Here is a 57,671-nt window from a genome sequence, read left to right as displayed (position 1 = left end):
CAAATAATAGCATAGAGATAACCCGTCGATCAACATCAAATTTGAATGAATCAAAGCTTTATTATTTTAATCCTAATTAGGAGGTAATTAAAATGGAGCGACAAGTGCGTGTGATTCCGTTTCAAGTTCTTGAGAAGATTGAACAGGTCAATGAAATTCCAACCGGAGTGGAAATGATTCAGGCTCCAAAGATCTGGGATCAAACACGAGGGAAGGGAATAACGGTTGCCATACTGGATACCGGGTGTGATATCACCCACCCTGACTTAAAAGAACGAATAGTCGGCGGAATTAACTTTACGAATGACGATGAAGGCAAGATAGATGTATACAAGGATTACAATGGTCATGGCACGCATGTTGCCGGAACCATCGCTGCGACCAAAAACAATAATGGTGTTGTCGGAGTAGCTCCTGAAGCTAATTTGCTTATTATTAAAGTTCTTGATAAAAATGGTTCTGGTCAGTACGATTGGATAATTAACGGCATTAACTATGCGATCGAACATAAAGTGGATATTATTTCCATGTCTCTAGGTGGTCCAGAAAATCTTCCTGCGTTACACGAAGCCATTCAAAAAGCCGTAGCTGCCAACATTGTTGTGATTTGTGCGGCAGGTAATCAAGGTGACGGGGTTGATTCAACAGACGAGTTTGACTATCCAGGTTGTTATAACGAAGTCATTAGCGTAGGTGCAATTGACTTGGAGAGACGCTCTTCCAATTTTTCGAATTCGAACAATGAAGTCGATTTAGTTGGCCCTGGGGAGAAAATTTTATCAACCTATTTAAACGGAGCCTATGCTACATTAAGCGGAACTTCTATGGCAACTCCACATGTCGCCGGAGCAATGGCGTTAATCAAAGTACTTGTGAATGAAGGCTTCGAGCGAAATCTCACAGAGCGTGAGCTGTATGCTCAATTAATAAAGCGAACCGTACCCTTAGGGAATTCTCCAAAACTTGAAGGCAATGGGCTTGTCTATTTAAATGTAATGGACGAGCTATCCGAAGTATTTAATCCCAAATTCGTCGCTAAATTACTGAGCTTATGATGAATAACCTTGAATTGCAAGGGAACCGGAATCCGTTTATTGATTTTCCATACTTAGCAGAAATACTTAAATAAGATATGCAAATATTAGAGAATAAGAACAGACTGAAAGTACAAACTATATTGGATATAGCAGGTAAATGGAGGTGAGTGCATTGAAAAATGATAAGGATTCTCGTGACAAAAAATTAGAAGGCAGTTCACTTACGCATGAACAGCTTTCGGATGTGTATGCAGCGGGGACGAGTGACGGTATACACCAGCTTGCAGAAGGGAAGGTCAAAATAACGGACGAACCTTTTGATTCTCGGCAAAAATAACAAGAAGCCTTGACCGCTTGCCGGTTAAGGCTTCTAAATCATAAAAGTAGGGGAGAACACTATGGAGGAAATAACAGCACAAGAAGTTTGCAATTGGTTGGAAGGCCAAATAGGAAATAGCTTGACGATTCAAAAGAAAGAACAGCAAGATATTGATCAGATTGAATTTGCACTAGATAACGTTGGTTTAATGGGAAGCTCTGAAACCTTTGACAGCTATATATTGCCACAGACGATTGTACTACGTGGTAATGGAAGCATTGAGACGGAGGAGGGTCAAATACAAAAGCTTCCCGAAGATGTTTATGAAATACCATTTATCGGTATCATTCAAGGGATTCAAAATGAAAATGGGCTGATGCTTCAAACTGAGCGTGCCTATTACTCCATTTCTCAGTTAAATCCTCAAAACACTTAACTATCTTAATTGTTTCCTGTACCTAATTACGAATATTAATAAGCACCCGGGATGCCGCAAAAATAATTGCGGCTTTTCTCGATTCTATTTAGAGGAGCAAGACGATGAGTGATGCTGTTGTAAATACAATAACAAAAGCAAAAAGCAGAAAGCACTTATTCCATTTTACAAGAGTAAGGAACTTACCGGTTATTGCTCATCTCGACCAGCTATTGTCCAGTAATAAAATAAATCCCATCTCCACAGGTGACCGCCGATTAAAGCCTGAGAAAGTGAGTTATCATGAATATTCGATAACACTAAATGCTCATCTTAGGATAGCTAACAGCATGATAGATGCGGCAACCACACTGGAACAATTCCGGGCTTGTTTGGACAGGCATGTGTTTTTTTGGCCCACATTAAGGGATTGTAAGAAAATGATGGACACCTATGTACGAAGAGAACCGGATGAAGAGTTTGCTGTTTTGGAATTTGACGCGTACGCATTGTTATCCGAGCATTATTACAATGTGAAGTTATCTAAATACGATTCAGGGAGCTCGCCGCGATTTCCAACTCGATGTTCCTACAAGAAGAGCTTGGATATGTTTCTGCCTTTAGATGAATTCAAGATCGTATTGAATAACTTAGTGCCTGCAAAGGCGTCCGAAATACGAGAGATATTAATTGAAGGCCAAGTTAACAGAGTATCTAAGTATTTGCAATCCGTTTACGTCAATAAATATGAAGATGTACCCGAGAGATGGAGGAGTTTGACGCTGCCTCTATCAGATTTGGTGCTTCGCAAATCATGATGTAAGCTATTCAGGAAATCGTCCAAAGCATAGAAGGTAAACCCCGTTCTTTTTTTGGAAATACTGTAACATCTTAAACTCAATTTTACTAGTTACTTGACCTCCATAATATTCCATGGTAAATTACAAGTGTAACTTGTTAATCCGTTTTAGATGACTACATATGCGTAATTTAAGGAGGATATGAAATGAATAAAGTCGAGCTGTTGCTTCACGGATGGGATAGCTGTTATGAGAAGGAAGACTGGTATCCGCCACTTGCTGATGCGCTTAAAGAGTTGACCGCAGAGCAAGCCAATTGGCGGCCTAAGGGCGAACATGTCAACACGATCTGGGAAAATGTCCATCATCTGATTTTTTATAAAGAACGATTATTGAAAAGAATGACGGGTGAAGAATCCGATTATCCTGAGGAACTGACCAATGACGATACTTTTGCCGTGCTGTCAATGTCGACTGAGGATTGGCAAGAAACCTTGGACCGTTTGCAATCCGTTCATCAGGGAATTCGTGATCGGATCGCAAGCTGGAAAGAGGAAGAATTCGAACACATTTTCCCCAATCGATCTCACTCCGTTGGCCGATGGGTGAATAGCCTCATCATGCATGACGCTTATCACACGGGACAGATCATGTTCATTCGCAAACTGCAGGGGTCTTGGCCAGCTCGTCGTTCTTTTGACTAGTGGGGTTACGACTAATTCCTAAGTCAGGTCCATTGATTGAGTAAACGAAGCCATATTGTGGAATGAAAAAAAGACACCCCGGGGTGTCTTTTTTCTTGTTTATCTCGAACTTTAAGACGAATAAAGAGAGTAGTCAGTTGGTTAAAGGTAAAGAGATAACGAATTCTGTTCCTTTTCCTAGTATACTTCGAACATTTACAGTACCGTTCATCGAACGGATTAATTGATAAGAAAATGTTAGTCCTACTCCTGTACCTTTACTTTTAGTTGAAAAATAAATGGTGCCAAGCCGCTCAAGCTGCTCGCTGCTCATGCCGACCCCGTTATCATGTATGGTTATCTTTGCATAGAGTTGGGATTCGGGGGCCATACGAATGACGACTTTTCCTCTTGAGATATAAGAGCAAGCCTCAACGGCATTTTTTATAAAATTAATGAGTAGTTGTTTGATTTCATTTGGATTCGCAGATATATAAAGTTCTTGCCCCTCATTGTGCAGCTCTAATGTGACGCTATTCATGTTAGCGTATGGTGTCATGATATCTATAACGGAGTTCAACTGCGGAACAAGATCCATTTGTTCATAATTAGGAGTACTAGGTTTAGCTATGGATAGATATTCGGAAAGAATAACTTCCGTCCGCTTCGTCTCTTCAACACAAATATCAATATAATAGTTAGTTTTCTCTTTTGAGATAGAATCATTACGAATTAATTTCAAGAATCCCATTACAGCTGTAAGTGGATTGCGCACTTCATGGGCAAGGGAGGCGGCAACGTGAGCGATGGTTTCAACTTTTTCGTTTTGAAGATATTTCTGGAAAAGCTGCTTATCCGAAACAGCCTTATTGAAAAGGGAAATCAATAACCAAATACCCAAGAAATTTTGTACGGGCATAGCTAGGATATTAAACGTCAAGTTCTCGACTATATATTTACGTTCAGTTACATACATTACACAAATAGGGATAACGGAAAAGCTTAACCCAGCTAGGAAAGTTATTAGGTTTCGGTACTCGGAGCGTCTGCGATATAAGATGGCTAACAGGACAGATAAGTTGAATGAAATCACAAGAATAATCATCGCTGAAAAAAGTCCTTGTCCGCCAATTAGTACTCGGTACAATACAAACTCAACAAGCAAAATAAGTCCAGTAGTCATGCCGCCGTATACCATTCCGAAAAACATGATCACGTAACGGATATCAAAAATGATTCCGTTCTGCACGCTAGAATGAAAGGTCATGGACATAAAAAGGCAAATCATACACGTAATATTGATAAACCGTTTTGAATAGTTTGCGGTTTTATCATGGTAGTAGATGTTATAGAGAACAAAGGGAGTTAGGGCGAACAGTAATTGCAGCAAAACATCTTTTATATAAAGCATAATGGCCCCCTCGCCAGTCCGGAAATAATTTACCATACAGTTATTCGATGTATCTGTGGAAACTTCCTCTTTGCGGTTACGGTAAGAAAGGCTCTTCAGGACTGATTACCTATTCTCATGTATATTATTGGGAAAATGGATAAAAATACGGAGAAGGAAATGAAAGGGAATCAGGAAGAATAGATCATCTTGGGACTGTTTTCAGGAGGCGGTGTTAGCGTGGCTATGTGGCAATGGTATAAACGAAGGTCTATAAAAGTATCTCAAAGCCAGCAACCTCGTATGATTCCGCCGAAGGAGCCGCCTGTTCATCAGGTTTTGGAGGAAAATGAAGAAGGGAAAATCCCTCTACTTCTCGAAGAGACGATTTCATTCGTTGATAAAATACTTGGTGAAAACGACGATTTTGTTATGCACCGGTTTCGTATATTTGATCAGTACCCGGCTGTGCTTTTGTATTTCTCCGATTTAATTGAGAAGCAGTATTTGAATGAGCACATTTTAAAACCGCTGATGTTATCGTCGACTAACAGGCAGGGGAAAGCGAAGGTAAACCGGCCTTTAAAGGATGTATTATTTGCAGATACGCTGTATGCCTGTGAAGGAAGAGAAGAAAGACATTTATCTGAGGTTATCCAAGCCATTGTACAAGGAGAAACGGTTCTTGTAGTGGACGGGTTGGAGGAAGCGCTGCTTTTCAGTACACGAAATGTGGACAAGCGCTCGATCACACAACCTGAAACGGAGCAGGTCATCCGCGGAGCACGAGAAGGATTCATCGAAATGTTGGGTACGAACCTTTCTCTGCTTCGCTATCGCCTTCCGACACCGGATTTACGAGTAAAAACACTTCGGATAGGGCGTGTAACCAAATCCAAAGTAGCTATCTGTTACTTGGATGGGATTGTCAATCCCCAACTTGTTGAAGAGGTGTTCAGACGATTAGCGTTGATAGACATTGATGGCATTCTTGATGTTGGTTACTTGGAACAGTTTATTGAAGATAATCATCTATCCCCGTTCCCGCAAATTCAAAATACGGAACGCCCGGATAAGGCTGTCGCCAATCTACTGGAAGGCAGGGTTATCCTGCTGGTCGATGGTTCCCCCTTTGCTCTCATATTACCGACTGTGTTCAGCCAGTTTTACCAAACGGTCGAAGATTACTCGGAACGATTTCTACTGGTTAGCTTTATACGGTTAGCGCGACTGGTAGCTCTTATTTTTTCTTTGATTTTCCCTTCGTTATATGTGGCCTTGATTTCTTTTAATCCGGAGCTCATACCCACAGAGTTTGCCGTGGCCGTTGCCGGTGGGAGAGCTGGGGTGCCTTTTCCATCACTAATTGAAGTTCTGGTCATGGAGGTTTCCATGGAGGTGCTGAGGGAGGCGACTCTGCGGCTGCCGCAGCAAGTTGGGGGAGCGCTATCGATTGTCGGTGTGCTAGTCGTTGGACAAGCAGCGGTTGCTGCTGGATTCATCAGTCCTATTACGGTCGTAATCATCGCTTTAACAACGATTGGTTCTTTTGCCACACCGGCATACAACGCGGCATTGGCGTTAAGGATGCTGCGCTTTCCGCTTGTGATTTTGGCCGGTATGTTTGGCTTGTATGGTGTGATGATCGGGCTTATCCTGATCGCCAACCATATGCTCTCATTAAAATCGTTCGGGGTACCTTACTTGAGTCCGATTGTTCCTGGAAATTTCCAAGGGATGAAGGATACATTGGCTCGGCTGCCACTCTGGTCCATGCCAAAGAGACCGGCACTCTTGCATACACCGAATGATAGCCGTCTAGGATTGAAAACGAAGGAATTGAAGCATCCGCCAAGCAATACCTTAGATCCATTGAAAGTAGGGAATACAAGGAGGGACATAGAAGATGGAGTATCCTCGTCAAGTAACGATGATTCAGGCGGCAATCGTTCTGATTAGTACGATTATCGGGGTAGGTGTTTTGGCGCTCTCGCTTTTTGCTGTGAGAGCTGCCGATTCAGGGGCGCCGCTAGTAACCTTTATAGGTATCTTAATCGGCTCTCTGGGGCTTTGGCTCGTTACCGTACTCGGCATGCGCTTTCCAACTCAAACGATTATTCAATATAGTGAAGTTCTGATCGGCAAATGGACGGCTCGGGTATTTAGCGTCTTAATCATCGTTTTCTTTTCCGTACTTACAGCACTGGCATCGCGCGAATTTGGTGAAGTCGTAGTGACTTCCGTTTTAATGAAAACGCCGCTTGAGGTGACTGTTATTGTGATGCTGTTGTTAGCTGCGGTTTCCTCACGTGCTGACATGACGACCTTTACCTATTTCCATCATTTTTATTTCCCGCTTATTGTATTCCCACTTGTATTGATTGTCGTTCTATCGCTAAAAAATGCGCAATTGGTCAATTTATTGCCAATATGGGGGAATGAACCGAGTGGCATGTCCAAAGGAATTCTTACGATGGCTGCCTTATTTCAAGGATCTTTCGTTATGACCATCGTAATTCCTGCTATGCGTAAGCCGGATAGAGCGATGTTGGCAAGCTTAGTCGGCATGCTAATTTCGGGGGGACTCTACATGCTCATAGTAGTTGCTACTGTTGGCGTATTTGGAGCAGAGGAAATCAAAAATTTAGTTTGGCCTACCTTGGAATTAGCCAAAACCACATCACTGCCCGCTAACATCCTGGAGAGGTTGGATGGCGCCTTTCTCGCCGTATGGGTCACAGCGGTATTTACGACATTATTGTCAACCTATTACTTGGCTATTCACTTTTTAAGCCAACTATTTCATTTGCGTGATCACAAGCTGTTTTCATTTTTTCTCATTCCTTTCATCTATGTCATTGCCATGGTTCCCCAAAACCTGCTGCAGATGTATGGCATTATCCAAATTGTTGGTCGTTGGGGACTTGTCATCACGGTTGTCTATCCATTGGTTTTATTGGTCGTAGCCCTCATTCGCAAGAAAAAGAAGGGGAGTCGGGGTGATCAGCGTGTGGCGAAAACGGATTAAATTGATTTTTGTTTTCCTTTTGCTCGTACCTATGCTTACAGGATGCTGGGATCGTTTAGAAATCGAAGATCGAGCCGTTATTTTAGCCATTGCCATTGATGAGGCCAAACCGCAAGATGCGAATGAAAGCAGCAATGCAACGCAAATACTTAAAGATCCGAAGTCGAATAAAGGATTAATACGTATCACCGTACAAATTGCCGTTCCGGGACGTATTCCTTTGGGGACAGGAGGTACAGGAGGTGTTCCGGCCGGGCAAAAACCTGTCTGGGTGCTGAGCAGCGTTGGGAGTACAATCAACGATTCTTTGATGAATCTGCAGCAGCAATTGGCGGATCGCTTGTTTTTCGGTCATTTACGTGTAATCGTGGTGTCAGAAGCGATGGCAAGAAGGGGGATCGAAAATGAGAAAGATTTCTTCCGTCGTCAGCCCCAGGTAAGAAGAACAGTTTGGATGGTTGTGTCCAAAGGGAAAGCTTCTGATATTATGAGTGCGACTCCGCAATTGGAGCGTGTTCCCACTTTATATCTAGTGGCCACTCTAGACCGTGCTAAGGAAATGGGTAAACTGCCAAATAATTTCTTAGGCGTTTTCTATAGTGCTAGTTCGGCTAAAGGACAGGAAGGATCTCTCCCTTATCTGGATTTGAAGAAAGAATCTAACATTGAAATTGCCGGATTGGCTTATTTTAAAGGTGATAAAATGGAGGGAATCACTACGCCTCTACAAATCGGTCACTTTATGGCAATGAAGCAAATCAATCCTGGAGGATACAGCGTCATCTCACAGATACCCGGATCAGAAACCCTTGTCATGTTTCAATCTACTCATCGTAAAGCGAAAATTACTACGGAGATCATAAACGGTAAAATTCATGCCACAGTTGTAAGTCAAATAGAAGGAGATTTACGGGAAAAATCAGATGAAAATTTGACGTTAACGAAGGAAACAATTCGAAAATTAGAGCAAAACATAGAAAAGGAGGGGAAAATAGGGTTCCTAAAATTAATTCACCAGACCCAAAAGGACGGCTGCGACATCTTCGGTTTCGGGGAAGACGTGCGTGCTTTCCATCCTTACTATTGGAATAAGGCAATTAAAAGTAAGCAGAAGTGGCAAGAAATGTATCGTGAAATGTCTGTTGATGTAAAACTAAGTATCAATATTCGACGAATCGGCACGAAAACGAAATAATCCGTTAAAGAATGGTTTCATGCTATCAGTTTTATGACCGCGGCTCGGGTGAGGAGGGGTTAGACAATGATTACCTTTAACTATTACACGGTTTTGTTATTACTAATCTCTGGGATCCTCATTTTATGTTTCGATGTTCGAATCTATGTGAAGGCTAATATGATCAAAGAAAAAAAAGGTGCCCTTATTACAGGGTGGCTCAGTATAGCCCTCGCTTTCATCTCATTTTGCAGCTACTATATTTATGAGAGATGGTTCTGGAATTAGAAATTTAATGGGATAAACCTAATCCATTTAGCATTTGCTGAACGGATTAGGTTTATTTTGTAAGCGAGTAAAAGGAAGAGATTAATTATTCGTGTTTTTTGAAAATGAGGACGGCGTTATGCCCGCCAAATCCGAATGAGCTGGATAAACCGTAACGTAGTTCAGCTCGTCTTGCAACGTGTGGAACATAATCAAGATCGCACCCAGGATCTGGATGATGCAGATTTATCGTAGGCGGGATTAGGCCGTCCTGCAAGGTCTTGATCAGCGCGACGGCTTCTACACCGCCGGCTGCGCCAAGCATATGGCCGAGCATGGACTTGTTTGCGCTGATTGGCACGTTATACGCACCGCGACCAAGCAGCCGCTTGATGGCGAGCGTCTCTGAGAGATCGCCAGCGATCGTGCTCGTCGCGTGTGCGTTGATCGTGTCGATCTCCGCCGCCGCTATTCCGGCGTCGAATATCGCTTCGCGCATGGCTCGGTAAGCCCCCAAGCCTTCAGGATCGGTCGCCACGATGTGGTAGGCGTCCGAGGTTGATCCATAGCCGACGAGCTCGGCATGGATCCGCGCCCCTCGTCGCTCGGCATGCTCGAGCGACTCCAGCACGAGCACGCCGGCGCCTTCGGCGGTGACGAAGCCGTCCCGCTCCGCGTCGAACGGGCGGCTTGCCTGCTCCGGCGCGTCACAGCGCGTCGACAGCGCCGTCGCATTGCCGAAGCCAGCCAGCGCGAGGTCGGTAACCGTCGCTTCGGCGCCACCGGCAATGACGGCGTCTGCGCCTCCGCGCTGGATAAGCTTGAAAGCTTCGCCAATGGCGTTATTTCCCGTGGCGCAAGCGGTCACTGGAGCTAGGGAGGGGCCCTTGGCACCGAACAGGATACTGACCTGTGCCGCCGCCATATTGGCGATCATCATGGGTACAACGGTCGGACTCACGCGGCTTGGTCCGCGGGTTAGTAACGTACGATAATTGTCCAGAATCGTCTGAATGCCGCCAATACCAGAGCCAATATAGACGCCTATACGTTCCTCATTCGTGGAGTCAATAACTAAAGCTGCATCATCAAGAGCCTGCTTGGCCGCGGCAACTGCAAATTGGCAGTATCGGTCCATCCGGCGTACATCTCGCCGACCAACAGCTGCTTCAGCATCGAAATTTCGAACCACTCCAGCAAAGTTGGTTTTATAATCCGTTAGATCCATATGATCTATTTTGGTAATACCTGATTTACCATCCGTAAGATTCCCCCAAAACGTATCCACTTGATTCCCAATGGGTGTAATGACACCCATACCTGTCACAACTACACGTTTCATTTGTTATTCCTCCTAATGGTTTTCTTTCTATTAGATTGTCACATTATTTATCCTATTACAAGTTAGGGTTTATACTGGTATAATAGCTTCTATGATAAATGGTAGGAGGATTAAGGCGTGGATACAAAGGAACGGTTGCAGGCGCTGTCAGAGTTTTTAACTACTCATCGTGCTAGAATCCAACCAAGTGAAGCTGGAGTACTGGGTGGGAGTCGTAGACGAACACCAGGCTTACGCAGAGAAGAAGTGGCGTCAATTGCAGGTGTCAGCACGACCTGGTATACCTGGTTAGAGCAGGGAAGAGATATCAAAATGTCCGTGCAAGTACTGGACCGTATCGCATTAGCTTTGCAGCTTAATGAGGATGAACGCCAGTATCTATTCATGCTGGCTCTGGAGCAGCCGGCACCGACCACATTTGTAGATAAGATACCTACGATCAGCCCAGCGTTAAGCAGAATCCTGACAGAACTTCACGATTGCCCTACGATTATTTCAGATCGCCGATGTAATATTGTTGGATGGAATCAAGCTGCCGCGGCTATATTCCTAGATTTTGCGATTATCCCTGTAGAACAAAGAAATATGATATGGCTGCTTTTTACACGTAAAGAATTGAAAGCACTGGCTGTAAACTGGAATGATTTTGTAAAGGGATTCTTGGCGATGTTTCGATCTTATTATGGGCAATATGTGGGAGATAACTGGTATAGTGAGTTCATCGAGCAGATCAGTGAGCAGAGCCAGGATTTTAGAGCTTTTTGGAACCAAAGTGATGTGAGTTCAGCCCCTGAAGTGTTCATTGAATTCAGGCATGCTAAAGTGGGGAAAATGCTGTTCGATTTGACAACGCTTCAAGTACAAGGGCGTACCGATTTGAGATGCAGTGTGTATACACCTTCTCCTGGTTCGGATACCGATTCGAAAGTGAGACTTTTGATGAGCAAACTAGCGGATCAGGACCATGACTAATGTGTTATAACAATTTGCTAAGTATATCGCGATAACGGTTGTTCAATGAATGGAAGAGGTGTTAAGAAAGCAGTAGAGAAGCTATCCGCGGGACTGCGTCTAAAGTTAGAATGTTGTGATCAGGTGCTGCTATTTCGTTATTTACGAAGTAGCGGCACTTTTTTTATATTGGACATGACATTTGTCATACCCGCTACTTGACGTTTATGACTACAACGAAATGAAAGCGATATCTATAATGAAGATAGGATATTGCGACTTACGTTTACAACATGACTCGCTTACCATACCCGAGGAGGAACTATTCGATGACCCAATCTACGCTATCCAATTTAAAAAAACAGGTTGCCCCTTATGAAAAATCAAGTACGAAGGCGAGTGTTAAGCAGCTAATCAACACCTTAGGACCTTTATTGCTGCTATGGTATGCTGCGTATCTAAGCCTATCTGTCTCTTATTGGATAACATTACCGATTACGTTCATTGCTTCCGGGTTCGTTATACGGACATTTATCATTTTCCATGATTGTTGTCACCAATCATTCTTCAAAAGCCGCCGAGCTAACGAAATCATCGGTACGATAACGGGTATCCTTACGCTCTTTCCGTATCAACAATGGAAGAACAGTCATTCCATTCATCATGCAACAAGCAGTAACCTTGAGAAACGCGGTACAGGTGATATGTGGGTATTTACTGTCGAGGAATATGCGGCTTCTTCATTATGGCGCCGAGTTGCCTATCGATTATATCGGAATCCATTTATTATGTTCGGCCTTGGCCCCATCTTTTTATTCCTATTTACGAACCGTTTTAATACAAAAGGTGCGAAGCGTAAGGAAAGAATCAGTACTTACTTGACTAATGTTTCCATCATTATTCTATATGCATTTATGTGTTGGGCTATTGGATGGCAGTCGTTTGTTATGATCCAAGCTCCGCTCGTTTTCGTAGCCGGCTTGTTGGGGATTTGGTTGTTCTATGTACAGCATCAGTTTGAGGATTCCTACTTTGAGAACGAAGATGAGTGGAGTTATGTGAAAGCCGCGGTAGATGGAAGCTCTTATTACAAGCTGCCCAAGCTTTTACAATGGATAACCGGAAATATTGGGTTTCATCATGTGCATCATTTGAGTCCGAAAGTGCCAAATTATAACTTGGAGAAGGCGCATAATGCAACACCTCCGCTGCAAAAAGCAACGACGATTACAATCAGCACGAGTCTACAATCATTACGTTTCCGTCTTTGGGACGAGCAAAACAAAACGTTTGTCGGTTATAATAAAAAACAGGTGCTCCCTAATCAAGATAAGCAAACTTCTTTGGGGAACAACATAAAAGTCCGTAAATCGGTCATTTAAGGATAATAATCCTGACTATTCATGTTTATGTTAAAATAGAATGAAATCAATGGTGAAGAAAAAGAGGGTTAAGAGACCATGCAAAAGTGGCATCAAATTTTTCACAAAAAAACAGGTCTTAGTCCGTATGTATGGGTTGTCTTTTACATCCTCCCTTTTTACTTCATATTTCGTTCTTCTGCCACTTACCAAATTGTCTTAGGCATCATTATGATTGTTGTATTCTTTATTTGCTACGTTCTTTCATTTATTTCAAAAGGTTGGCTCGTGTACTTTTGGTCGAGTGTACAAATTCTGATTTCAATCACTATGACTTTACTGTTTAGCTATGTATATTTCTCACTGTTTTTAGCCTTTTTTATTGGCAATATTCAAAATCGAGCCGGGTTTATTACGTTATACAGCATTCATCTAATAAGCACCATTGTAACGATCAACTATGGACTCGTATCCCAAAACCCGGTATATATTACGCAGCTGCCGTTCGTCATTATTAGTGTGATTGGTGTTGTTCTCCTTCCGGTTACTACTTACAACCGAAACAAGAGTGATAAACTGCAGGGACAGCTAGAGGACGCAAATAAACGAATTTCCGAGCTGGTAAAGCTGGAAGAACGCCAAAGAATCGCTCGCGACTTACACGATACACTAGGTCAGAAGCTCTCATTAATTGGCTTAAAGAGTGATTTGGCGGGGAAATTAATTAGCAAAAACCCGACTCAAGCACAAATTGAAATCAATGATGTTCGGCAGACGGCTAGAAGTGCATTAAAAGAAGTTCGAGAAATGGTTACTTCGATGCGGGGGACTAGACTCGAGGATGAGATGTTTCGCGTTAAGCAGATTTTAAAGGCAGCTGAAATCGACCTCATTTTGGAAGGGGACCCTCAGTTGACGAACACCTCCCTGATGAATGAGAATGTGGTAAGTATGTGCTTAAAAGAAGCCATTACTAATATTATTAAACATAGCAGCGCTTCTACCTGTTCGATCGCCATTGAGCCATCACAGACCGATTTGGTTATCAAGGTGGGGGACAATGGAGTCGGCATGGCCAGAGAATCTGTTGTTTTACTTGGAAATGGACTGCGCGGCATGAAAGAGCGGCTTGAGTTTGTGAACGGATGCATGGAAATTGTTTCGAACAATGGAACGACGATCGTTATCAAAGTGCCGAATGTCTTCAAACCACCGGAAAGGGAGGCGGGGATATGATTCGAATTGTAATTGCCGAGGACCAACGAATGCTGCTTGGCGCACTTGCTTCCTTGCTGGATTTGGAAGAAGATATGCAGGTCGTTGGTACAGCAAGCAATGGCGAGGATGCTGTGAGACTGGTTCATCTTCATAAGCCAGATATATGTATCATGGATATTGAGATGCCAGTAAAAAGCGGATTAGACGCGGCTGAGGAACTAAAGGGGTTTGGCTGCAAGGTTATGATCCTGACTACGTTTGCCCGTTCCGGATATTTTGAAAGGGCTGTGAAGGCTGGTGCCAACGGTTATTTGTTGAAAGATAGCCCCAGTGAGGAGCTCGCTACTTCAATTCGCAGTATCATGGCCGGCCGCCGCATCTATGCCTCAGAATTAGTAGATGACGCATATGGTGAAGAGAATCCATTGACCGAGCGGGAGAAGGAAGTACTGATCCTTATCGCCGACGGTAAAAATACGAAGGAAATCGCCGATCAAATGTATATAACAACGGGAACCGTCCGTAACTACATTTCTGTAATCCTTGATAAACTCAATGTAAGCAATCGTATTGAGGCTATCATGCGTTTTAAAGAAAAGGGATGGTTCAAGTGACCACAGGGAGCTTCGAGAAATCGGAGCTCTTTTGATTTTTCATGAGAACAATCTTGATGGAGGGCAAATCTTAATTATGAACAAGCCTCTACAAGATTTTCAAGCAGGGATCTTAAACCATTCTCGGTTTTAGCATCAGTAATGACGCCTTCTTTATTAAGTTTTAAATTAATGTGGGGGATCATCATGGTTCCTCCCTCAACAATTTTGGCATTGATCATGTTCAGCGTTAGCAGAATGGAATCATGCGCCTTGTCGCCGCCCATTGGAGTGGGAGACGCTGTGACTACTGCTGTTGGTTTATTCATAAACTGACCTGAAGATACTAACCAGTCCAGTGCATTTTTCAAAACCCCTGGTACTCCATTCCCATACTCTGGTGTGCATATAAGAACGGCATCCGCTTCGTTAAGTCGTATGCGCAGATCTAGAACTGATTCAGGCCCGTCATCGACGTCAAGATCGGGGTTAAAATGTGGTAGATCACCTAAACCGTTATAGAAAGTAAAGATCAAATTTTCACGGGCTAGTCCTATAATAGCGTGCATAAGGGCTGTATTAGAAGACTTTTGGCGAAGACTTCCCGAAATAGCTAATACTTTTAATTTTTTTTCCATGCGAAATCAACTCATTTCCTTAGTAGTTTCCTTTATCTTACATTGTACAATAATCAAAAGTAAAACAACTCAAAACATAAAAAGAGCAGATGCTGCGGCAGCCTGCTCGTTGAAGAATTAATTTCAGTTAAAATAGGTTAAACTATTTTATTCTTATTAAGCTGCTTTGAAGTACTGTATCTCCTTCTTGAGGTGTAAAGGGCGCATTCGTAACACCAGTTACATTCGTTACTAACTTACGATCATGATGCTGTGTAATGCGAACCTCATATTTAAACCTTACCTTTGACACGTCGGCAAACAAGAAAACCGATTTCCCCCCTGCAACCGTTACCGTACATTGTTTTGTGTTGTTGCAAGGACTTACCTTCAAGGGAATCGGCGAACCAGTAGACCAATCAAATACTTGTACCGTTACCCTGCGGGAGCGCTCTCTATTAAAGTTAACGACATCGACAAGGGCAAACTTCGTTTTATTTGGCCTCCGCAAAATACCAGTTGATAATGTAACTCGCTTGGCAATCATCCTATCACTTCTCCTTCCTTTATTAATATAGTAAATGCAAAAGCTACAAGTGTGCTTGTACATTTGTACGTCCCGATGGGGGGAAAGGGTTGTTAATATGAGAAGACTATGGCAGTATATAAACATATAACGGATGGGGGAAATGAGATTAATGCTAGAATTGCCAAATTGCCCAAAATGTCATTCAGCATACACGTATGAAGATGGGAATCTATTGATTTGCCCAGAATGCGCGCATGAGTGGACTTTAGAATTGGAAACGGAAGATCGTGCCGATAACAAAATTGTTAAAGATGCCAATGGAAATGTCTTAAATGACGGTGATTCGGTTACAGTAATCAAGGATCTTAAAGTAAAAGGAAGTTCATCCGTCATAAAAATAGGTACAAAAGTTAAAAATATACGTTTGGTTGATGGAGATCATGATATTGATTGCAAAATTGATGATTTCGGTGCTATGAAATTAAAATCCGAATTTGTTAAAAAGGTATAAGCTTGAAAGTCGCGCTAGTCGCGGCTTTTTTTTATTTTTTCACCGCCTCGCGAGCGTGATGTATCTTGAAATTTCACAAAAATGTATGCTTATCAAAATAGTACTAACTTCTAGGTAAGTAGATCACCCGAAGCCAACTATGTTAAGGAAAAGTGCGTACTTCTGAAGCCACCCAGATTCAGGTATGATAATGAATGATGATGAGATGAACAAGTGAATGTCACTTCAAGATGGATACGAGCGTTGCTCTATAAAACTACTGGAGGAGATAATAATGAAATATACGTACTTAGGACGTTCGGGCTTAAAAGTCAGTAAATTGTGCCTGGGAACTATGAACTTTGGTGTCGATACAGAGGAAAAAGAAGCTTTTCGAATCATGGATGCGGCAATGGATGCTGGAATCAATTTTTTTGATACGGCAAATATTTATGGTTGGGGAGAGAACGCTGGGCGTACCGAGGAAATTATAGGTCGCTGGTTTGCACAAGGCGGCGGACGTAGAGAAAAAACGATCCTAGCTACGAAGTTCTATGGAGACATGCATGATGTGAACGACGGACCTAACCGCGAAGGCGGACTATCCGCTTACAAGCTTCGTCGTCACTTGGACGCGTCATTACGCCGCCTACAAACGGATCATATTGAGCTTTATCAAATGCACCATGTGGATCGAAACGTTTCTTGGGATGAGCTGTGGGAAGCTTTTCAAGTTCCCGTGTACCAAGGAAAGATCGGCTATGTAGGCTCTAGTAACTTTGCAGGTCGTGATTTGGTGAAAGCGCAGTATGAAGCCAAAGCTCGTCATCTTATTGGTCTTGTGTCCGAGCAGCACAAATACAGCCTGCTCTGCAGGCTGCCTGAACTTGAAGTACTGCCAGCGGCTCAGGAACTTGGAATTGGTGTAATAGCATGGAGTCCGCTAGATGGCGGTCTGTTAGGCGGCAACGCCCTGAAGCCAATTGAAGGCTCTAAACGAGCGAGTAACCCTGAAAGGGTAGAGAAGTTTCGTTCACAGCTGGATGCTTTCTCAGCATTAAGTAAGGAACTTGGTGAGAGTGAAGCGAATGTAGCATTGGCTTGGACGTTAGCTCACCCCGCTATGACTGCACCGATTATAGGTCCGCGTACACTTGAACAATTTCAAAATACACTGCGTGTTGTTGATATTGTACTGGATGAATCTACGCTGCAAAAACTAGATGAAATCTTCCCTGGTCCAGGAGGAGCAGCTCCGCAGGCATATGCTTGGTAAAAAGGTAAGAAAAAAACCGTTTCACTCCTAATTTGAAATGCACCCCTTAGGATAGACATTGGAAAATCGATTCCGATGAATTCTAAGGGGTGTATTTTTTATGCAAACATAAACCAGCTAAACGAGAAACGATCCGTTAAAAACCTTGACGCATGTTGGTTTGTGGGGGACAATGTGTTTGATTCCACAAAACAATAAAAATAAAAGTCTATAAACGTCATAATACCACATTATGTAGTACCGAATGAACATCTCTTAAGGAATCATTAACCCGACTATCAGGAGGAACTCTTTTGCTTCGATTGATTTTATTTTACCTGCCCATGGGAGCCTCTGCTTTGCTTGCCTCACTTACTCACGTCATCATCAGCGGGGTACTTGCCCGCTCGCCGCACCCTGATCTCACTATAAGCGGTTATGCGATTGCGCTTAGTTTGTCATTTATCCTAGAACAGGCTATCGCGCCACTCCGGCAAACCAGTGCCAAATACGTGAAGGATCAACACTCGTTTCGAGAGATGGTGCGTATGATCGTTACGATTGTTGGCATCATTGCCTTATTTAACGCTCTGATTGCATGGACGCCGCTTGGTCGGCTCTTGTTCCACTATGTTTTCGGGGCACAAGACGGCTTGTTGGATGCCACAGTCCATGCTTATCAAATCTTGATGTTCGTGAACGTGTTTTCCGCTGCCCGCAGCTTGTACCAAGGCATTATTATCCAGCATCTGTTGACCAAATGGATGACTATCGGCATTCTGATACGCTTATTCGTCATGGGCCTCATGTCTTGGGCAATGGTCTCCTGGAATCTAACTAACGACAGCAGGTACGGAGCGGTGTTGTTCTTGGCAGGGATGGCCATCGAGAGCGCGGTTGCTTGTTTCGAAGGTCATTCCCTTGCCAGACGGTTGCCTGACAAGCTGCCTTCCCATCCGATCAAGCGCTGGAAGCCGGATATATTCCCGTTTTACATGCCACTGCTGTATGGATCGATCGTTTCTATCGTCATCGGTCCAGCAACTAACGCGGCTATGAACCAAAGTCTTGATCCGATTCAGGCGATCGCCGCTTTTGCGGTTGCATCCAATCTAGCGGGACTGATCGCCGGATTCGCCAGCTTTTTACATCAAGCTGTGCTTAATTTCCATGAACAGCAGCCACGTCATGTACTCGTGTTGACAACAGCGCTCTCGATAATTTCTACGGCCCTTGTCGCTTCTCTAGCCTGGACGCCACTGGGTCACATGGTACTCGAGAAAGGGCTCGGCATTCACGGCGAACTGCTTCGCAACTGTACACTCATCTTGGGTGTGCTCATCATTAGATCGGCGGTCTATCCTTGGATCGACTATTTGAACGGACTTGCTATGTATCATGGCGTAAATAAGACGATCGCTTACAGCAAATTCGGCAATGTGATTTTATCAGTGACGTTACTTTTCCTACTGGTGGACTACAGTCCTGGGCTTAATGGGCTGATCGCTGGGATCACTAGTTCCGTCGTCGTCGTGTTCGAGCTCAGTTTATCCGTTTATTTGTTCCGTAAAGCTGTACAGCGGAAAACGATACTTACTTTCGATGCGGCGTCATTAAGCTGAAGGTCTCCAAATTCGGATATCGAAATGGAAGAGGCCTTAGGAAATTCATGTGGAAGAATGTCCAAGCCGGTATTGTCCGGGAGTGATGTTTTCGAATTTTTTAAACACTTTGAAAAAATGCCGCGGATTTTCATAACCTACAAGCTCGGCAATGGTATTGATCGGCCATTCCGGATTCTCGTGCATGATTTGCTTGGCTTTGGTAAGTCGAAACGTATGCAAGTAGTGAAGAAAGGTTAGTCCCATCTCTTTTCGAAACAACATGCTGATGTAATTGGGATGCATTTGCACATGATCTGCAACGGCATCTAGTGATAAATCCCGCTTGTAATTTTGTTCCACGAAAGCGATGATTTTATCGATTGCCTGTGTGTGCGGCTGTTGGCGATCGGTGCTGCGTGCATATCGAATTAGCTGTGCGATAATCTCCGATACACTGGCATTCTCATGCGGGGTGCTGCTGGGTGAAAATAGTTTGGTTGCCGCATGTTCACCCCAAATGGTCTCAGGCGTTAAGCCAACACTTTGCAAGTAGACACCAACACAAACAAGAAACTGCTCACGCAGCTTGTTATTGCAATCCGCATGGCCTGAGAAATGAGGGAGTATGGATTGGATATCCTTCTCGATCTGCTCGATAGTAATCTGTTGGGCTAGCGAATGTTCAATATATTGAACAAGATTATCATAGTCACTATGTATGTTCTCTGACTCTGGTCTATATATCGTCAAACTGCAATTTGAAAAGTACCGATTGAATAACATCGCAGCCATCGCTTCAATATACAGATCACGCAAGTTATCGTTATCGTTCTTCCTCATACTGACCCCTATGCAATATCCGCTGCCCTGTATCCTCTTCGTATCGAACAACTCGCCACATGCACGCTTAAACTCTTCGTGTGTCGGTTCATGCACACCGTTCACAATGAGGACAGTTTGCCTTAAGAAACGGGACTGGACGGTGTAAGTTTTCTTGCAAATGTGCGACAGAAGGGCACAAATAACTTCCAGACGATCGCCAGTCAAAAGGGGAACACTCTCGTATGCCTGAAATACAATGATCGACGTATATGGATCGGGTAGTAGGGTGTGCAGCTGCTCAGGCTTGAGCGGCATTTCCTCAATTGGCGTATTATAAAGGATATGTTCTTTGAGAAGCAGTAGGTCATGCTCGATGGTTTGCTGCTGTTCCTCCCGAATCGATTGCTCAACTTTCGTGAGTACAGTGAGTAGTTCTTCCTTATTAATGGGCTTCAACAAATAATCGATGACTTTATAGCGCAGAGCTTGTCTTGCATAGGAGAAATCGCCATAACCAGTTAAAATAACGAAACGATTGCAAACGTTCAGATTTTGAATTTCTTTAATAAGAGCGAGTCCGTCCATTTCCGGCATATGAATATCCGTAAGGATCAAGTCGGGCTGAAAATAGGTTAGCTTTTGGAGCGCATCAACGCCGTCGGCAGCGCCGACGATCTCGATAAACGATGTATTCGCTTTCTGGATCATGCGGATAATCCCGTTTAAAATGATAGGCTCATCATCGACAACCATCAGCTTCATTGTTTTGCCCCCTTAGCTAACTTGAGTATACATGTCGTCCCCTCGTAAAGCTTACTCTCCATTTGAATGCCAGAGCGTTCGCCAAAAAACATTTTTACGCGTTCGTTTACATTGAAAATACCAAGACCCCCGCCGCCCGTCTGCAAAAGATGGACATCCATTTTACCGTTTAAGACGGCTTGAATGAGACCTAGTCTTTCTTCGTCAATGCCTGCACCAGAATCCTCAACGGCAATGAACATAAACGCGGAATCTTCCCAAATGCGGATCGAAAGTGAGCCATGTTTTCTTACATTCGCAATCCCGTGAACGATGCTGTTTTCAATAATTGGCTGCAGCATATAGTGAGGACAAATAAAGTTATCGATAACTGCGTTTATATCGAAAGATACTTGCAGCCGGTCACCCAGTCGAATTTGTTGGATTTTGATATAGTCTTTTACATTTTCTACTTCTTCCCTCAGGGAAGTCTCGCTTTTCGTTCCCGACAGGCTGTAGCGAAAAAGTTTGCCAAGCGTATAAGACATTTCAGCTGCTTCCGGGTCATCGTTCGCTTCCGCGATCATGCGAATCGATTCGAGGGTATTGTACAGGAAATGAGGTTTGATTTGCGCCTGCATCATGAGATAGGCTGATTCCTTTCGCAGCATTTCCGAGCGGTGTACGGTATTTACCAACTCATCCATGCGCCTAATCATCGCATTATAGGCGGAGGTCAGATGTCCGACCTCATCCTTATTAATTTCCCCGTGATAGAGTGGAAAATGATTTTCGTCAACTTGACGCATATGTTTGGAAAGCTTCAAAATTCGCTTCGTAATTGAACTGGCGATCAGGTAGTAGATGCCGGAGAGTAGTAATAAAAGGATGGACACCGTTAATACGAGTACGTATTTGTTTTTTTTGATGCCAATAAAGACGTCATCGACTTGCTCAATCATGACAAACTGCAGCTTAAGGCTTTCGGCATAAAACGATTCAATAAGCATTTTATTTCCGTTTACCTGTTGATACGAGTATTTTGCGTTCGATTGGAAGACATCGGCAAATAAGGCTTGTTCTGATTCCTGAGATAAGGGGATTTTTTCTACAAGTGAGATGACTTGATGATCCTGATCGAGCACATATAAATTGCTTCTGTTGTTCAAATTTAGCGATTCTAACAAAGGTTTAATTAATTTCGAAGTGACTTTGATATCGAGGAGACCGATATCCTGTTCAAAATTCCGGTTTCCAATTTTATGGACAAAATGTAGGTTAATGTCTGTACTCGACCCGTTGTTTATCGTAATCCATTTCCCAACACCAAGCGGGAGTTTTTTGATGCTCTCGTCCAGCTTGGACTCGTCCATCTTGGCCATTTCGGGCCGAAAAACCATGCCGTTCTGCTGCTCCATGTAAATAGTCATACTGTCGATTAGTCGATTGGATGACAAAATATAAGAGAATAGGGGTCTGATATAGGTTAAAAAATTAGAGACCTGATCGAAATCGGTCCGGTAGTTCCCACTTAAATAAGCAATGGTATTCGAGTTATTTTGAAACAATTGATAAGCGGATTCGATTTGCACCGTGCTAACATTTAAGTTGTTAAGCACCTGATTAACTATTTTCTGCCTGCCTTGCGCATATTCTTCGAGAAAACTGTTGTAATTCTGATTATACAGAAATAGGCCGAACGAAATAATCGGAATGAAGATGATGACGATATAGCCTATCGCCATTTTTTTCACAATCGACAAGTTTTGAAAGGTAATCGTTGGCTTCGTTATGACTCATCACACCACCTTATAAACGGACACTACTGCTTAAGAATGATCCCTATAAATTTAATTCTAGCTCCTTTATCATAGATCCTGTAAGCGCTTAATAATAACTTTAACGTAAATGCAGTGAGGGGGAGTATCATGAGTATAGCACTTAGAATGGTAAAGAAAAACTGGCAACTCTATCTGATTATCTTGCCGTCACTCGTATATTTGATTATTTTTAAATACGTACCTATGGCAGGCGTGCAGATCGCTTTTAAAAATTATATGGTTACCAGAGGGATATGGGGAAGTGATTGGATTGGTTTTAAGCATTTTGTAGACTTTTTCCATCTGCCCATTTTTTGGAGGGTTATCAAAAACACGTCGCTGCTTAGCCTTTACTCGCTTCTTATCGGGTTTCCAGCACCGATTATTCTTGCCCTAGCCTTGAACGAATTGAAAAACGGGATTTTTAAGCGGACCGTACAACTGGTCACGTTCGCGCCGTACTTCATTTCAACAGTTATCATGGTTTCGATTATTATGCTGTTCCTTTCCCCGCAGCTTGGCTTTGTCCATCTCTTGGCTGATAAGTTCGGATTTCCAGCGGAAAATATCATGTCTAAGCCGGAATATTTCAAAACCGTGTATGTACTTTCCGACGTTTGGCAGTTTACGGGATATGCCTCGGTCATTTACATTGCCGCTCTGGCAGGGGTTGATCCGCATTTGTATGAGGCAGCCAAGGTGGATGGTGCGTCAAGGTTTCAACGGATGATTCATATCGATTTGCCAAGCCTTATGCCGACAGCCGTTATCTTGCTTATTCTAAATGCAGGGCAAATCATGAATGTTGGATTCGAGAAGGTGTACCTGATGCAAAATGCGATTAATGTTGGGGCGTCTGAGGTTATTTCCACCTATGTTTACAAAATGGGCTTGGTAGGAGCGAATTTCAGCTTCTCCGCAGCAGTCGGACTGTTTAATTCCATCGTTAATTTGCTGCTGCTCATTGTGGTCAACTATGTGGCCAGAAAAAATTCTGAGACGAGTTTGTGGTAGGAGGTAGAAATTATGGCTAATCCCGAACAGACATTGACGTTAAAAGTGCGAAAGTCACCTACCCGCATACTTGAAAACAGTGTGGACAGATTGTATTTGTTCTTTGTCTATTTGTTTTTGATCATATGCTTGATTATTGTAGCCTATCCGCTCATCTACATTATTAGTTCATCATTCAGCTCGTCATCAGCTGTTATTTCAGGCAAGGTTTGGCTGTTCCCTGTTGAGCCTACCCTTCGTGGCTACCAAGCCGTGTTTCAAAATCCGCAAATCTTGACGGGATACGGAAACTCTTTGTTCTATCTTTTCTTCGGGACATTGCTAAGCGTTTCGTTGACGATAACAGCTGCATATCCGCTTTCTCGAAAAAACTTTTATGGACGTAACGTCATTACTGCACTATTCGTTTTTACAATGCTGTTCAGCGGGGGATTAATTCCCTATTATTTGACCGTGAAAGGGATGGGCTTGCTCGATACGAGATGGGCGATGATTATTCCAGGCGCGATTTCGGTATGGCAAGTCATTCTGGCGAGAACGTTTTTCCAGACATCGATTCCTTCGGAATTAACGGAGGCCGCACATTTGGATGGCTGCAGCGACTTCAAGTTTTTATTCCAGATCGTTATCCCGCTTTCCAAGCCCATCATTGCCGTTCTGGTCCTCATGTACGCGATCGGCTATTGGAATTCCTATTTTGAAGCCTTAATATTCTTGAAATCGGCTAATTTGTATCCGCTCCAGCTTATTTTAAGGAACATTCTGATTCTCAATTCGATCGATCCTACGATGATTAAAGATGTCAGAGAACTTGCGGAAAGACAAGGCTTGAAGGAGCTGCTTAAATATTCGCTGATCGTCGTCGCAAGCGCACCCGTTCTTATTCTGTATCCATTTGTGCAAAGACATTTTGTGAAGGGGTTATTGATTGGTTCTCTGAAAGGTTGAATCTAGTAACATACGGAGAGGAGGGATGCGAGGCACGAACAGATCGGGTTTGCCCCCATGGGAATAATTGGCTATAAAAAACAAGGAGGGTTTTGAATATGGTAAGTAAACGAACCAGAAAAACATGGTTATCGGTGGTCCTCATTTTATTCATCACTTTGATTGTAATCGGCTGTACATCTAATAGCGATGAGCCGAAGGATAGCGCTAGCCCTGATGGGGGTGGAAGCGCAAACGGGGGAGCGAACGTTAATGCAACAGGCTTTCCTATCGCCAAAAATAAAATTACGATGAGTGCTTTTGCACCGCAATCGGCTAATATTGCAGATTTGAATACGAACTGGTTTACCAAATATTTGGAAGAAAAGACAAATATTCATTTGAACTGGCAGCTTGTGCCGGGAGAATCAGCGGCATTGAATGAGAAGAAGCAGCTGCTGCTCGCAAGCGGTGACTATCCCGATATTTTCATGCAAGGGAATCTAACGAAAGAGGAGCAACTGCTGTACGGTCAACAAGGCGTCTTGATCCCGTTAAACAAGTTAATCGATCAATATGCACCGAACATTAAGAAAGCATTTAAAGACATTTCATATTTGGAGAAGGCGATCACTGCGCCGGATGGCAATATTTATGCGATCCCTTCCGTAAATGAATGCTATCACTGCCAGTTTTCAGCTAAAATGTGGGTGAACACGAAATGGTTGCAAAAGCTCGGTCTTAGCGCGCCGAAGACAACTGACGATTTCTATAACATGCTCAAAGCGTTTAAAGAGAAGGATCCAAATGGCAATGGCAAGGCAGACGAAATTGCGTTAACGGGTTCACCGACAGGTTGGCATACGGATGTTGAGACGTTCGTGATGAACGCGTTCGTCTATTACAATGCGGATAACAATTATTTCATGATGAGCGGCGGCAAGCTGGCAACATCGGTCGACCAACCAGGCTTCAAAAAAGGTTTGCAATTTTTGAACAAACTGTATGCGGATGGCTTGATTGATAAGGAAGCATTTACGCAAAAATCGGATGCGCTAACCCAAAAAGGGAATAGCCCGGATACGGCGATTGCCGGCGCTATTCCGGCAGGTTGGTTCGGCGAATTCACGGATGCATCGCCGGCAGCAACACGCCACAAAGACTATGATCCAATAGCGCCGCTTACAGGACCGGATGGAGCCTCGTTCACGGCACATTACATCGGCATCGGGAACTCGGTGTTTGCGGTGACGAATAAAAATAAAAATCCAGAAGCGGCGATTCGTCTAGCTGATTATCTGTACTCCGAAGAGGGGACGACAACGTCCAACTCTGGGGAAGAAGGCCGTAACTGGGTGAAGGCGGAAGCGAACGATAAAAACACGCGCGGAACTGCAGCCAAGTTCAAGGTTAAGGAAACGTCTTACGGGGTAGGTCAAGTGCAGAACGATCATTGGAATCAAATGGGACCGAACCTTCGTTCGGCCGAATATCGCGAAACTTCGTATGCAGCCAGTCAGGAAATCTATACGATGGATGGCTTGGAAACTCGCTTGTACAAGGCCACCAAGGAATTGTACGAAGGACATCAACCGAAAGAAGAGTTCCCGACGGATATTTTCTTGACGAACGATCAGGCCAATCAAGTGAAGCAGTTGAAGCCGATTATTACGGATTACGTCAAACAGTCCATGCTGCAGTTCATCATGGGGGCCAAAAGCATCGACAAAGATTGGGACGCTTACGTGAAAGGCCTTAAAGATTCCGGTATGGATCAATTCATCAAAATCTATCAGGATGCCTACGACAAAGTGTATAAAAAATAAGTAGTTGCCTCTGATCGTACGAGTTAGTAAAGAACTTTCAAACCTACAGTAGGCTTGAAGGTTCTTTATCTTTGGAGACTTAATAATGGAAGGTGAGAGAGATGGAGGAAGTAAATAAAAGCGGATATTTAACTAAAAAGCAAATTGAATTTTATAATGAGAAAGGTTACATCGTACTTGATCGTTTATTATCAAATGAGGAATTAGCGCCAGCAAAAGAAGCGATGACGTATAAGGTTTCTATGATTGCCGATGAATTGTATCGTGACGGACTAATTGAGGATAAATTGGTTGACCGCCCGTTTAAATATCGACTAGCGGAACTTTTTGAACATTTAACCGCTGATGAATTTTTGAAATACGGACGAAGTTGGCGTGACCGGATACCAGGTTATTTCCATTTAATGAGCAATGATAAAATTCTTAATGCCGTAGAATCTTTGATTGGCGGCGAGCTCTTTTCGAATCCAGTTTATAATGTAAGGCCGAAGATTCCGAGGGTTGCGGCTGGGGCAGTGCCTTGGCATCAAGATAAATCATACTGGCCGGATGCTAATTCCAATCCTGTGATTACAGTATGGATCCCTTTAGTTGACGCTAACGAAGTGAATGGCTGTTTGCATATTAAACCGAAAACACACCGAAAACCTCTTTTGAAATGGCACCAAGAATCTGATACTGGAACTGGTTACACGGTATTGAAGGAAAGTCAATTAGGGAACACAAAGACTGTTGTTTTGCCTGTTTCCGCTGGCAGCGCAATTCTATTCAACGATCGCTGTCTCCATATGTCAACACCGAACCGATCTGATGAAGTAAGGTGGAGCGTGGATCTGCGTTATCAGCCGACAGACCAAGATCCAATGGTGGCGCACGGAGCAGGCTTCTTGGCTAGAAGCTATAAATATCCGGAGCTAGTTGCAACTCTTGAAGATTGGTTAGAGGGTCGTTCAGAGCATGGCATATAGTGTGCGTAGATGTTGATGTGAAAATGGCTATCCAAAAAGTAGTCGAAGATGTCTGAGAGATAGGCAGTACACGCAGAGTTTGCCGACCTATGACGCAATGATGAAAAGTATCGTTACAGCATAGAAACGAAGATTTAGCTCCCTTGCAACAATGAAAAACATCGTTCAATCAATCTTTTAACGATGTAAAACATCGATGCAGCAATCGCAATGCTGCCTCAACTTGAATCTAACGATGAAATACATCTTTGCAGCAAAAGTGGCTGTGCAAAAAGTCGCCGAAGATGACTGTGAGATAGGCTTTATGACAAAACAAGAGGCTGTCAAAGTGAGACAGCCTCTTCATTATTATTAAGCAAATCATTTTTTGTCAATAATAGCGACCGTACAGCGAGAAATACATATAAGTTGATTATTCTCATCGGAAATTTTAATTTCCCAAACCATTGTTTTTCTGCCCTTGTGCAAAGGGATTGCAACAGCAGTAACGATACCATCTCTCTTACTTTTGAGGTGGTTGGCATTAATTTCAAGACCTACCGCTGCATATTTCTCTTTATCGATATTAATTTCTGAAGCGATAGAGGCTGCTGTTTCCGCCAATAGGACAGAAGCCCCTCCATGTAAAATCCCTGCTGGTTGGTGAGTAGCCGGTCCGACTGGCATTGTCATCACAACGCGATCAGGAGTTAGCTCTTCTATTTCAATGCCTAGCGTACGGATAGCGGTGTTCTGACTTCTTTCTTTCATAAACACAATAAAGGAATCTTTATCCATGCCGTAGGACTGATAAATTTCTTCGGATACGATCATACCCATAACCTCCATAGGTCTAGAAAATTTTACGGATCCTTCCGTTAGCAACAGAACAACTTCGGATAAATCGATTATGATAAAAAAAAGTAGGGCTGTATTTATTTTATGTCCAACGATACAAACATAGGCTCATAATCTCTGTTGGAATAGGCGAGGGAGGGGCTCTCCACGGCTCATCTTATTTATTTACCTCTGCCTCGGTTCTGGCAAGCTCCTGTCGTACAATTGGCGCTACCCTAGTGCCGAGCAATTCGATGGACCGCATGACCTCACGGTGTGGCATTGTGCCGACATTTACATGCAGGAAGAAACGACTTATCCCCAAATTTTTGCGCAGTAGAATGATCTTTTCTGCGACGTATTCAGGATCGCCGACATAAAGAGCGCCCCGCATACTGCGTGCGGCATCAAAAGTTCCGCGGTTGTAATTCTGCCCCCAACCCCGCTCACGCCCGATAACGTTCATTTGAGACTGCGTTGAAGGGAAGAATAAATCGGCAGCCTGCTCGGTAGTTTCTCCGACAAATCCGTGCGAGTGAGTCGCAATTGACAGCTTGTCAGGGTCGTGCCCAGCTTTCATAGCAGCCTCTTTGTAGAGTGCGACTAAGGGAGCAAAGCTCTCGGGCATTCCGCCGATAATAGCGAATACGATTGGAAGACCCAGCATTCCTGCCCTAACAGCGGATTGTGCATTCCCGCCGCTTGCGATCCACACCGGCAATGGGCTCTGAACGGACCGGGGATAGACACCGAGGTTATGGATGGCGGGACGATGACCGCCGCGCCAAGTTACTTTTTCGGAAGATCTGATTGCAAGCAGCAGTTCCAGCTTTTCGTCAAACAATTCGTCATAATGATCCAGACTATATCCGAATAGCGGAAAGGATTCAATGAACGAACCCCGGCCCGCCATAATTTCGGCTCGGCCGTTAGAGATGCCGTCAAGTGTAGAGAAAGCTTGATACACGCGAACCGGGTCGTCTGAGGACAGCACGGTTACAGCGCTCGTGAGCCTTATCCGCTTAGTCATGGCAGCCGCAGCTGCCAGTACAACAGCAGGCGAGGTGCCTGCGTAATCGGCACGATGGTGTTCTCCAATGCCATAGACATCCAGCCCGACCTGATCGGCTAGTACGATTTCTTCAACTGCATTGCGTAACCGCTCGGCATGGCAGATCACCTCTCCTGTCACTGGATCTGGTGTAGTCTCCAAGAAAGTACTTATTCCTATTTCTATGTTGGTTGCTATATCAGCCATCATGTTTCGCCTCCTTCATTATCTATATTAACTCATTTATTTATGGTTTCTCAAATTTAGTAAGAGAAGAGAGGGAGCAACGAAGACATTAGCACAATTGTTTAAAATACTTAGGGCTTGCACCCTCGAGCTTCAGACGGTATCGTAAAGGGCAGGGAGGCGATGCAAATCCTATGCTGGAACCGGGGAAAACGTATAATACGGCTGTGGAAGTGACGCTCGAAGTGATCGGAGGCAAGTGGAAGCCAGTCATTTTATTCCATCTCACGTTCGGTACGAAACGTAACGGTGAGCTGATGAGCTTGATGCCAACGGTTACACAAAAAGTGTTAACCCAGCAGCTGCGAGAACTGGAGGAGGATGGGGTTGTTACCCGGATTTCGTATAACCAGGTACCGCCAAAAGTCGAGTATGAGCTGACCGAGTATGGCTGGAGTTTAAAGGAACTTCTTCATATCATGTGCAGATGGGGAGATAGGCATGTTGAGCGTGTATACGGTGATAAGGTCAAGATCTTGGAGAATACACCACGCCTGAATGAAACATGATCAGTGATTGAACAGAAACCGGTCTCTGGATTTCAGAGGCCGGTTTCTTATGTGAGGTCACGGAATTACCTTGCGTTGGCGCAAATCTTCGAAGATGTTCAGGAACATTGCTTCTGTATCAATGAACTCGTGAAAGCCGAAACGACGTGCTTTCGTACCGTCAGCAAAAAAGTCGTAATCCCAAGAAAACACAAAGTCACCGAACCGCCAGGAGGAAACGTCACTGTAACTGTTATCCACCAACCCATGCTTCTTCACCATCGTGTTCCATAACGGCTCCTTGTCGGCCATGACTACATCCAAGGACATCTGCAGCGGAGGTGCTGTCTCTAAACCGAAAAACGCAGCAATCTTAGGCCAAAGCTCGTTCCACCGGAAGAGATCTCCGTTCGTGATGTTGAAGGCCTGATTCGCGCAACGTTCATCTGTCGCTGCCCAAACGGTGGCCTTGGCCAACAATCCAGCGTCGGTCATCTCCAGCAGGCTGTTGTAGGCTCCCGGCTTACCGGGAAAACGGAGCGGCAACCCGAGCTCCTTCGACATGGAAGCATAGATTGCGATAACCATTGCTAGGTTCATTGGATTGCCCAATGCGTATCCGCATACGACGGAAGGGCGAAGCGCCGACCAGGTCCAACTGCTCCCTTTCTGCCGATTTTCAAGGAATTGCTGTTGGTCGACATTAAACTCAGGCGGCATGTGATAGGCATCCGTTTCACGAGCTGGTGTCTTGAAGGGACCGAGGTGCGCGCCATATACTTTGTAGCCCTGCATGAGACTGATATGCTTAAGGTAAGGAGAGATAGGCTCAATCGCATTGACAATGTTGACGAGCATGGCTAAGTTTGGAGGGACCAATTCGGCCCAGGTAGGACGATCTTGATAAGCAGCATAGAAGATATGGGTGACTTCTGTAAGACTTCCTAGTTTCTCACGGGTATTATTTTCATCAAGTAGATCGACGGCTATATATCGAACTCGATTGTTGGATTCCCCGCCTCGCCGTGACACACCGATGATTTCCCAGTCGTGGAGCTGCTCCAGATGTGCGATAAGGTTTCTTCCAATAACGCCATTAGCTCCAACAACAAGAGCAGTTTTGCGTTGCGTGGCTTCATTTGTTTTCATAAAATATCCTCTCCTACTCCTTGGTGGTTTCATGATCATTGTGCACTTTGAATTGTTGAATGAAAAGTACGCACTTTGAGGTCATATAGTTACTTAGAAGTAATATAAGGCAGTGGAGAGGGAATCCGGGGAACAATAGCAAACAAGCTGGATCGAGCGAACAAAAGCAAACAAGCAAGCTGGATCAGGCGAACCCTATGCAGCTTGCTTGTTTGTATTCGGTTAGTTGGAGTTTAACGCAATGTTTTTAAAGCGCTGCTCCAGGCGACGACTTGATCGAACAACGTGTTGGCGGCTGCTTCCTGATGAGGTGCGGGCTTCACAATGCTATAGTTTTCAAAATCTGTGAAAAGCGAAAGGGTGACCTGAGCACGTACGTCAGCCACATGCAGTTCACCCAAGATAAGTCTCAGGTTTTCTGCTGCACGAGCGCCGCCTGTGCCACCGCCATAGCTGACGATACCTGCCGCCTTATCTTTCCATTCATTAAAAAGAAAGTCAATGGCGTTTTTGAGCGCTCCAGAGATCGCATGATTATATTCGGGCGTTACGAAAACAAAGCCATCATACTTATGGATTGCTTTCGACCATGCCACCGTATGCGGCTTCGTGTATTGAGCCAACATAGGCGGCTTTGGTTCATCATATAGCGGTAAATTAAAATCGGCGATATCCACGATTTCGTATTCAGCGTCACTGCGTTTTTGTGCGATCTCGTGAATCCATCGAGCGACGGCTTCACCTCTGCGTCCTGGACGCGTGCTGCCAATAATGATTGCGATTTTCAGCATGTTATTTCCTCCTTTATGATGGCGGTATTTTTATTTCAAAATGAAACCATTGCCTGGGCTATATCCCCCATGGAAAAGCTTAACAGATCACTTCATTTCATTTCCAACGAAACAACCGTTATAACCAAAGTTTCCGTTACGTTGGGCATGAGGCGACAGCAAGAGGAAGCTTGGTTTTTTTGAATAAGCCGGTTATTTACCGTCGGGGAGGTTGAGTATTTTCGCTTTGCTTACTGTGTACGGGATCAGCGGCATGTAAAATCGTAAAAAACTCCATGTGCATCATAAATTAACTAATACAGAAATTTCAACGATTCATTATGATGGTAGTTGAAAGCGTTTACTAGTCTTGCGAAAATGAGGAAAGAAGGGGTTCATAATGAGAAGAAGGTAAGCCTGATTTTATCTGTTGTAAGCAGAATCGTTTTTAAGTACGGGATCGAGTGAGATGCCGCATTTACTTCTCAGCAGACGGTGCCATGCGCGATTGACGATTAAGCTCAGAACACGCGCTTAATCGGGCGCCTCCGAACAATTAAGCTCAGAAACCGTAGACGTTTAATATTACGAAAATAGGAGGCTTTTAAATGTTTAAGCAAAAAGTTCAAAAAAAGATAGTAAGCTCAGTTCTTTCATTTGCACTTGCATTTTCGTTTGTTAATCTGTCCGTTCTTCCAGCATCAACGGTTCATGCCAATACGCAAGATATCAACGAACCCAACTCTTCAGTAACGGATGCTGTTTATAATCCCTCAGCAACCGGTTCAGTCAACCTGTTGGCTCCGTCTCGTTTTACACCTCAAGCAGGCGTGAATCTCAAGGTAAGTTCAGAAACTGCTGATCATCCTGGGGTAGACGCTTTGCGATCGGGAGGCAGCGGCTACTGGCGAAATTCAAGCTCAAATGTCTATATGAGTAACTATTCGCCATCCTCGCTGGCATTAACCCTCGACTTAGGCGCTCCTAAAACGATTGATAAACTTTACCTTGAAATACCCAATACAATTGCAAATATCCAAAGCAATGCGACAAGATTTGAGGTTTATTACACAAATGATCCTAATTCTTGGGCAAGTGCACCCACGGCCTCCGACACAGCGAACAATTACAATTGGAAGGCAAACGGCTGGACGCTGGCCGGCGGGACGGAAACGGAGGGGTTATGGTCTTATGTCACTTACAAAGGACAAAAATGGGGCTATGATACGAAAACATTCCTATATCCGTTTACAGCCCGATATGTGATGATCAATACGGTACTAGTTGGTCCCAGCGATAAGCGCGCGAATGATACCAGTTCGATGATGGGTATATCCGGCTTGGCTATCTACGGCAAAGATTCGGTATTTAACGCAACCGCACTGGTACCGGCTAAGGATACCTACAGTACATGGGATCAGGTCGCACCTAAATCTACTAATATAAATCTTGCTAGCGGACAGACGCTAACGAGCATTGCCAGAGGCGATACTACGCTACGTCCGAATATCGATTACACGTTAAATGGCAGCACAGTTACATTCACACTCCCATACCTTGCCAAACTGTCACTCGGTACGAATGAATTCACCTTCCATTTTAACAACGGCAACCCATCCATATTTGCACTGAACGTAACAGCCCGCGGTTATGGCGCAAATGACAAGACGATCAAGATGAATGCAATTGAAGGCGTATCACCATATAACATACTAGGCGGCGCAATGGGGACGGATGAGCCGGTAGAAGGCGTGACCAAAAGGATTAGAGACGCTTACCACGAATTTTACGGAAATCAGCCTCAGGCGACTGCGGCCGACGACCATATTAAGAGCATTGGGGACAGTACCTTGCAAAAAAATGTCTTCAAAGTCATTGCCAATGGTAGAGGTTTGAATAATGAATTCCTTGATAAGGTTCGCGACGGTGAGTATGCCCATAAAGGTGTTTTTGACCGAAATTTTGGTTATGTGGTTGACGGTGCGGCTTTCACGGACAGGCAGCGAATTGAAATTCGCCCCAGCGAAGATTCAAACGGCGATTTTGTAGCCTATGAAGGCGACTTGGTTTCCTATGAATGGCTCTGGAATATTCCGGATGGCAACCAATGGAATCAGTCAAATTTCCGACATATCTTCCAGTTGAAGGCTGTGAATCGCCAAGCAGCTGATACGTTACCAGGCGGAAACAACGGCGGAGAAAACGGCGCCTATATCCTAGCGATGTCGATTTCGGGCACGAACAGCAGGGATCTGGTCGTGAATCATAACCGATATGACGGCGATAAGACCATGATGCGAATTCCGTTAAAAGAAATCGATGGCCATTGGATTAAGGTAGAGCTTAACGCGCTTATTTCGGATAGCGGCTGGTTCACCATTAAGATAACGGATAGGGTAACCGGTAAGGTATACACTTTTGACAGCACGGATGTTTATCAAGTGTTTACAAACAAAGGTGCAAGCGATGGTACGAAAGACATATGGAGAAGACCGGAAAGAGTCGGCGGCTTCGAGACAGAGTATCCAGCTGCATTTGATCAATATTTGCGTCCCAAATGGGGCATTTACCGCAGCTCCGCTAACGGAACCAACTCTGCCTATGACGCTTCGCTTCAACTTGCCGATATCACCATCAGCAAGGTGGCATCAGGTTTGTCTTCTGTAAACCTTGCACTTCATAAAAAAGCGTATAACGTAGGCCGGGCAGAAGGCGCCAACTCGATTCAGATACAATCTGCTATGGCTAACGAATACGGCAATGCAAACAAACTGGTGAGCGGTGTATTGGAAGACCCGACAAAATGGCATGTTACCAACGTCTCCAATCTGAATCAAATCGGAAATTATTCATGGCTGGGTACCGATGGAGAGAGAAAAGGCAGCTTCGTCATTGACCTTGGCCAGGACATGGATTTTAGCCAATTAAGACTATTTGCAAAATCCACCAGGTTAAAAGGTGCGACCGTTTATGTATCTGATGATTTTGGAAACCATACATCGGCCGCTGAATTTGACGCAATGACGTTTAAACAAGTGGATAGACAGACTGCTCAAGGTTATACGTATGCAACAGGCAACAATAATGGAGGAACTGATTCAGAAGATGGTTCCTATCCAATTAATCTCGGTAAGACCTATCATTCCAGATATATCAAAGTAACGGTAGAGAACACATCCGGTGGCAATTCCGGCACGGATCTAACAGGACCTCCACGCCTTACACAGGTTCAAGTGTTTAATGCGCCAACGCCTCCACAGAATCTTGTTATTGAAACTAACGACTCAGCTAAAATGGTGAAATGGGATGCAAATGACTTAAGCGAGGGTTATACAGTTAATAATGGCACAACGGTACTTGTTGACTTACCGGCAGGCGCAACAAGCTATACTTTACAAAGCAGCATAACCGATGTATCCAAAGTTGCTGTAAAGACAAAGGGAACAGACCCGAACTCCCGCAAGTTTATGATATCGGCACCGGCCTTAGTAGTAGATCCGCAAGATGTGACTCCTCCTAAGACAGAAGCGCGAATCGAACCCGAAACGCGAAACGGCTGGCTAAACACGGATGGGTCCGTCGCACTGACGGCACATGACGATCTCTCCGCTGTAGTGAAAACGGAATACAAGGTGGGGGATAACACGGAATGGCAAACCTATGCCGGGCCTATCTCCTTCAAGAATGAAGGTGTGTATCGTCTGCAGTTCCGTTCAGCTGACGCTGCAGGTAACATGGAGCAAACGAAGGAGCTAAGCGTCCAGATTGATAAAACGAAGCCGGCCTTTGTACTGACGGCAAACGGGGAACCGCTTGCGGATGGCGCTGTTTTCTCCGACGACCGTTCGATTACGCTGCTTTTGAATGCGAGCGATCCACTGTCCGGCATAGCGAGTCAGGAGCTCACCCTGGACGGAAAGCGTTTGGACAACGGCGCTTCCATTGATTTGGCCGGCAAGCTTGGCCTCCATACGCTGAAAATCGTTATCATCGATCAGGCCGGCAATAAGACGGATGAATCTGTCCGATTTACCATTGCAGCCACCCCCGAAGGATTGTCCAGCTTGATTGACCGCTATGCCAAAGCCGGCGAATTGAAGGGACCTCTAGTTAACCAATTGCGCAACAGCTTGGATCAGGCGCTGCATCAATTGGACAAAGGCGACAAAGACAAAGCGGTCAAACATATGCAGGATTTCCTGAAGCATCTGAATAACAAGTCGATGGAGGATAACGTCTCCGAAACAGTAAAGTCCATCCTCACGGCTGACGCTAACGCTTTGATCGAAAGTTGGTCCGCGCAGTAAAGAACATTAACGTATTGTAGATGCAAAAGCATCCGGCCATTGATAAAGACCACACTGGTTGCCAATAGAACCTCAGTTGGAGGAGCTTGGGAATCCTTTGTTATAACATCCGTACCTTAATAAATAGGAAAAAAATGGGCAGGGGATTATTCCTGCCCATTTTTTTATAGTCGGAGGAGCCGCGGATCAGCAGTTCAGAATCCACTTTTAAAACACGATTCTTTCGTGAAGATCGATCAGAAGACCGGGGCAATTTCCTATAACCCGGAGTATTATGCATTTGGGTATGCGAGTAAGTTTGTAAGGGCAGGAGCGTATAGGATTGATTCGAATACGCTCGGCAGTGGAAATATCGAGGATCTCATACACGCTTCCTGCAGGAGCAGCAGCTACATTTGTATGGAGGGGAGAAAAGAGAAGCACGAAGTAAGGTGAGATTCATCAGTCATTAATAAATAAAACCGCCATCTTAGGCGGTTAGAGAATTAAGGTTCATCGATATATTCTTCTTCGTTCGGGATGCTGTTCAAAAGGTTTTTGTCTATTTTTTTCTGATCTTGCTCGGTGTTGGTGTCGCAGTTAACAATACAATTCATTATTTCTTCGGAGTTGTCTTGAATATTAGTGTACTCAACCATGTTTGAACCTCCTTTCATTGACTTAGAGTTTCCAAGATCAAGCCAATTATTCGAGACGTGATTTGGACGCTAATGCAGAAACGTCGTTTGCTAAATTGCTATTATTAATCTCTAGTGAGTGTTGACCCAGTTTCAAGTAAAGTCTTCATTCCTGAAAGTACAATCGGCAAACCCATTTCAAGAATCTTGGCAGTGTTTAGTGCCTGTTCAAATTCATCATGCACGACTGTTACGAGGGTCACACCGTTTAACTCGGTATGAGAATCAATTTCCCACGTAATACGTGATGGGCTCTCTGAGGCCGTATCTGGAAAGGAAGGGAACTGCCAACTCATCACCAACTTATGCGGAGGAGCCATTTCGAGAATGATCCCAGCTGCTAGTTTTTTCTCCTCTGGGTTCCATAGTTCGAAAGAGGATCCGATTTCCCAATTGGATCGGATCGAGCAATTGTACCAAAACTTTGATGTCTTGGCCGGATCTGTAATGGCTTGCCATACTTGCTCGGGTGTCGCTTTGATGGCAATTCGGTTTACATGCCGGGGTTTGTTCTCCATGTTCGTTTCACGCTCCAATTCGTTTTTAAGTGAGGTTAATTCGATCGCCCAGGGCTCGGCGTATTTGCTCACCCATCGGTCGTATATTTGCCGTATGGGCACTGAATTTAGATAATGCAGCTTTTCTCTGCCTACTTTTCTGGTGGTAATGAGGTTAGCTTCCTCCAGAATATGAAGATGCTTCATTACACCGAATCTGGACATTTGCAAAGGGGTACAAAGATCGTTCAACGTGCGCCCATCAGTTGCGTGAAGCAGATCTAAAAGTGTGCGACGGCTGGGATCGGCGAGTGCCTTGAATATATCGTTATCTACTTGGAACGCCTCCTTTTAAAAGTATGCTTACAAGCATGCTTTTTTCACTCTTGACATGTTACTAAATGGTAACGTATTATAAAGGTGACAGTATAGTCACATATTATCATAAACAAGTTTGTTTGTCAGCCGGAGACAAATAGACCCGTCTAACTCAACTAGTTATTTTAACATAATCGCCCAGTTTAAAAATTACAAAAAAGGAGATGTTTGATTATGAAAACGATTGAACAAAAGAACATTGAAACGGTAACAGCATTTATTGAGGCTTTTTCGAATCATAGTGATTTAGATCATACAGATCAATTCTTTTCTAAACAAATAGGGGAGGCATTTCCTGATAAGCACTACTCCGTGGAAGAGGTCATAGCCCAAGGGGAGAAGGTAATAGCAAGAATATTTATGACTGGTACACATAAAGGTGATTTTGCAGGAAATCCACCAACGGGCAATTCAGTTAAGGCCACTCAGTTTCGTGAATTTCGTGTAGTAGAAGGTAAGATTATTGAACATCGTGGTTGGTTCGATACAGCGACACTTTTGCCACAAATTAAAGCTAATTAATTAGTAAAAGCAAACATATAACAACAAAGGAGATGTTTTATTGTGATAACGATTGAACAGAAAAATATTGAAACGATAACAGCGTTTATCGAGGCTTTTTGGAATCAAAGTGATATGGAAAGTACTGAACGATTTTTGTCAACCGATTATCAAGAGCACTCTTATCAATCAAAAGAAGGGCTGAAACAATTTGCTGGAAAAATATTAGAAGCATTTCCTGATAAACAATACACAGTGGAAGAGATCGTAGCCCAAGGGGAGAAGGTAATCGTAAGAATGGTTGTAAAAGGTACGCATAAAGGGGTGTTTTTTGGAACCTCACCAACGGGCAATTCAATTGATGTCACGCTGTACCGTCAATATCGAGTAGTAGATGGTAAGATTGCCGAGCACCGTGGTTGGATCGATATGATGACAATGTGGCGCCAAATACAAGGAAAAACATTTCCGAATGCAGTCACTTAACAGATGAGAATAGTTGCAGAATCGGATCATAAGCTCAAAATAGGAATTTATGAGGAGGCTCTTTAAATGCTGAAAATTGGAATTATTTTAGGAAGTACTAGACCTGGACGGGTGAGTCCACAAGTGGGAAATTGGCTCAAAGAAATTGCAGATAAACGTGGAGATGCAAGCTACGAGTTAGTGGATATTGCAGATTACAAATTACCCTTTTTTGGTGAGCCAGGTAGCGAAGAACAAATCAAAAATTGGACTGGAAAATTGAATAGCCTTGATGGTTTTGTATTTATTACGCCAGAATACAACCACAGCATTACTGGTGCTTTAAAAAATGCACTCGATTTAGCACGCGAGGAATGGAATAACAAAGCTGCGGGTATCATCAGTTATGGGTCAACTGGCGGGGCACGAGCGGCGGAACATCTGAGAGGAATATTAGGAGAGCTGCTAGTTGCTGATGTGAAAGCACATCCAACTTTATCGATATTTACCGATTTTGAGAATTATAGTACATTTAAACCAGCTGATTTACATCTCATTAATGTTAAACTTATGCTGGATCAAGTGATCGCATGGAGTGGAGCGCTTAAAACACTACGCAATTAGATACTAGATTATTGCCAGATAAAAAACGCTTGGTCCTTTTAAATTAAGGGATCAAGCGTTTTCTATTAACGTTAACAAATATAAAAGGATTCCCGCATTGCAATTTAAACGGAATAGTGATTTGATACTTATACGATTTATAAATAACCTTATAGGAACGATGATGATTATGAAAATTGAATTTGAAAATAATACGATAGAATTTAATGTTCAATATGGAATTAGAAAAAAGATTTCGATTCATATTGATTCTATGGGTTTCATTACCGTTAAAGCTCCTAATGATACAAGTAAAGAGATGGTAATGAGTGCTGTGAGTCATCATGGGAAAACGATTTTGGAGAAATTACAACTCATTGCGGAAGCTCGAGAAACCCCTAAGACAAGAGAATATCAAGATAAGGGAAAGTTCCTTCATCTTGGAAAATATTATTATCTCCATGAGTTAATTGAGATTAATGACCTAAATGAAGAAGAATTGAAAATGAATCTTAAGAAGTTCTATTTCTCAAGCTGTAAAAAGATTATAGGGGAACGAATCAAAATTTATCAAACACAGCTGAAAGTAAAACCCAAAACGATTGAGGTAGATGAGTCCAAAACCAAGTGGGGAAGCTGCAGCTCGGATAAAAAAATAACCTTTAATTATCGGTTAGCCATGGCTCCAGTTGAAGTGATTGATTATGTCATCATCCATGAACTATGTCATCTCCTTCATATGAATCATGATCGATCATTTTGGAGACGCGTTGGAAGCATTATGCCGGATTATAAAGAAAAGGAAGCGTTTTTGGCAAGGCATGGACATGCTATGACTCTTTGAGAAACGAAAATTCAATAACAATTGGAAAAGTCAGCCGGTCTAAGTGGTTCGGGTGATTTTTTTCTATTCAACATTTAGCCGAGTGTAAAGCTTAAAAAATGTGAATTTACTTCGAAAAATACGTCAACTTTTCATGAAATTTAATTGATATGATAAGAATCAAGGAACAAGAATGCAATGCTTTGGATAGAACCAAAGGAAGGGTGGGATTTAAATTTTGATATTGGAACGACTGGGTGTTTTAACGGATGAGGTTTCAGCTAATTTCGAGGAAGCGTTAAATTGGGCAGTCGAACAGGGTTTAAAGCATGTTGAAGTCCGAGTCATTAACGGACGGAATGTGGTCACTCTAAATGACGATCAAGCCATGGAAGTCCGGCGTCAGGTCGAAGCCCGCGGGTAATTGTGCGCAGTGTCGATTCATCCGCTTTAAGGGGTTTGTGGGACCCGGGGAATGAGGCATACGGTGGTCGTGAGGCATTTTCGGTAGGTTTCGGATTCATGAAGGATATATTGGCTTGTTCACCTTAAGGATGCTTATGTATGTGCAGACGGAACTGCCCGTTGTGTGCCACTTGGCTCAGGCAGTGTACCTGTGATTCCACAACTCAAAGCATTGTTGGCAGACGGATACGATGGACTCTTCACGATTGAAACGCATTTCATTCCTGAGGGCGGCAGCCAGATGACGGGTACTCGTATGATGCTCGATGCGCTGCGTGCGCTTCTAAGTGAGGCATAGCACAATGACCACGTGGAGATTTGGCATTATTGGATGCGGATCCGGCGCTGACTTTCATATCGAGGCAATCCGCGAAATTGAGGACGCAAGCTTAACCTTTGTTTTTCAGCCGTAATGAAGCAAGAGTGAAAGCGATTGCGAAGCAGGAGAACTGCGCTTGTACGACAGTTTATCAAGAGTTGATCCATAGTCCGGATGTAAATATCGTCTGTGTGACGACTTCAAGCGGAAGTCATGCCCGCATTGGGCTAGATGTTTTGAACGCTGGAAAGCATCTAGTTATGGAAAAACCGATCGCGATGAACACGCTTGATGCTGAAGAACTTGTACCACGGCAAAAGAACGTGGAGTTACAGAAAATGCGCAAAGAAAGTATATCTTTTTTGCGAGAATGGTTATAGAGATCCCCAAATATTGCTGATAGAAAAACCACTCCGTTCATTCTGGGTGGTGGACGGTGTAGGATTTGTGATGAAAGCGCCTTTGGCGGTTTCAAACATTCTGGTATCGGCCGCGAGTATGGGATCCATGCTGTAAATGACAAGCAAAATGTATGTAGTAACGATTATGAAAAATAACAATGTTGATTTGGCCTATATTTAATTACATTAATAATTAATATTGTTAATCAAATAAAACCGCAGCCGTTTACCGGCGATGTATTGAGGCCAACTCCGACCATCAAAGATTCGGAATTTAGTGTAAATAGGAGAAGACGCCGTTACTTCAAACGGTGTCTTCTTTCTTTTCAAGTCGAAATGGACAAAAAGGGATCGTACCTGAATACATATATAAGCAAAAACATAAAGGGGTGATGTACATGCGCCCAGGATACGGAATGTTCCAACAGCAAACCGCCAAAATGCGGTTAACTCCGCAATTGCGAAAAGCCATAACGATTCTCCAGCTCTCGACACCGGAATTGTTGGAGGTTATCCAGCAGGAGATGAATGATAACCCGGTATTGGAATTCACCGGAAACGAATGGGATGCGTATAATGGCACTCGTAAATTCCCTAATGCAATAGGGAGGAATGATCAAATCTATGACCCCTTACAACATGCCCCGTCGAATGAGGTGACCCTGGAAAGGCATTTAAAGGAGCAGTTGAGCTTTGCAAAAAAAATCCCGCCAACTATTCGTAAAATTGTCACGTTTATGATCGGAAATCTGGACAATAATGGCTACCTTGGATCCTCCTTAAATGAAATTTCCGACGTATTTAAGGTTGATCTTGCTCAAGCAGAGCTTGCGCTGAGGATCTTACAGGGCTTTGAGCCCGTCGGCGTAGGAGCAAGAAATTTGAGAGAATGTCTGCTTCTTCAGGTTCAGTCCTTGTCGGAGTGCTTTCCGTTAGTATCCGTACTCATTCGTAGTCATCTGAAGGATGTGGCTGATTATCACATTCATAAATTGTCGACGATACTGCAAGTGACTGCTCAAGAAATTAAGACTGCGATTGAAGTAATCAAAGGATTGAATCCTAGACCTGGGGCAGCATTTCATACAGAAGCAGTGCCCTATATTATTCCCGAGGTCATCATCGAAAAGGAAGGTGAGCAGCTCGTTGTGCTGATTCATCAAGCAGCATCGCCCCGCCTCTCCGTTAATGGTTATTACGAACGAATGGCGAAGGATGGCAGCGACAATTACGAAGCAACAAAGTTCCTCTTTGGTAAAATAAACTCAGCGATGTTCTTCCTGAAGTGTTTGGAGCAAAGACGAAAGACCATATTCCGCGTAGCGCAAGCCATCGTGGAGGAACAGACCGATTTTTTTTGGAAGGGTGCTTCGCATCTCAAACCGATGACTTTGAAGTATATTGCCGATAAACTCAATGTGCATGAATCGACGGTCAGCCGCGCGACGGCTGGCAAATATGCCCAAACGCCATGGGGCATCTTCGAGCTGAAGTATTTCTTTCCCTCCGGTTTGCAAATGGACCTAGGAGATCCAGCGTCCTCGGAGCGCGTAAAAGCGAGAATAAAGGAATGGATCCATGGGGAAAACCATGCGAAGCCTTACTCCGACCAGAAGCTGGCAGAGCTAATGATGAAGGAAGGCATTCAAATTTCTCGCCGCACTGTGAACAAATATCGGGAGGAGTTAGGCATTTCTTCTTCCCTGAGAAGGAAACGCATATAGTTTAAAGGGGGCAAATTCACTTCAACATCTTGGTCCACAAATTCATGTCCTCAAATTTATCGTAAATATCGCAATTTTTCGTTAGTCTGCCGTAATAACGGTATCCCATCTGGAAGAAAACAGCGTTCATACCGAAAGATAGGGCTCTGGATAAGGAGTAGGCGCAAGTAATGTTTCGCGCGAGTAATTCATCTTCCAAGGCATGCATAAGCAATCTCATGAGTCCTTGATTACGATAGGCAGGGAGAGTGGCGCAATCCGTCATTTCCGCATTGGCGTAGACCGAATTGATCTCAGCGGAGGCGGCGCTAATCAGTTGATGCGGCGATTCTACGAGATAATAAATCGTTCCATCCCGCATTGTTTTTTCAACGTACAAAGGATCATTCATCGGTGTCGGGTACGTTTGAAATATTTGATCGTATAAGACAGCAAGCCGCTCAGCATCCTCCGTCCGAGCTATACGCAGTGTACATTGTTCCGGAACCAAGGGCCGACCTGGCTTGAGGGGAAGAGCTAGCACTTGTTTTAGAATGTGATCCTCCTCCATCCAATAATCGCTAGTCCGCCGCTCAAGATCATCATACAGTGCCATACAGTAAGCGTCGCGACCGTTGAAATATCCTTTATAAATTCCCTCCAGCATGCAGCCTTTGGATAGAAAGGTTTGCCAGTCATCCTCTCGCGATTTAATAAACACTTTGGTTAATGCATTAGCTTTGGCAATTTCGGCTATTCGCTTGCAGAGGGCATCCACATTCCCCTGATAGTCATCCACCCGCAACCTTTTATTAAAAAAATCGAGGCAAAAGCTTACCGTGTAATCGTCGCCTCTTTCAACCTGATTCGTGTACGTTGGCAGATTATTTGGCATCCTGCATTCCCCTTTCTCCCTAAAATCGTTCCATTCATCTATTCGCAAAAATGGTGCCAACTGTAAACCAAGACCACGATAGGTAAAGTCTGTGAGCAATACCGTATGAATTATTAATTTTGCTGCCAAAAAAATAGCAGCTGCAAAATATTTGGCGGCTTTTCCCGCGAAAACTTACCCTGATAGAAGTCTGGATGCCTATTTCGAAAAGTTGGCATCTATTTTGCATAGTAATCAGGTAGAGATAAGAATGTTCTAAACAAATATAAAGGAGGAAGTGTATGAAATGCATGTGGTGTGAAACGGAGGATATCCGTGAAAGCGTGAAAGATTGCTACTGGGTTTTGCCGGATGGGCGAGTGGCAGTTCAGATTTTGGAAGTTCCCGCTATCGAATGTTCCAACTGTCGTACTTACGTATTGGAGAGCACCGCGCAGCAAATCGAAGAGACACTTTATTGGCATGATGTGTCTGCTCTTGGAACTACATTTCGCTATGAAGATCTGTTGAAGGCTCCGCGGGTTAAGAATATGTTTCTCAAATAAAACCGTAGCGATGGTTAACAAAGGGGGGGGCTTAATGAAGCGGGAGCATTTAATCAAGCCGGTTTTGGACCACCATTATCCCACCATTCAATATGGAAAAGGTGTTTATTTGTACGATGATCAAGGCAAAGCCTATATAGATGCATCCTCGGGTGCTGTGACAGCCGGAATCGGGCACGGGGTTCATGAAATCATCGATGCGATGCTGGAGCAAGCGGGCAAGGTCTCTTTTGTCTACCGCTCTCAGTTTACAAGTGAACCAGCCGAAAAGCTGGCAAAGAAGCTGAGCGATTTGGCGCCAGGCAATGATTACTGGGCTTTCTTTGTGAACAGCGGGTCCGAAGCTACGGAGACGGCGATGAAGATTGCCATCCAACACTGGCAGGAGAAGGGGCGCCAAGGTAAAAATAAAGTGATTTCAAGACGGATGAGCTATCACGGTATAACGATGGGCGCTCTTTCGATGTCAGGCCATGTACTTAGAAGAAGACGATTTATTCCGTTATTGGAGGACTTTCCGGTCGTCGTGCCCCCTTATTGCTACCGATGTCCTTTGAACAAGACCTATCCAGATTGCAAGTTAGCGTGTGCGGACGATTTGGAAACCGCTATAAAGCGGATCGGCGCCGAACATATCGCCGCATTTATTGCAGAGCCGATAATCGGAGCTGCAGGCGGTGCTATTGTACCACCCGAAGGATATTTCACGAGGATCAAAGAGATTTGCGAGCGGAATGAGATCTTATTCATCGCCGATGAGGTCATGACGGGGATTGCCCGCACAGGAGCTATGTTCGGTATGGAGCACTATGGCGTCGAACCGGATCTGATAGCTCTAGGAAAAGGCATGAGCGCCGGATATACGCCGATGGCGGCAACGCTTGCCAAAGATCACGTGATGGAACCTATTTTGAAGGGATCCAAAAGTATCATGTCCGGCCACACCTATAGCGCAAATCCCCAATCGGCGGCAGTTTCACTTGCGGTTCTTGCCTATATCGAAAAGCATCAGTTAGTTAGGGCAGCAGAGATCAAGGGCAGCTATTTGCTGGGAAAGATGCGCCAAATGGCTGACCAGATCGAGACCATCGGCGATGTAAGGGGTAGAGGACTTCTGCTGGCTATAGAATTTGTTTCCGATCGGACCAACAAGCTGCCGTTTCCATCTGGGCTAGGTGTCACCTCTCGAATCGTCGAAGTAGCTTTCCAAAAAGGCCTTCTCGTGTATCCTGCGGCAGGCGCGGTGGACGGGGTAGGGGATGCCATTATTGTGGCCCCTCCTTTTGTGATTACAGAAGAAGAAATCGATCAGCTCGTGCGGATTTTGGATGAATCTATTCGGGAAGTCATGGCTGAGGTTACCCGATCCGTATTGGAGGAGATTTGATGGAGCCATATGAGAACACACATGCGGTCGCATCCGGCAAAGTAAGGACCTTGGAAGAGGCACTTCAAGTGATAACCGATGGCTGTACGCTGATGTATGGCGGGTTTGGCGGCATTGGAACCCCTCCAACGATGATCGAAGGTATGTTGCAAAAGGGGATTAAAGATATCACGATCATTGGCAATGATACTGGATTTCCGCACATCGGCATTGGTAGATTAATCACAGCAGGCAGAGTAAAGAAGGTGATTGCCTCTCATATCGGCTCCAATCCTAACGCTGGTCTAAGGATGGAGGAAGGCACCATGGAGGTGGTGTTTTACCCGCAAGGAACTTTAGCGGAAAAAATCCGGGCAGGCGGCGTAGGTCTTGGCGGTATATTGGTGGATGTCGGCGTTGGAACGATCATGGAGCTGGGAAAGGAGACCGTTTCCATCGACGAGAAAAAATATCTGGTGGAGCCGGCATTGACGGCGGACGTTGCCATTGTTCATGCGAAAAAAGCCGATCCGTACGGGAATCTTGTCTATGATAAAAGCGGCAGAAATCTAAATCCATTGGTCGCCATGGCTGGGAAATTTACGATTGCGGAAGTCGATGAGATTGTACCGCTAGGCGAGCTTGACCCCGAAAACATTGTAACACCGGGCATTTTTGTAGATATGGTGATATTGAGCAGAGGGGTGACTTGGGAATGGGTATGGGAAAAGAAACCCGCGTCCGTATAGCAAAGCGGGCTGCTCAAGAATTAAAGGACGGCATGGCTGTCAATCTAGGAATCGGCATCCCGACCCAAGTTGCAGATTACGTTCCTGAAGGCATTCACGTTGTTTTTCATGCGGAAAATGGGATATTGGGTGCAGGGGGTGCCCCGCTTCCTGGGGAAGAAGATGCTTTTCTCTGCAACGCAGGAGGATACCCCGTCACGATTACCAATGGGGCTTCCTACTGCGATAGCAGCATTGCTTTTGCCATGATACGCAGGGGATATATCGATATCACAATACTTGGGGCGCTAGAGGTCAGTGAGCGCGGGGATTTGGCCAATTGGATTGTACCGGGGAAGCGGGTGGCAGGGATCGGAGGGGCGATGGAGCTTGCGCAAAAAGCCAAAAAAGTCATCGTGCTTATGAATCATGTCAACCGGCAGGGGGAATCCAAAGTTAAAAAACAATGTGACTTGCCGCTAACAGCGCGGGAATGTGTCAAATTGATTGTTACGGAAATGGCCGTGATGGAGGTCACGGATCAAGGATTGCTTTTAAAAGAAATCATGCTGCCTTATACGATAGAGGACGTTGTAAATCACACGGAGGCTAAATTGATCATTCCGGAGAACATCTCGTACATTCCATAAACGTGTGTTGTAGACGCGTCTTCATATGCCTATCTGAAGGAGGGAATTCCTTTGCCCAATCTGAACGCTGAGCTGCAAAAGCAAATTCATGAGTGGATTAGGCTTCATCGCGAAGAAGGAACCTGTTTGCTGCAGAATATGGTCAGGATACCTAGTACACAAGGCAATGAGAAGGAAGTCCAGACCTTAATTGCCGATAAATTTCGTGAGTTGAGACTAGACGTTGATGTATGGGAACCGGATGGAGAGACCCTTGAGACACATCCTTATTTTTGTTCTCCTAGAAACCGTTTTACAGGCAGTCCCAATGTAGTCGGTGTCATGAAGGGGTCCGGAGGTGGACGTTCTATCCTACTAAATGGTCATATCGATGTCGTTCCGGAAGGGAATCGGGATCAATGGCAAGATGATCCTTTTAGCGGCAATGTGGTGGATGGGAAGCTGTATGGACGTGGGGCAACGGATATGAAAGGCGGAAACGTCTCTCTCCTTCTCGCTGTGGAGGCTATTCAGAGTCTTGGCATTAGTTTGAAGGGCGACGTCATAATTCAAAGCGTCATTGAAGAGGAAAGCGGCGGAGTAGGGACTCTAGCTGCGATCGTGAAGGGATATCGAGCAGATGCAGCCCTCATTCCTGAGCCTACCAATTTACGCATATTTCCAAAGCAGCAGGGTTCTATGTGGTTTCGCATCGAGGTCAAAGGCCGTTCAGCACATGGCGGAACCAGATACGAAGGGGTTAGTGCCATTGAGAAAAGCATGATCGTGATGCAGCATATCCGTGAGCTTGAGGAGCAAAGAAATGCCCGTATCTCGGATCCTTTGTACGCTCAAAACCCTATTCCAATCCCTATTAATATAGGGGTCATTCATGGAGGGAATTGGCCTTCCTCCGTAGTGGACACTGTCAAGTTAGAGGGAAGAATGGGCGTTGCACCTGAGGAAAAGCTTGATGAGGCTAAGGAGGAAATGGCCCGTTGGATGGAGGAGCTTAAGGGAAAAGACCCTTGGTTTGAAGAACATCCGCCTGTAGTTGAATGGTTTGGAGCCCGTTGGGTCCCAGGCAGCGTCGATCCTGGGCATGATTTGATAAGGGTTCTTAAGGAGCAATATAGGGAGGTTAAGCAAGAAGAAGCTAGAATTGAAGCATCGCCATGGGGAACAGACGGCGGATTGCTAACGCAGCTTGGAGAAACGCCTTGTATCGTTTTCGGTCCAGGCATCACTCAAGTGGCCCATTATCCGAACGAGCACATTGTGCTGGATCATGTGTTTGAAGCAGCGGAGATCATCGCATTGACCCTGATTCATTGGTGTGGTTTTGATGAAATGGAGGCGTAGGGATGGATCGGAACCCAAGACTTACGAAATATATTGATATGAAGACGGCGATCCCGGGTCCTCAGGCTCAGCTTCTGCTAGAGCGGCGCATGGCGAATATCCCGAGAGGTCCTTTCCATACAGTTCCTACCTTTGCGGCTAAAGGGGAGGGGGCGCTGTTCACGGATGTTGACGGGAATACCTTTATCGATTTTGCGGGGGCGATAGGTTCCTTAAATGTCGGGCATTGTCCGCCTAAAGTCGTGGAAGCGCTGAAGTCCCAGCTGGATCAGTATCTGCATCCCTGCTTTCACGTCATGATGTATGAGCCATACGTGGCATTGGCTGAGAAGCTCAATGCGTTGACCCCAGGGGATCATAAGAAGAAAACGTTCTTCTTGAACAGCGGTGCAGAGGCTGTTGAAAATGCGGTGAAAATTGCACGTAAATATACGGGGCGAAGAGCCGTGATTTCCTTTGAACGCGGCTTTCACGGCAGAACCTATATGGCTATGTCTTTAACCAGCAAGGTAAAGCCTTATAAGAACGGCTTTGGCCCTTTCGCTCCTGATACGTACAAAATGCCCTATCCTTACTACTATCGTGCCCCTTTAGGGATGTTACCGGATGAGGTGGATGATCAAATATTGCAGAAATTCGAGGACTTCTTCTTGTCGGAAGTCCCTGGTGATGAGGTTGCTGCTATCATTATGGAGCCGGTTCAAGGAGAAGGAGGCTTTGTCATACCATCCCTCCGGTTTATTCAAGGTGTGAAGGTGTTGTGCGAGAAATACGGTATTCTGCTAATTGCCGATGAAGTGCAGACTGGATTCGGACGGACAGGGAAGAACTTTGCGATGGAGCACTACGGAGTTGTGCCGGATCTGATGACAATGTCCAAATCGATTGCCGCCGGGCTCCCAATTAGTGCCGTGACCGGACGGGCGGAGATCATGGATGCACCCGATATCGGTGAAATCGGGGGTACTTATGGAGGCAGCCCGCTTGGCTGTGTAGCTGCATTAAAAGTAATTGAAATGCTAGAGGAGGATCGGCTGGCTGAACGGGCTGTATCGATTGGGGCAGCGGTTAGCGAACGGTTTCTCCGGCTGCAGCAGGAAGTTGGTTGCATTGGCGACGTACGAACGTTGGGCGCGATGAGTGCGATTGAGTTGGTGAAGGATCCGGTGACGAAAATACCAGATAAAGAGCTAACGACTCAGATTTTAAAGGAGGCGCATCAACACGGGGTCATCGTGATGGGGGCTGGTCTATACAGCAATGTGATTCGTATTCTAAGTCCGCTGGTCATCACGGATGAGCAGCTTGCTGAGGGATTGGATGTTCTGGAGCAGGCTGTTAAGGCGTGTATTAGTAAGAATATTCCTTCATAAGCCTATGCTTACGATGTCAGTTTTCTTAAGCAAAACGCTAACAAGGAAGGGGGCGCAGCATGAGGAAGCATCTATTCATCGACGGGAAATGGGTGGAAGCAAGCGAGTATCGTCCTTTATTCTCTCCCTACAGCGGTGAACAAATCGCTGAGGTCGCGTATGCAGGAGCAGCCGAAGTTGCGCGTGCGATTGAGGCTGCTGAAAGAGCCAGGCCTATAATGGCGAGTATGCCGGCGCATGAACGGGCCTCGATTTTAGAGAAGCTGGCTACTTTAATCCGAGAGAAGTCGGAAGAGTGCGCCCGTCTGATTGCGCTAGAAGCAGCTAAACCGTTAAAAACGGCGAGGCTTGAGGTAGAGAGAACAATCGCAACCTACAAATTTGCCGCAGAAGAGGCGAAGCGGATCCACGGTGAAACGATCCCTATGGATGCTGCCCCGGGGGGAGAGGACCGCGTAGCGTACACGATCCGCCAGCCCTTGGGGGTTGTTGCGGCCATCACACCATTCAATTTTCCGATGAATCTGGTTGCACACAAGGTAGGCCCAGCCATCGCTGCGGGCAACACCATCGTATTGAAACCAGCCGGCCAAACGCCTTTATCCGCTTTGTTTTTAGCAGAGCTTTTGCAGCAGGCGGGTCTTCCGGCAGGTGCTCTAAACGTAGTTACTGGCAGTGGAAGCGTGATTGGGGACTGTCTAGTGAGAGATGATAGAATAAAGGCCGTGACTTTCACTGGAAGTCCGGAGGTTGGGATCGCAATCCGCAACAAAGCAGGCTTGAAAAAGGTGATTTTAGAATTAGGGTCCAATTCCGCTCTCATTGTGGATCAAGGGGTTGATGTGGATGCCATGATCGCAAGAGCGGTCACAGGCGCATTTTCCTATGCAGGTCAGGTTTGCATTTCGCTACAGCGCATTTATGTTCATGAGCAGCTTTTTGATGAATTCGTCAGTAAATTCGTCATACAGACAGAGACGCTTCATTTAGGTGATCCTTTGGATCCCGCTACGGATGTTTCGGCTTTAATCGGTCTTCGCGACTCTGAGCGTTCTTTGCAATGGATCGCAGAAGCTGAGAAGCTTGGCGCTACAGTCGCGACCGGTAATAGGAAAGACGGTAATATCGTCCAACCTACAGTATTGCTTCATGTTGATTCTTCATCTAAAATATCTTGCCAAGAAGTTTTTGCCCCGATTGTGATGATCAATAAAGTTTCCACGATAGAGGAAGCCATACGATTGGTTAATGACTCCAAATATGGACTTCAAGCGGGTATTTATACAGAAAATATCCGAACGGCCTTTGCCGCTGCTGAAGCTTTAGAGGTAGGCGGCGTCATGATTAATGATATTCCCACCTTCCGTGTGGACCACATGCCGTATGGAGGCGTTAAGGAAAGCGGGACTGGGCGTGAAGGTGTGAAGTATACCATTCAGGAATTGACGGAGCAGAAATTGATTTGTTTTAAAAAGTAGGCGACACATGGGAAAAGACCTCATCCACGCAAATGATGTTTGGCGTAGGCGAGGTCTTTTTGACATTTAAGATTCTGGGCTTTCTGTATTCGCAATACTTTCATTATCCTCCTTATTAACCCTCTGCTGAGCTTTCATCAATTTGTCTTTCATTTCATCTCTCTTTGGCCGACGATCCTTCAACGACGCGTGCTCTGGTGTATCTTGGTAAATTTTTCTTCTGCCGATCCGGTGCAAATTTTCTGGCACTAGTGTAAATTTTTCATCTTTCATGAGAGCAATAATTCCAGTGCTTTCCGGCTGTTTCTCGATACCGAATATTTCATTGAAATATTCGTCTGCACGGCCCGGTACATAGTTTTTCGGCTCGGGGTAACCGACGATGACACCTTCGTAATTACGCAGAATGACCTTATCTTGGCTTTGTGAGATCAAATAGTTAGGCTGAAGTGCGATTTTCCCGCCTCCTCCTGGAGCGTCAACGACGAAGGTAGGTACCGCATACCCGGAGGTGTGGCCGCGAAGCGATTCGATAATTTCAAGACCTTTGGAAACGGGTGCCCGGAAATGACCGATCCCTTCAGATAAATCGCATTGATAAATATAGTAAGGACGAACACGAATTTTCACTAGATCATGCATAAGCTTCTTCATAATATAGGTACTGTCGTTGATACCAGCCAGAATCACCGACTGATTGCCTAAAGGTACACCGGCATTCGCTAGCATTTCGCAGGACTTTTTCGCTTCGTCCGTCATTTCCAAAGGATGATTAAAATGGGTATTCAGCCAAACCGGATGATATTTTTTGATAATGCTGCATAAATGCTCCGTGATCCGCTGCGGGAAAACAACTGGAGCTCTCGTACCGATACGAATGATCTCAACATGGGGAATCGCCCGCAAATTTTTCAAAATATACTCCAAAATATTGTCGTTAATTAATAGTCCATCCCCGCCAGAAAGCAGAACGTCGCGCACCTCTGGTGTATTTCGAATATAAGCAATCGCATCATCCAATTGTTTTTTGGGAACCCCCATGCCCACCTGACCGGAGAAACGGCGGCGAGTGCAGTATCTGCAGTACATCGAGCATTGATTCGTTACTAGAAATAGAACCCTGTCAGGATAACGATGTGTTAACCCAGGGGTAGGGGAGTCTTCGTCCTCATAGAGGGGATCCTCGAGATCATACTTTGTTTTCAATAATTCGGCGGAAATGGGAACAGATTGCATGCGAATCGGGCATCTCGGGTCATCTGGATTCATCAATGATGCGTAATAGGGGGTAATATTTAATGGAATGGTTTGCGTTGAAATCCGAACCCCCTCTTCTTCCTCGGGTGTTAAATTCACTACTTTCTTCAGATCTTCCAAAGTACGAATGGTATGTGTCAGCTGCCAAAGCCAATCATTCCACTGCTCATCCGTTACGTTTTTCCATAGCTCAACTTGCTTCCAGTCACGTCGTTCCATTATTGCACCTCCAGTAATGATGCCTTCTCATAAGTAGTAAGATGCAAAAAGCGTGCCAACATTTCCACGCAAACAGAAATGCAAAAAAGACTCCTGTCGGAGTCTTGAACTGATTGATCTGATAATGTTTATGGCTTTTTGACGATGCCGTAGCGGCTCAGTTTATATTGTAAAGCTTGGCGCTTGATTCCTAGTGCTTGTGCGGTGTGCGTGATGTTATATTGATGATTTTCCAGTGCATCAGTGATGGTTTCCTTTTCCATTTGCTTCATTTTATCAGTCAATCTACCGGCAGAGTTAGTTGTCATTTGGTCACCCCACGGAGCGGATTGAAGAGAGAGAGAGGCTGTTTTTATATGATTCCCTAAGAAGTAAGCGGGAAGGTGATTTTCTTCAATGATTTCACATTCCAGCTCCATCATATTGTATGTGGATTCAATAGCATGGCTTAATTCTCGTATATTGCCGGGCCAATGGTAGTTCATTAAGCTATTCATTGCAGCTGGCGTAATGCCTGTTATTTTCATGCCGAATATGTGATTAAATGTATCAATAAAGTGGTGGGTGAGGAGAGGAATATCTTCTTTTCTTTGCACAAGAGGAGGAAGGTACAGACTCACGACATTTAGCCGATAGAAGAGATCGCTGCGCAGCAATCCTTTGTCTAATGCTTCCTTCGGATCTATATTCATGGCGGTAATGATGCGGACATCGACATGCTGTTCCTGGGTTCCCCCGACTCGGCGAACAATCCCGTCTTGAAGTACCCGCAATAGTTTGGCCTGCAAAAATAAATCCAAACTGTTTAACTCATCCAGAAAAAGAGTTCCGCCGCTAGCTTGCTCAAATAATCCAGCACGGTCAATAGCGCCAGTAAACGCGCCTCTCGCAGTTCCGAACATAATACCTTCCATAAGCTCGTTGGGGACTGCCGCACAATTTTGGGCAATAAATAGACGGTTTCGGCGGGCTCCTGCGTTGTGTATGCTCTGGGCAAACAATTCTTTACCGGTACCGGTTGGTCCGGATATCAAAACAGGAGAGCTAGTACGTGAAGCCTTCTTGGCGAAGGAGACTGTTTGTAGGAAGGTCTCGTTTTTGCCAATTAAATCACTGAAATGGTAACGAGCGGAGCTGGCGTTTTTCTTATCTTTTGACGGTGATTCGTAGATTTGATGCCTGAGATCAAGGATTTGGTCGTGGAGATGAACAATGCTTGTTATATCCTTAGCCACTTCTAAAGCACCAATGATTTCACCATTTTCCAAAAGAGGATACGTACTGTTAATGGTAGTGATCCGTTTCCCGGTTACACTTACGTATGTTTGAATTTTTTCTCTTATTTCTATGCCTGTCTGTAGAACTTTAATGAAGGTGCTCGTTTCATTCGTTAGGGAAGGAAAAAGGTCGAAGAAGTTCTTTCCAACAACTTGTTCGCTCTTAAAACCATCGGTTTCTGCCATCTTATCATTATAAAAAATGGTTATTCCCTTGTTATCAATTAGATGAACACCGACATCAATGATATTCAACATTTTCTCAAAATATTTCGATCCATGATCGTTCTGCTCGAACACTAAGTTCACCCGCCTCACGAAGAATGGTTCAATGGTTCAATTAACACCATATGATATTTTGTCTGGAAAAATGACCAGCGGAAGAACAAAAGGCAAATCGTTTTCCTTTATTGGATGATTGGCTAAATAAGTGACAAGTTAGTGTATATTAATCTTGACACGACGTATATTATAAATTACATTGTGTATATAATACTTTACTTTTAGTAAAGGTTAACGTACAGGAGGAGTAAAATGAAAGCAATCGTATGCACTAAATATGGATCGCCTGATGTTCTTCAGCTTAGAGAGGTAGATAAGCCAACCCCCAAGGACAATGAAGTACGGATCAGAATATGCGCGGCAACAGTAGGGCCAGCGGACTGCGCCTTTCGAAAAGGCGACCCGTTTATTGTTAGACTTTTTTACGGTCTTAGCAAACCGAAAAACCCCATACTGGGGTTTGAGCTTGCCGGGGAAATTGAGGCAGTAGGTAAGGATGTGAAATTATATAAAGTAGGCGACCAGGTTTTTGGTTTAAGTGCAAAGATCTCTGGTTCTCATGCCGAGTACAAATGTCTGTCTGAAGACGCCCCGCTAGCAATCAAATCGTCCTCTATGTCTTATGAAGAAGCCGTAGCCGTCTGCGATGGGGCAACAACTGCGTTGACTTTTCTTAGAGATAAGGCAAAGATACAGAGCGGACAAAAAGTCCTGATCAATGGCGCTTCAGGATCGGTAGGTGTTCATGCGATTCAGCTTGCCAAGTTCTATGGGGCAGAAGTTACAGCAGTATGTAGTACTACGAATGTAAGTTTGGTGAGGTCATTGGGAGCTGATAAGGTAATAGACTATACCAAAGAGGATTTTACACAAGCCAACCAGTCCTATGATGTTATTTTCGACGCGGTAGGCAAACGTTCATTTGCTCAATGTAAAGCATCGCTAACTCCGAGAGGTGTCTATCTTTCTACTGTCCCTAAGCTGTCCATTGTGCTGCAAATGTTATGGACTTCAAGGATCGGCGGCAAAAAAGCAATGTTTGCGACAGCTGGCTTAATGCAGAGTAAAGAAAATCTAATCTTCCTTAAAGAACTGTATGAGGCGGGTAAGATAAAATCAGTCATCGATCAACGATATCCGTTGGAGCAGACTGCCGAGGCTCACCGATATGTAGATAAAGGACACAAAAAGGGAAGTGTAGTCATCACTGTGGGACATAATAGTAAGAGCTAACAAAGCGTTTCAGTTGAAGGCGGTTAACTGTGATAATATAAGTCTAACAGGTTAGAAATACTAAAAAACAAAAGACAAATGAAAAAGGAGCTATGATGACAGAGAAAAAAACAAAGATAGAAACAGGATGGAACTTCGATAACAGTTATGCTCGTCTACCGGAATCACTTTTTACCAGAATTAATCCAACTCCTGTTCGCTCACCGAAGGTCATTATTCTTAATGATCAGTTGGCAACATCCTTGGGGTTAACGGTCCAATCACTGCAAAGCAATGATGGTGCAGCGGTGCTGGCTGGCAACCAGATTCCTGAAGGCGCTTTGCCTCTTGCCCAAGCCTATGCGGGGCATCAATTCGGGCATTTTAACCGGTTAGGGGACGGCCGGGCTCATCTGCTTGGCGAACAGATCACTCCCCAAGGTATGCGGGTTGATATTCAGCTTAAGGGATCAGGTAGGACGCCTTACTCCCGCGGGGGCGATGGTCGAGCGGCACTTGGTCCGATGCTGCGTGAATACATCATCAGTGAAGCCATGCATGCGCTTGGTATTCCTACTACACGCAGCCTAGCGGTGGTAACAACCGGCGAGTCCATATTCCGTGAAACCGAGCAGCCCGGTGCCATTCTTACCCGCGTTGCTGCCAGTCATCTGCGCGTCGCAACTTTTCAGTATGCTTCTAAATATGGCACTGCCCAGGATCTCCAAGCCCTGGCTGATTACACCTTGCAAAGACATTTTCCAGAAGTTGAAGCTGCTGATGAGAACCGCTACCTTTTCTTACTTCAGGAAGTGATCAAGCGGCAGGCCGTACTCATCTCCAAATGGCAGCTCGTTGGCTTTATTCATGGAGTGATGAACACCGACAATATGGCGATTAGTGGAGAAACCATTGATTACGGTCCTTGCGCCTTCATGGATGCCTATGATCCGGCAACCGTATTCAGTTCTATTGACAAGCAGGGCCGCTATGCCTATGGTAATCAGCCCTATATTGCCGCATGGAATCTCGCCAGATTTGCTGAAACCTTACTTCCGTTGCTTCATGACGACGAGGAGCAAGCAGTCAAACTAGCCGAGGGAGCGATTGCGAGTTTTTCCGAGGTGTATCACCGCAATTGGTTCGCGGGCATGAGGGCAAAACTGGGAATGTTTCATGAAGAACAGCAGGATGAATCTCTTATTAAAGACCTGCTCACGATGATGCAGAAGTATAGTGCGGACTATACCAATACTTTCCGCGCATTAACTTTTGATAAGCCGGAAGAGACAGCCCTGTACGGCACCACGGAATTCACTCAATGGCAGGAGCAGTGGCAGGAGAGACTAGGCAGGCAGCAGGAAACGAAAGACTCCTCACATCAGCTGATGCGCAGCAGCAATCCTGCGATAATCCCCCGTAACCACCGGGTAGAAGACGCTTTAGAAGCCGCGGTAAAACAAGGTGATTACAGCGTGATGGATAGGCTTCTTGATGCTCTGTCGAGACCCTTCGCGCACTCCCCTGAACAGGCTGATTACTCTACATTGCCTGCGTTATCAGACTGTCCTTACCAAACCTTTTGCGGTACCTGAGATAGAAGGTGAAAATAACCTGATTAGCAGGTTATTTTTTTTGAAATTGTAGCTTTCTCAGTAATTGAATCGTTAATTTCGTTAAATAAAAATGCTAGCAGGAAGGGATAATTGTTTACATAATAAATGTTATGAAGTCTTTATTCGACATCGAACTAGCTTAAGAATAATTTTGACGTAAATTGGAAGAATAGTTGAATCAGTGTTTTCTTTTGGGGGTCTATTTAGTGAAATGGTTTAGGAAATGGATGCACATTAAACCTGAGTTTCCAAATATGCCGGAGGCTCATCAAACTGATGATGAAGAGAACCCCAGCTTAAGCTCGGATTTAGAACAAAATGAGATGATTTTTAAGCGTATATTCCAAAACAGCTCTGATATGGTATTCCGTAAAGTTCGGCTGGCTGGAGAAAATCATTGGCTTATCATATACCTTGAAAGTCTGGTTGAAGAAAAATTGATTGACGATCATGTATTGAAACCATTGATATTTAATTTTACAAAACAAGATACTTTGATAAATGAAACAACAGAATCTCTGGATGACCAGATTATCTCTATAGGAACGACGAATATGACATCCAAAGTAACTGACATTGTTA

General features: G+C 44.5%; 55 protein-coding genes (1 of these 55 cut by a window edge). 40 read left to right on the top strand and 15 right to left on the bottom strand.

From position 1 onward, the window contains the following. The first annotated feature begins 92 nt into the window (after positions 1 to 92). From QFZ80_RS16495 to QFZ80_RS16475, 5 genes are all read left to right on the top strand, one after another. Positions 93 to 1,055, top strand: a complete 963-nt coding sequence (locus QFZ80_RS16495; RefSeq protein WP_307545353.1) for a S8 family peptidase — start codon at positions 93 to 95, stop codon at positions 1,053 to 1,055. A 154-nt stretch (positions 1,056 to 1,209) separates the two neighbouring features. Continuing rightward, positions 1,210 to 1,374: a YozQ family protein gene (locus QFZ80_RS16490; RefSeq protein WP_307545356.1), complete on the top strand. Its 165-nt coding sequence runs from the start codon at positions 1,210 to 1,212 to the stop codon at positions 1,372 to 1,374. 61 nt (positions 1,375 to 1,435) lie between these two features. Then, entirely contained in the window at positions 1,436 to 1,792 is a 357-nt protein-coding gene (gene ymzB / locus QFZ80_RS16485; RefSeq protein WP_307560013.1) for a protein YmzB, read from the top strand. A 104-nt stretch (positions 1,793 to 1,896) separates the two neighbouring features. Then, positions 1,897 to 2,589 (top strand): DUF7002 family protein, encoded by a 693-nt coding sequence (locus QFZ80_RS16480; RefSeq protein WP_307560011.1) that lies wholly within the window; start codon positions 1,897 to 1,899, stop codon positions 2,587 to 2,589. Between the two features lie 188 nt (positions 2,590 to 2,777). Further along, a complete protein-coding gene (locus QFZ80_RS16475; protein ID WP_307545362.1) occupies positions 2,778 to 3,275 on the top strand; it encodes a DinB family protein in 498 nt (165 codons plus the stop codon). 133 nt (positions 3,276 to 3,408) lie between these two features. On the opposite strand, the gene QFZ80_RS16470 is transcribed toward QFZ80_RS16475, so the two are convergent. Continuing rightward, positions 3,409 to 4,665, bottom strand: a complete 1,257-nt coding sequence (locus QFZ80_RS16470; RefSeq protein ID WP_307560010.1) for a sensor histidine kinase — start codon at positions 4,663 to 4,665, stop codon at positions 3,409 to 3,411. A 225-nt stretch (positions 4,666 to 4,890) separates the two neighbouring features. On the opposite strand from QFZ80_RS16470, the gene QFZ80_RS16465 reads away from it, so the two are divergent. The 4 genes from QFZ80_RS16465 to QFZ80_RS16450 all read left to right on the top strand — a co-directional run bounded on the left by QFZ80_RS16465 (position 4,891) and on the right by QFZ80_RS16450 (position 9,134). Continuing rightward, complete coding sequence (locus QFZ80_RS16465) at positions 4,891 to 6,603, top strand: spore germination protein (protein WP_307555454.1); 1,713 nt, start codon at positions 4,891 to 4,893, stop codon at positions 6,601 to 6,603. Next, positions 6,551 to 7,672, top strand: a complete 1,122-nt coding sequence (locus QFZ80_RS16460; protein ID WP_307545366.1) for a GerAB/ArcD/ProY family transporter — start codon at positions 6,551 to 6,553, stop codon at positions 7,670 to 7,672. The genes QFZ80_RS16465 and QFZ80_RS16460 overlap by 53 nt, the downstream gene beginning before the upstream one ends. Next, entirely contained in the window at positions 7,644 to 8,867 is a 1,224-nt protein-coding gene (locus QFZ80_RS16455) for a Ger(x)C family spore germination protein (protein ID WP_307560008.1), read from the top strand. Before QFZ80_RS16460 ends, QFZ80_RS16455 begins: the two co-directional genes overlap by 29 nt. A gap of 66 nt (positions 8,868 to 8,933) precedes the next feature. Continuing rightward, entirely contained in the window at positions 8,934 to 9,134 is a 201-nt protein-coding gene (locus tag QFZ80_RS16450; protein ID WP_307545370.1) for a CLC_0170 family protein, read from the top strand. 85 nt (positions 9,135 to 9,219) lie between these two features. On the opposite strand, the gene fabF is transcribed toward QFZ80_RS16450, so the two are convergent. Beyond that, entirely contained in the window at positions 9,220 to 10,455 is a 1,236-nt protein-coding gene (fabF, locus tag QFZ80_RS16445; RefSeq protein WP_307545372.1) for a beta-ketoacyl-ACP synthase II, read from the bottom strand. 117 nt (positions 10,456 to 10,572) lie between these two features. On the opposite strand from fabF, the gene QFZ80_RS16440 reads away from it, so the two are divergent. The 4 genes from QFZ80_RS16440 to QFZ80_RS16425 all read left to right on the top strand — a co-directional run bounded on the left by QFZ80_RS16440 (position 10,573) and on the right by QFZ80_RS16425 (position 14,599). Then, entirely contained in the window at positions 10,573 to 11,427 is an 855-nt protein-coding gene (locus tag QFZ80_RS16440; protein WP_307560006.1) for a helix-turn-helix transcriptional regulator, read from the top strand. A gap of 308 nt (positions 11,428 to 11,735) precedes the next feature. Further along, the gene (gene desA / locus QFZ80_RS16435) at positions 11,736 to 12,788 is read left to right on the top strand and encodes a Delta(5) desaturase DesA (protein ID WP_307560004.1); all 1,053 of its coding nucleotides are present in this window, start codon (positions 11,736 to 11,738) and stop codon (positions 12,786 to 12,788) included. Between the two features lie 78 nt (positions 12,789 to 12,866). Next, on the top strand, positions 12,867 to 14,003 hold the full coding sequence (locus QFZ80_RS16430) for a sensor histidine kinase (RefSeq protein WP_307545378.1): 1,137 nt from the start codon (positions 12,867 to 12,869) through the stop codon (positions 14,001 to 14,003). After that, positions 14,000 to 14,599 carry a response regulator transcription factor gene (locus QFZ80_RS16425; protein ID WP_029197103.1) on the top strand — a complete coding sequence of 200 codons (600 nt, stop codon included), beginning with the start codon at positions 14,000 to 14,002 and terminating at the stop codon, positions 14,597 to 14,599. Before QFZ80_RS16430 ends, QFZ80_RS16425 begins: the two co-directional genes overlap by 4 nt. A 74-nt stretch (positions 14,600 to 14,673) precedes the next feature. Here the strand turns inward: QFZ80_RS16425 and QFZ80_RS16420 are convergent, their stop codons facing one another. Together QFZ80_RS16420 and QFZ80_RS16415 are read right to left on the bottom strand one after the other, a co-directional pair. Continuing rightward, on the bottom strand, positions 14,674 to 15,216 hold the full coding sequence (locus tag QFZ80_RS16420) for an NADPH-dependent FMN reductase (protein ID WP_307545380.1): 543 nt from the start codon (positions 15,214 to 15,216) through the stop codon (positions 14,674 to 14,676). Positions 15,217 to 15,358: 142 nt separating this feature from the next. After that, positions 15,359 to 15,742: a hypothetical protein gene (locus tag QFZ80_RS16415; protein WP_307560002.1), complete on the bottom strand. Its 384-nt coding sequence runs from the start codon at positions 15,740 to 15,742 to the stop codon at positions 15,359 to 15,361. 151 nt (positions 15,743 to 15,893) lie between these two features. Between QFZ80_RS16415 and QFZ80_RS16410 the strand changes: the two genes are divergently transcribed. From QFZ80_RS16410 to QFZ80_RS16400, 3 genes are all read left to right on the top strand, one after another. Next, positions 15,894 to 16,235 carry a zinc ribbon domain-containing protein YjdM gene (locus QFZ80_RS16410; protein ID WP_307555456.1) on the top strand — a complete coding sequence of 114 codons (342 nt, stop codon included), beginning with the start codon at positions 15,894 to 15,896 and terminating at the stop codon, positions 16,233 to 16,235. A gap of 274 nt (positions 16,236 to 16,509) precedes the next feature. After that, positions 16,510 to 17,490 (top strand): aldo/keto reductase, encoded by a 981-nt coding sequence (locus tag QFZ80_RS16405; protein ID WP_307560001.1) that lies wholly within the window; start codon positions 16,510 to 16,512, stop codon positions 17,488 to 17,490. A gap of 293 nt (positions 17,491 to 17,783) precedes the next feature. Further along, the gene (locus QFZ80_RS16400; RefSeq protein WP_307545387.1) at positions 17,784 to 19,091 is read left to right on the top strand and encodes a hypothetical protein; all 1,308 of its coding nucleotides are present in this window, start codon (positions 17,784 to 17,786) and stop codon (positions 19,089 to 19,091) included. Between the two features lie 45 nt (positions 19,092 to 19,136). On the opposite strand, the gene QFZ80_RS16395 is transcribed toward QFZ80_RS16400, so the two are convergent. Together QFZ80_RS16395 and QFZ80_RS16390 are read right to left on the bottom strand one after the other, a co-directional pair. Continuing rightward, the gene (locus QFZ80_RS16395; RefSeq protein ID WP_307545389.1) at positions 19,137 to 20,657 is read right to left on the bottom strand and encodes a response regulator; all 1,521 of its coding nucleotides are present in this window, start codon (positions 20,655 to 20,657) and stop codon (positions 19,137 to 19,139) included. After that, a complete protein-coding gene (locus QFZ80_RS16390; protein ID WP_307564140.1) occupies positions 20,654 to 22,390 on the bottom strand; it encodes a sensor histidine kinase in 1,737 nt (578 codons plus the stop codon). The genes QFZ80_RS16395 and QFZ80_RS16390 overlap by 4 nt, the downstream gene beginning before the upstream one ends. Before the next feature lie 174 nt (positions 22,391 to 22,564). Here QFZ80_RS16390 and QFZ80_RS16385 point away from each other — a divergent pair, with 174 nt between their 5' ends. From QFZ80_RS16385 to QFZ80_RS16370, 4 genes are all read left to right on the top strand, one after another. Beyond that, positions 22,565 to 23,470 (top strand): ABC transporter permease, encoded by a 906-nt coding sequence (locus tag QFZ80_RS16385; protein WP_307545394.1) that lies wholly within the window; start codon positions 22,565 to 22,567, stop codon positions 23,468 to 23,470. Between the two features lie 12 nt (positions 23,471 to 23,482). Continuing rightward, positions 23,483 to 24,418 (top strand): carbohydrate ABC transporter permease, encoded by a 936-nt coding sequence (locus QFZ80_RS16380; protein ID WP_307545396.1) that lies wholly within the window; start codon positions 23,483 to 23,485, stop codon positions 24,416 to 24,418. Between the two features lie 98 nt (positions 24,419 to 24,516). Further along, positions 24,517 to 26,223 (top strand): ABC transporter substrate-binding protein, encoded by a 1,707-nt coding sequence (locus QFZ80_RS16375; protein ID WP_307559999.1) that lies wholly within the window; start codon positions 24,517 to 24,519, stop codon positions 26,221 to 26,223. 101 nt (positions 26,224 to 26,324) lie between these two features. Continuing rightward, positions 26,325 to 27,191 (top strand): phytanoyl-CoA dioxygenase family protein, encoded by an 867-nt coding sequence (locus QFZ80_RS16370; protein WP_307559998.1) that lies wholly within the window; start codon positions 26,325 to 26,327, stop codon positions 27,189 to 27,191. Between the two features lie 360 nt (positions 27,192 to 27,551). Here the strand turns inward: QFZ80_RS16370 and QFZ80_RS16365 are convergent, their stop codons facing one another. Continuing rightward, a complete protein-coding gene (locus tag QFZ80_RS16365; RefSeq protein WP_307555458.1) occupies positions 27,552 to 27,941 on the bottom strand; it encodes a PaaI family thioesterase in 390 nt (129 codons plus the stop codon). 244 nt (positions 27,942 to 28,185) lie between these two features. After that, positions 28,186 to 29,244 carry an LLM class flavin-dependent oxidoreductase gene (locus QFZ80_RS16360; protein ID WP_307555460.1) on the bottom strand — a complete coding sequence of 353 codons (1,059 nt, stop codon included), beginning with the start codon at positions 29,242 to 29,244 and terminating at the stop codon, positions 28,186 to 28,188. 194 nt (positions 29,245 to 29,438) lie between these two features. On the opposite strand from QFZ80_RS16360, the gene QFZ80_RS16355 reads away from it, so the two are divergent. Beyond that, positions 29,439 to 29,813 carry a winged helix-turn-helix transcriptional regulator gene (locus QFZ80_RS16355; RefSeq protein ID WP_307545401.1) on the top strand — a complete coding sequence of 125 codons (375 nt, stop codon included), beginning with the start codon at positions 29,439 to 29,441 and terminating at the stop codon, positions 29,811 to 29,813. Positions 29,814 to 29,870: 57 nt separating this feature from the next. On the opposite strand, the gene QFZ80_RS16350 is transcribed toward QFZ80_RS16355, so the two are convergent. Further along, positions 29,871 to 30,941 carry an SDR family oxidoreductase gene (locus tag QFZ80_RS16350; RefSeq protein WP_307545403.1) on the bottom strand — a complete coding sequence of 357 codons (1,071 nt, stop codon included), beginning with the start codon at positions 30,939 to 30,941 and terminating at the stop codon, positions 29,871 to 29,873. 233 nt (positions 30,942 to 31,174) lie between these two features. Then, positions 31,175 to 31,732 (bottom strand): NADPH-dependent FMN reductase, encoded by a 558-nt coding sequence (locus QFZ80_RS16345; protein WP_307545404.1) that lies wholly within the window; start codon positions 31,730 to 31,732, stop codon positions 31,175 to 31,177. A gap of 587 nt (positions 31,733 to 32,319) precedes the next feature. Here QFZ80_RS16345 and QFZ80_RS16340 point away from each other — a divergent pair. Next, positions 32,320 to 36,018 carry an FIMAH domain-containing protein gene (locus QFZ80_RS16340; protein WP_307559996.1) on the top strand — a complete coding sequence of 1,233 codons (3,699 nt, stop codon included), beginning with the start codon at positions 32,320 to 32,322 and terminating at the stop codon, positions 36,016 to 36,018. A 485-nt stretch (positions 36,019 to 36,503) separates the two neighbouring features. On the opposite strand, the gene QFZ80_RS16335 is transcribed toward QFZ80_RS16340, so the two are convergent. Further along, complete coding sequence (locus tag QFZ80_RS16335; RefSeq protein ID WP_154669613.1) at positions 36,504 to 36,656, bottom strand: hypothetical protein; 153 nt, start codon at positions 36,654 to 36,656, stop codon at positions 36,504 to 36,506. A gap of 104 nt (positions 36,657 to 36,760) precedes the next feature. Beyond that, complete coding sequence (locus tag QFZ80_RS16330; RefSeq protein WP_307555462.1) at positions 36,761 to 37,516, bottom strand: ArsR/SmtB family transcription factor; 756 nt, start codon at positions 37,514 to 37,516, stop codon at positions 36,761 to 36,763. Between the two features lie 228 nt (positions 37,517 to 37,744). Between QFZ80_RS16330 and QFZ80_RS16325 the strand changes: the two genes are divergently transcribed. The 8 genes from QFZ80_RS16325 (at position 37,745) to rpoN (ending at position 42,871) form a co-directional block, all read left to right on the top strand. Next, positions 37,745 to 38,092, top strand: coding sequence for an ester cyclase (locus QFZ80_RS16325; protein WP_307559993.1), 348 nt, complete (start codon positions 37,745 to 37,747; stop codon positions 38,090 to 38,092). Between the two features lie 42 nt (positions 38,093 to 38,134). Further along, positions 38,135 to 38,557 carry an ester cyclase gene (locus tag QFZ80_RS16320; protein ID WP_307545411.1) on the top strand — a complete coding sequence of 141 codons (423 nt, stop codon included), beginning with the start codon at positions 38,135 to 38,137 and terminating at the stop codon, positions 38,555 to 38,557. A gap of 66 nt (positions 38,558 to 38,623) precedes the next feature. Then, entirely contained in the window at positions 38,624 to 39,160 is a 537-nt protein-coding gene (locus tag QFZ80_RS16315) for an NADPH-dependent FMN reductase (RefSeq protein WP_307545413.1), read from the top strand. Positions 39,161 to 39,329: 169 nt separating this feature from the next. After that, positions 39,330 to 39,983, top strand: coding sequence for a M48 family metallopeptidase (locus QFZ80_RS16310; protein WP_307545415.1), 654 nt, complete (start codon positions 39,330 to 39,332; stop codon positions 39,981 to 39,983). A gap of 217 nt (positions 39,984 to 40,200) precedes the next feature. Further along, positions 40,201 to 40,386 carry a hypothetical protein gene (locus QFZ80_RS16305; protein WP_307545417.1) on the top strand — a complete coding sequence of 62 codons (186 nt, stop codon included), beginning with the start codon at positions 40,201 to 40,203 and terminating at the stop codon, positions 40,384 to 40,386. 192 nt (positions 40,387 to 40,578) lie between these two features. After that, a complete protein-coding gene (locus tag QFZ80_RS16300) occupies positions 40,579 to 40,725 on the top strand; it encodes a hypothetical protein (RefSeq protein ID WP_307559991.1) in 147 nt (48 codons plus the stop codon). Positions 40,726 to 40,823: 98 nt separating this feature from the next. Further along, positions 40,824 to 41,126, top strand: a complete 303-nt coding sequence (locus tag QFZ80_RS16295; protein ID WP_307559989.1) for a Gfo/Idh/MocA family protein — start codon at positions 40,824 to 40,826, stop codon at positions 41,124 to 41,126. Between the two features lie 419 nt (positions 41,127 to 41,545). Then, positions 41,546 to 42,871 carry an RNA polymerase factor sigma-54 gene (gene rpoN, locus QFZ80_RS16290; protein WP_307545424.1) on the top strand — a complete coding sequence of 442 codons (1,326 nt, stop codon included), beginning with the start codon at positions 41,546 to 41,548 and terminating at the stop codon, positions 42,869 to 42,871. Between the two features lie 16 nt (positions 42,872 to 42,887). Here the strand turns inward: rpoN and ablB are convergent, their stop codons facing one another. Further along, the gene (gene ablB, locus QFZ80_RS16285) at positions 42,888 to 43,745 is read right to left on the bottom strand and encodes a putative beta-lysine N-acetyltransferase (RefSeq protein ID WP_307545426.1); all 858 of its coding nucleotides are present in this window, start codon (positions 43,743 to 43,745) and stop codon (positions 42,888 to 42,890) included. Between the two features lie 281 nt (positions 43,746 to 44,026). Here ablB and QFZ80_RS16280 point away from each other — a divergent pair, with 281 nt between their 5' ends. Genes QFZ80_RS16280 through QFZ80_RS16250 form a run of 7 tightly spaced genes read left to right on the top strand, consistent with a single transcriptional unit; the run spans position 44,027 to position 51,226 of the window. Then, positions 44,027 to 44,290: a YokU family protein gene (locus tag QFZ80_RS16280; protein ID WP_307545428.1), complete on the top strand. Its 264-nt coding sequence runs from the start codon at positions 44,027 to 44,029 to the stop codon at positions 44,288 to 44,290. 34 nt (positions 44,291 to 44,324) lie between these two features. After that, positions 44,325 to 45,677, top strand: coding sequence for an aspartate aminotransferase family protein (locus QFZ80_RS16275; RefSeq protein ID WP_307545430.1), 1,353 nt, complete (start codon positions 44,325 to 44,327; stop codon positions 45,675 to 45,677). Beyond that, on the top strand, positions 45,677 to 46,405 hold the full coding sequence (locus QFZ80_RS16270) for a CoA transferase subunit A (protein ID WP_307545432.1): 729 nt from the start codon (positions 45,677 to 45,679) through the stop codon (positions 46,403 to 46,405). The genes QFZ80_RS16275 and QFZ80_RS16270 overlap by 1 nt, the downstream gene beginning before the upstream one ends. After that, positions 46,372 to 47,034: a 3-oxoacid CoA-transferase subunit B gene (locus tag QFZ80_RS16265; RefSeq protein ID WP_307545434.1), complete on the top strand. Its 663-nt coding sequence runs from the start codon at positions 46,372 to 46,374 to the stop codon at positions 47,032 to 47,034. The genes QFZ80_RS16270 and QFZ80_RS16265 overlap by 34 nt, the downstream gene beginning before the upstream one ends. Before the next feature lie 60 nt (positions 47,035 to 47,094). Then, positions 47,095 to 48,375 carry a peptidase gene (locus QFZ80_RS16260; RefSeq protein ID WP_373460410.1) on the top strand — a complete coding sequence of 427 codons (1,281 nt, stop codon included), beginning with the start codon at positions 47,095 to 47,097 and terminating at the stop codon, positions 48,373 to 48,375. A gap of 2 nt (positions 48,376 to 48,377) precedes the next feature. Continuing rightward, positions 48,378 to 49,748 carry a 4-aminobutyrate--2-oxoglutarate transaminase gene (gabT, locus tag QFZ80_RS16255; protein ID WP_307545436.1) on the top strand — a complete coding sequence of 457 codons (1,371 nt, stop codon included), beginning with the start codon at positions 48,378 to 48,380 and terminating at the stop codon, positions 49,746 to 49,748. A 59-nt stretch (positions 49,749 to 49,807) separates the two neighbouring features. Then, positions 49,808 to 51,226 (top strand): aldehyde dehydrogenase family protein, encoded by a 1,419-nt coding sequence (locus QFZ80_RS16250; protein ID WP_307559987.1) that lies wholly within the window; start codon positions 49,808 to 49,810, stop codon positions 51,224 to 51,226. 66 nt (positions 51,227 to 51,292) lie between these two features. Here QFZ80_RS16250 and kamA read toward each other — a convergent pair whose 3' ends face one another. Both kamA and QFZ80_RS16240 read right to left on the bottom strand, forming a co-directional pair. Further along, the gene (gene kamA / locus QFZ80_RS16245; protein ID WP_307545440.1) at positions 51,293 to 52,702 is read right to left on the bottom strand and encodes a lysine 2,3-aminomutase; all 1,410 of its coding nucleotides are present in this window, start codon (positions 52,700 to 52,702) and stop codon (positions 51,293 to 51,295) included. 128 nt (positions 52,703 to 52,830) lie between these two features. Continuing rightward, entirely contained in the window at positions 52,831 to 54,237 is a 1,407-nt protein-coding gene (locus QFZ80_RS16240; RefSeq protein WP_373460104.1) for a sigma-54 interaction domain-containing protein, read from the bottom strand. A gap of 276 nt (positions 54,238 to 54,513) precedes the next feature. On the opposite strand from QFZ80_RS16240, the gene QFZ80_RS16235 reads away from it, so the two are divergent. The 3 genes from QFZ80_RS16235 to QFZ80_RS16225 all read left to right on the top strand — a co-directional run. Further along, positions 54,514 to 55,494, top strand: coding sequence for an NAD(P)-dependent alcohol dehydrogenase (locus QFZ80_RS16235; protein WP_307545443.1), 981 nt, complete (start codon positions 54,514 to 54,516; stop codon positions 55,492 to 55,494). A gap of 95 nt (positions 55,495 to 55,589) precedes the next feature. Beyond that, positions 55,590 to 57,068, top strand: a complete 1,479-nt coding sequence (locus QFZ80_RS16230; protein WP_307555467.1) for a protein adenylyltransferase SelO — start codon at positions 55,590 to 55,592, stop codon at positions 57,066 to 57,068. A gap of 227 nt (positions 57,069 to 57,295) precedes the next feature. Then, positions 57,296 to 57,671, top strand: partial view of a spore germination protein gene (locus QFZ80_RS16225; RefSeq protein WP_307545445.1) — the start only. Its footprint extends 1,223 nt past the window's final position; the window shows 376 of its 1,599 coding nt (coding positions 1-376); the start codon lies at positions 57,296 to 57,298; the stop codon falls past the right edge of the window.

Origin of the sequence: Paenibacillus sp. V4I7 (assembly GCF_030817275.1) — a bacterium.
In the GTDB taxonomy this organism is placed as follows: Bacteria; Bacillota; Bacilli; order Paenibacillales; family NBRC-103111; genus Paenibacillus_E.
The sequence above is the reverse complement of the archived record's forward strand: the minus strand, read 5'-3'. Positions and strand labels throughout refer to the sequence as shown.

Excerpts from the sequence above, each read along its gene's own strand:
- QFZ80_RS16475 (WP_307545362.1), top strand. The coding sequence starts at position 2,778 with ATGAATAAAGTCGAGCTGTTGCTTCACGGATGGGATAGCTGTTATGAG.
- QFZ80_RS16380 (WP_307545396.1), top strand. The coding sequence starts at position 23,483 with ATGGCTAATCCCGAACAGACATTGACGTTAAAAGTGCGAAAGTCACCT.
- QFZ80_RS16315 (WP_307545413.1), top strand. The coding sequence starts at position 38,624 with ATGCTGAAAATTGGAATTATTTTAGGAAGTACTAGACCTGGACGGGTG.
- QFZ80_RS16410 (WP_307555456.1), top strand. The coding sequence starts at position 15,894 with ATGCTAGAATTGCCAAATTGCCCAAAATGTCATTCAGCATACACGTAT.
- QFZ80_RS16235 (WP_307545443.1), top strand. The coding sequence starts at position 54,514 with ATGAAAGCAATCGTATGCACTAAATATGGATCGCCTGATGTTCTTCAG.
- QFZ80_RS16395 (WP_307545389.1), bottom strand. The coding sequence starts at position 20,657 with ATGAAGCTGATGGTTGTCGATGATGAGCCTATCATTTTAAACGGGATT.
- QFZ80_RS16350 (WP_307545403.1), bottom strand. The coding sequence starts at position 30,941 with ATGAAAACAAATGAAGCCACGCAACGCAAAACTGCTCTTGTTGTTGGA.
- QFZ80_RS16345 (WP_307545404.1), bottom strand. The coding sequence starts at position 31,732 with ATGCTGAAAATCGCAATCATTATTGGCAGCACGCGTCCAGGACGCAGA.
- QFZ80_RS16240 (WP_373460104.1), bottom strand. The coding sequence starts at position 54,237 with ATGTTGAATATCATTGATGTCGGTGTTCATCTAATTGATAACAAGGGA.
- rpoN (WP_307545424.1), top strand. The coding sequence starts at position 41,546 with ATGCGCCCAGGATACGGAATGTTCCAACAGCAAACCGCCAAAATGCGG.
- QFZ80_RS16340 (WP_307559996.1), top strand. The coding sequence starts at position 32,320 with ATGTTTAAGCAAAAAGTTCAAAAAAAGATAGTAAGCTCAGTTCTTTCA.
- QFZ80_RS16370 (WP_307559998.1), top strand. The coding sequence starts at position 26,325 with ATGGAGGAAGTAAATAAAAGCGGATATTTAACTAAAAAGCAAATTGAA.
- QFZ80_RS16405 (WP_307560001.1), top strand. The coding sequence starts at position 16,510 with ATGAAATATACGTACTTAGGACGTTCGGGCTTAAAAGTCAGTAAATTG.
- QFZ80_RS16355 (WP_307545401.1), top strand. The coding sequence starts at position 29,439 with ATGCTGGAACCGGGGAAAACGTATAATACGGCTGTGGAAGTGACGCTC.
- fabF (WP_307545372.1), bottom strand. The coding sequence starts at position 10,455 with ATGAAACGTGTAGTTGTGACAGGTATGGGTGTCATTACACCCATTGGG.
- QFZ80_RS16280 (WP_307545428.1), top strand. The coding sequence starts at position 44,027 with ATGAAATGCATGTGGTGTGAAACGGAGGATATCCGTGAAAGCGTGAAA.
- QFZ80_RS16470 (WP_307560010.1), bottom strand. The coding sequence starts at position 4,665 with ATGCTTTATATAAAAGATGTTTTGCTGCAATTACTGTTCGCCCTAACT.
- QFZ80_RS16265 (WP_307545434.1), top strand. The coding sequence starts at position 46,372 with ATGGGTATGGGAAAAGAAACCCGCGTCCGTATAGCAAAGCGGGCTGCT.
- QFZ80_RS16415 (WP_307560002.1), bottom strand. The coding sequence starts at position 15,742 with ATGATTGCCAAGCGAGTTACATTATCAACTGGTATTTTGCGGAGGCCA.
- ymzB (WP_307560013.1), top strand. The coding sequence starts at position 1,436 with ATGGAGGAAATAACAGCACAAGAAGTTTGCAATTGGTTGGAAGGCCAA.
- desA (WP_307560004.1), top strand. The coding sequence starts at position 11,736 with ATGACCCAATCTACGCTATCCAATTTAAAAAAACAGGTTGCCCCTTAT.
- ablB (WP_307545426.1), bottom strand. The coding sequence starts at position 43,745 with ATGCCAAATAATCTGCCAACGTACACGAATCAGGTTGAAAGAGGCGAC.
- QFZ80_RS16480 (WP_307560011.1), top strand. The coding sequence starts at position 1,897 with ATGAGTGATGCTGTTGTAAATACAATAACAAAAGCAAAAAGCAGAAAG.
- QFZ80_RS16230 (WP_307555467.1), top strand. The coding sequence starts at position 55,590 with ATGACAGAGAAAAAAACAAAGATAGAAACAGGATGGAACTTCGATAAC.
- QFZ80_RS16335 (WP_154669613.1), bottom strand. The coding sequence starts at position 36,656 with ATGGTTGAGTACACTAATATTCAAGACAACTCCGAAGAAATAATGAAT.
- QFZ80_RS16425 (WP_029197103.1), top strand. The coding sequence starts at position 14,000 with ATGATTCGAATTGTAATTGCCGAGGACCAACGAATGCTGCTTGGCGCA.
- QFZ80_RS16365 (WP_307555458.1), bottom strand. The coding sequence starts at position 27,941 with ATGAAAGAAAGAAGTCAGAACACCGCTATCCGTACGCTAGGCATTGAA.
- QFZ80_RS16495 (WP_307545353.1), top strand. The coding sequence starts at position 93 with ATGGAGCGACAAGTGCGTGTGATTCCGTTTCAAGTTCTTGAGAAGATT.
- gabT (WP_307545436.1), top strand. The coding sequence starts at position 48,378 with ATGGATCGGAACCCAAGACTTACGAAATATATTGATATGAAGACGGCG.
- QFZ80_RS16450 (WP_307545370.1), top strand. The coding sequence starts at position 8,934 with ATGATTACCTTTAACTATTACACGGTTTTGTTATTACTAATCTCTGGG.
- kamA (WP_307545440.1), bottom strand. The coding sequence starts at position 52,702 with ATGGAACGACGTGACTGGAAGCAAGTTGAGCTATGGAAAAACGTAACG.
- QFZ80_RS16250 (WP_307559987.1), top strand. The coding sequence starts at position 49,808 with ATGAGGAAGCATCTATTCATCGACGGGAAATGGGTGGAAGCAAGCGAG.
- QFZ80_RS16465 (WP_307555454.1), top strand. The coding sequence starts at position 4,891 with ATGTGGCAATGGTATAAACGAAGGTCTATAAAAGTATCTCAAAGCCAG.
- QFZ80_RS16460 (WP_307545366.1), top strand. The coding sequence starts at position 6,551 with ATGGAGTATCCTCGTCAAGTAACGATGATTCAGGCGGCAATCGTTCTG.
- QFZ80_RS16375 (WP_307559999.1), top strand. The coding sequence starts at position 24,517 with ATGGTAAGTAAACGAACCAGAAAAACATGGTTATCGGTGGTCCTCATT.
- QFZ80_RS16420 (WP_307545380.1), bottom strand. The coding sequence starts at position 15,216 with ATGGAAAAAAAATTAAAAGTATTAGCTATTTCGGGAAGTCTTCGCCAA.
- QFZ80_RS16275 (WP_307545430.1), top strand. The coding sequence starts at position 44,325 with ATGAAGCGGGAGCATTTAATCAAGCCGGTTTTGGACCACCATTATCCC.
- QFZ80_RS16325 (WP_307559993.1), top strand. The coding sequence starts at position 37,745 with ATGAAAACGATTGAACAAAAGAACATTGAAACGGTAACAGCATTTATT.
- QFZ80_RS16310 (WP_307545415.1), top strand. The coding sequence starts at position 39,330 with ATGAAAATTGAATTTGAAAATAATACGATAGAATTTAATGTTCAATAT.
- QFZ80_RS16430 (WP_307545378.1), top strand. The coding sequence starts at position 12,867 with ATGCAAAAGTGGCATCAAATTTTTCACAAAAAAACAGGTCTTAGTCCG.
- QFZ80_RS16270 (WP_307545432.1), top strand. The coding sequence starts at position 45,677 with ATGGAGCCATATGAGAACACACATGCGGTCGCATCCGGCAAAGTAAGG.
- QFZ80_RS16385 (WP_307545394.1), top strand. The coding sequence starts at position 22,565 with ATGAGTATAGCACTTAGAATGGTAAAGAAAAACTGGCAACTCTATCTG.